Origin of the sequence: Pseudomonas sp. 313, assembly GCF_000316965.1 — a bacterium.
Taxonomy (GTDB): Bacteria; Pseudomonadota; Gammaproteobacteria; order Pseudomonadales; family Pseudomonadaceae; genus Chryseomonas; species Chryseomonas benzopyrenica.
This window is the reverse complement of sequence record NZ_ANBZ01000015.1, coordinates 1-44754: the sequence shown is the minus strand read 5'-3', so window position 1 is coordinate 44754 and position 44754 is coordinate 1. Positions and strand designations below refer to the sequence as shown.

Annotated in this window: 46 protein-coding genes and 5 pseudogenes; 32 read left to right on the top strand and 19 right to left on the bottom strand. The window is 63.6% G+C overall.

From position 1 onward, the window contains the following. The 17 genes and pseudogenes from C722_RS0101115 to C722_RS0101035 all read left to right on the top strand — a co-directional run. The coding region (locus C722_RS0101115) for an amidase family protein (protein WP_017638726.1) at positions 1-530 on the top strand (530 nt) is incomplete at its 5' end. A 234-nt stretch (positions 531-764) separates the two neighbouring features. Beyond that, positions 765-1469 (top strand): annotated as a pseudogene (locus C722_RS25575) (DeoR/GlpR family DNA-binding transcription regulator); the annotation flags it as partial. Next, positions 1460-2209, top strand: a pseudogene (locus tag C722_RS24455) (phosphotransferase); the annotation flags it as partial. The pseudogenes C722_RS25575 and C722_RS24455, both read left to right, overlap by 10 nt. Before the next feature lie 226 nt (positions 2210-2435). Continuing rightward, positions 2436-2681, top strand: coding sequence for a hypothetical protein (locus tag C722_RS0101100; protein WP_017638722.1), 246 nt, complete (start codon positions 2436-2438; stop codon positions 2679-2681). Next, on the top strand, positions 2678-4216 hold the full coding sequence (locus C722_RS0101095; protein ID WP_017638721.1) for a sodium:solute symporter: 1539 nt from the start codon (positions 2678-2680) through the stop codon (positions 4214-4216). Before C722_RS0101100 ends, C722_RS0101095 begins: the two co-directional genes overlap by 4 nt. A gap of 66 nt (positions 4217-4282) precedes the next feature. Then, entirely contained in the window at positions 4283-4942 is a 660-nt protein-coding gene (locus C722_RS0101090; protein ID WP_017638720.1) for an HAD family phosphatase, read from the top strand. A 212-nt stretch (positions 4943-5154) separates the two neighbouring features. After that, positions 5155-6942 carry an allophanate hydrolase gene (atzF, locus tag C722_RS0101085; protein ID WP_007162797.1) on the top strand — a complete coding sequence of 596 codons (1788 nt, stop codon included), beginning with the start codon at positions 5155-5157 and terminating at the stop codon, positions 6940-6942. 26 nt (positions 6943-6968) lie between these two features. Then, positions 6969-8078: a BMP family ABC transporter substrate-binding protein gene (locus tag C722_RS0101080; RefSeq protein WP_007162798.1), complete on the top strand. Its 1110-nt coding sequence runs from the start codon at positions 6969-6971 to the stop codon at positions 8076-8078. 7 nt (positions 8079-8085) lie between these two features. Continuing rightward, positions 8086-9198, top strand: a complete 1113-nt coding sequence (locus C722_RS0101075; RefSeq protein ID WP_007162799.1) for an ABC transporter permease — start codon at positions 8086-8088, stop codon at positions 9196-9198. Next, positions 9191-10111, top strand: a complete 921-nt coding sequence (locus C722_RS0101070; RefSeq protein ID WP_007162800.1) for an ABC transporter permease — start codon at positions 9191-9193, stop codon at positions 10109-10111. Before C722_RS0101075 ends, C722_RS0101070 begins: the two co-directional genes overlap by 8 nt. A 12-nt stretch (positions 10112-10123) precedes the next feature. After that, positions 10124-11131 (top strand): formamidase, encoded by a 1008-nt coding sequence (locus C722_RS0101065; protein ID WP_007162801.1) that lies wholly within the window; start codon positions 10124-10126, stop codon positions 11129-11131. A gap of 3 nt (positions 11132-11134) precedes the next feature. Then, on the top strand, positions 11135-11824 hold the full coding sequence (locus tag C722_RS0101060) for a cysteine hydrolase family protein (RefSeq protein WP_007162802.1): 690 nt from the start codon (positions 11135-11137) through the stop codon (positions 11822-11824). A 3-nt stretch (positions 11825-11827) separates the two neighbouring features. Continuing rightward, entirely contained in the window at positions 11828-13360 is a 1533-nt protein-coding gene (locus C722_RS0101055; protein ID WP_007162803.1) for an ABC transporter ATP-binding protein, read from the top strand. Beyond that, positions 13357-14031 (top strand): cysteine hydrolase family protein, encoded by a 675-nt coding sequence (locus C722_RS0101050; protein WP_007162804.1) that lies wholly within the window; start codon positions 13357-13359, stop codon positions 14029-14031. Before C722_RS0101055 ends, C722_RS0101050 begins: the two co-directional genes overlap by 4 nt. Next, positions 14028-14441 carry an oxalurate catabolism protein HpxZ gene (gene hpxZ, locus C722_RS0101045; protein WP_007162805.1) on the top strand — a complete coding sequence of 138 codons (414 nt, stop codon included), beginning with the start codon at positions 14028-14030 and terminating at the stop codon, positions 14439-14441. Before C722_RS0101050 ends, hpxZ begins: the two co-directional genes overlap by 4 nt. Then, entirely contained in the window at positions 14438-15142 is a 705-nt protein-coding gene (locus C722_RS0101040) for a GntR family transcriptional regulator (protein ID WP_007162806.1), read from the top strand. Before hpxZ ends, C722_RS0101040 begins: the two co-directional genes overlap by 4 nt. A gap of 646 nt (positions 15143-15788) precedes the next feature. Then, on the top strand, positions 15789-16634 hold the full coding sequence (locus C722_RS0101035; protein ID WP_007162807.1) for a HipA domain-containing protein: 846 nt from the start codon (positions 15789-15791) through the stop codon (positions 16632-16634). Positions 16635-16766: 132 nt separating this feature from the next. On the opposite strand, the gene C722_RS0101030 is transcribed toward C722_RS0101035, so the two are convergent. The 4 genes and pseudogenes from C722_RS0101030 to C722_RS24450 all read right to left on the bottom strand — a co-directional run bounded on the left by C722_RS0101030 (position 16767) and on the right by C722_RS24450 (position 20041). Further along, positions 16767-17348 carry a hypothetical protein gene (locus C722_RS0101030; RefSeq protein ID WP_007162808.1) on the bottom strand — a complete coding sequence of 194 codons (582 nt, stop codon included), beginning with the start codon at positions 17346-17348 and terminating at the stop codon, positions 16767-16769. A gap of 555 nt (positions 17349-17903) precedes the next feature. Next, complete coding sequence (locus C722_RS0101020) at positions 17904-18881, bottom strand: trans-acting enoyl reductase family protein (protein WP_017638719.1); 978 nt, start codon at positions 18879-18881, stop codon at positions 17904-17906. Further along, the gene (locus C722_RS0101015) at positions 18878-19279 is read right to left on the bottom strand and encodes a VOC family protein (protein ID WP_007162811.1); all 402 of its coding nucleotides are present in this window, start codon (positions 19277-19279) and stop codon (positions 18878-18880) included. The genes C722_RS0101020 and C722_RS0101015 overlap by 4 nt, the downstream gene beginning before the upstream one ends. A gap of 18 nt (positions 19280-19297) precedes the next feature. After that, positions 19298-20041, bottom strand: a pseudogene (locus C722_RS24450) (SDR family NAD(P)-dependent oxidoreductase). Between the two features lie 138 nt (positions 20042-20179). Between C722_RS24450 and C722_RS0101005 the strand changes: the two are divergent. The 4 genes from C722_RS0101005 to C722_RS0100990 all read left to right on the top strand — a co-directional run bounded on the left by C722_RS0101005 (position 20180) and on the right by C722_RS0100990 (position 23059). Then, positions 20180-21070: an AraC family transcriptional regulator gene (locus tag C722_RS0101005; protein ID WP_026083558.1), complete on the top strand. Its 891-nt coding sequence runs from the start codon at positions 20180-20182 to the stop codon at positions 21068-21070. Between the two features lie 213 nt (positions 21071-21283). Then, complete coding sequence (locus tag C722_RS0101000) at positions 21284-22423, top strand: hypothetical protein (protein WP_007162813.1); 1140 nt, start codon at positions 21284-21286, stop codon at positions 22421-22423. Between the two features lie 108 nt (positions 22424-22531). Beyond that, positions 22532-22711 (top strand): hypothetical protein, encoded by a 180-nt coding sequence (locus tag C722_RS26060; protein WP_039976421.1) that lies wholly within the window; start codon positions 22532-22534, stop codon positions 22709-22711. A 6-nt stretch (positions 22712-22717) separates the two neighbouring features. Further along, complete coding sequence (locus tag C722_RS0100990; protein WP_007162815.1) at positions 22718-23059, top strand: hypothetical protein; 342 nt, start codon at positions 22718-22720, stop codon at positions 23057-23059. A gap of 45 nt (positions 23060-23104) precedes the next feature. Here C722_RS0100990 and C722_RS0100985 read toward each other — a convergent pair whose 3' ends face one another. The 4 genes from C722_RS0100985 to sppA all read right to left on the bottom strand — a co-directional run bounded on the left by C722_RS0100985 (position 23105) and on the right by sppA (position 26572). Then, a complete protein-coding gene (locus tag C722_RS0100985) occupies positions 23105-24298 on the bottom strand; it encodes an ATP-binding protein (protein ID WP_026083557.1) in 1194 nt (397 codons plus the stop codon). Positions 24299-24628: 330 nt separating this feature from the next. Then, positions 24629-24790 carry a hypothetical protein gene (locus C722_RS26055; protein ID WP_017638716.1) on the bottom strand — a complete coding sequence of 54 codons (162 nt, stop codon included), beginning with the start codon at positions 24788-24790 and terminating at the stop codon, positions 24629-24631. A 244-nt stretch (positions 24791-25034) separates the two neighbouring features. Beyond that, positions 25035-25622, bottom strand: a complete 588-nt coding sequence (locus tag C722_RS0100970; protein ID WP_007162817.1) for an HNH endonuclease — start codon at positions 25620-25622, stop codon at positions 25035-25037. Positions 25623-25627: 5 nt separating this feature from the next. Beyond that, positions 25628-26572, bottom strand: a complete 945-nt coding sequence (gene sppA / locus C722_RS0100965; RefSeq protein WP_017638714.1) for a signal peptide peptidase SppA — start codon at positions 26570-26572, stop codon at positions 25628-25630. Positions 26573-26753: 181 nt separating this feature from the next. On the opposite strand from sppA, the gene C722_RS0100960 reads away from it, so the two are divergent. The 3 genes from C722_RS0100960 to C722_RS25390 all read left to right on the top strand — a co-directional run bounded on the left by C722_RS0100960 (position 26754) and on the right by C722_RS25390 (position 28768). After that, the gene (locus C722_RS0100960) at positions 26754-27347 is read left to right on the top strand and encodes a hypothetical protein (RefSeq protein WP_017638713.1); all 594 of its coding nucleotides are present in this window, start codon (positions 26754-26756) and stop codon (positions 27345-27347) included. 435 nt (positions 27348-27782) lie between these two features. Beyond that, positions 27783-28100, top strand: a complete 318-nt coding sequence (locus C722_RS24445) for a hypothetical protein (protein ID WP_017638712.1) — start codon at positions 27783-27785, stop codon at positions 28098-28100. A gap of 26 nt (positions 28101-28126) precedes the next feature. After that, positions 28127-28768, top strand: a complete 642-nt coding sequence (locus tag C722_RS25390; protein WP_017638711.1) for a DUF6012 family protein — start codon at positions 28127-28129, stop codon at positions 28766-28768. Between the two features lie 128 nt (positions 28769-28896). Here C722_RS25390 and C722_RS0100945 read toward each other — a convergent pair whose 3' ends face one another. The 11 genes and pseudogenes from C722_RS0100945 to C722_RS24435 all read right to left on the bottom strand — a co-directional run bounded on the left by C722_RS0100945 (position 28897) and on the right by C722_RS24435 (position 38383). Continuing rightward, positions 28897-29460 (bottom strand): hypothetical protein, encoded by a 564-nt coding sequence (locus tag C722_RS0100945; protein WP_007162819.1) that lies wholly within the window; start codon positions 29458-29460, stop codon positions 28897-28899. A gap of 161 nt (positions 29461-29621) precedes the next feature. Continuing rightward, complete coding sequence (locus C722_RS0100940; RefSeq protein WP_178121687.1) at positions 29622-29879, bottom strand: hypothetical protein; 258 nt, start codon at positions 29877-29879, stop codon at positions 29622-29624. After that, positions 29869-30123: a hypothetical protein gene (locus tag C722_RS0100935; protein WP_017638710.1), complete on the bottom strand. Its 255-nt coding sequence runs from the start codon at positions 30121-30123 to the stop codon at positions 29869-29871. The genes C722_RS0100940 and C722_RS0100935 overlap by 11 nt, the downstream gene beginning before the upstream one ends. Positions 30124-30296: 173 nt before the next feature. Next, positions 30297-30899: pseudogene (locus C722_RS0100930) on the bottom strand (DNA cytosine methyltransferase); the annotation flags it as partial. A 715-nt stretch (positions 30900-31614) separates the two neighbouring features. Then, complete coding sequence (locus tag C722_RS0100920; RefSeq protein WP_007162830.1) at positions 31615-32259, bottom strand: RraA family protein; 645 nt, start codon at positions 32257-32259, stop codon at positions 31615-31617. Further along, positions 32256-32633: a RidA family protein gene (locus tag C722_RS0100915; RefSeq protein WP_007162831.1), complete on the bottom strand. Its 378-nt coding sequence runs from the start codon at positions 32631-32633 to the stop codon at positions 32256-32258. The genes C722_RS0100920 and C722_RS0100915 overlap by 4 nt, the downstream gene beginning before the upstream one ends. A gap of 41 nt (positions 32634-32674) precedes the next feature. After that, the gene (locus C722_RS0100910; RefSeq protein ID WP_017638709.1) at positions 32675-33940 is read right to left on the bottom strand and encodes an MFS transporter; all 1266 of its coding nucleotides are present in this window, start codon (positions 33938-33940) and stop codon (positions 32675-32677) included. Positions 33941-34120: 180 nt separating this feature from the next. Continuing rightward, complete coding sequence (locus C722_RS0100905) at positions 34121-35344, bottom strand: Zn-dependent hydrolase (protein WP_007162833.1); 1224 nt, start codon at positions 35342-35344, stop codon at positions 34121-34123. 27 nt (positions 35345-35371) lie between these two features. Then, entirely contained in the window at positions 35372-36301 is a 930-nt protein-coding gene (locus C722_RS0100900; protein ID WP_007162834.1) for a glyoxylate/hydroxypyruvate reductase A, read from the bottom strand. Next, on the bottom strand, positions 36298-37053 hold the full coding sequence (locus C722_RS0100895) for a class II aldolase/adducin family protein (RefSeq protein ID WP_007162835.1): 756 nt from the start codon (positions 37051-37053) through the stop codon (positions 36298-36300). The genes C722_RS0100900 and C722_RS0100895 overlap by 4 nt, the downstream gene beginning before the upstream one ends. A gap of 33 nt (positions 37054-37086) precedes the next feature. Continuing rightward, positions 37087-38383: pseudogene (locus C722_RS24435) on the bottom strand (MFS transporter). A 190-nt stretch (positions 38384-38573) separates the two neighbouring features. On the opposite strand from C722_RS24435, the gene C722_RS0100885 reads away from it, so the two are divergent. From C722_RS0100885 to C722_RS0100850, 8 genes are all read left to right on the top strand, one after another. Further along, positions 38574-39536 (top strand): LysR family transcriptional regulator, encoded by a 963-nt coding sequence (locus C722_RS0100885; protein ID WP_007162837.1) that lies wholly within the window; start codon positions 38574-38576, stop codon positions 39534-39536. A 192-nt stretch (positions 39537-39728) separates the two neighbouring features. After that, positions 39729-40091: a hypothetical protein gene (locus C722_RS26390; protein WP_169887012.1), complete on the top strand. Its 363-nt coding sequence runs from the start codon at positions 39729-39731 to the stop codon at positions 40089-40091. A 299-nt stretch (positions 40092-40390) separates the two neighbouring features. Beyond that, positions 40391-40633: a DUF1654 domain-containing protein gene (locus C722_RS0100875; RefSeq protein WP_231893056.1), complete on the top strand. Its 243-nt coding sequence runs from the start codon at positions 40391-40393 to the stop codon at positions 40631-40633. Between the two features lie 111 nt (positions 40634-40744). Continuing rightward, a complete protein-coding gene (locus tag C722_RS0100870; protein WP_231893055.1) occupies positions 40745-41473 on the top strand; it encodes a hypothetical protein in 729 nt (242 codons plus the stop codon). Between the two features lie 7 nt (positions 41474-41480). Further along, positions 41481-41897, top strand: coding sequence for a hypothetical protein (locus C722_RS0100865; protein WP_007162841.1), 417 nt, complete (start codon positions 41481-41483; stop codon positions 41895-41897). Positions 41898-42197: 300 nt separating this feature from the next. Then, on the top strand, positions 42198-42830 hold the full coding sequence (locus C722_RS0100860) for an SOS response-associated peptidase (protein ID WP_007162842.1): 633 nt from the start codon (positions 42198-42200) through the stop codon (positions 42828-42830). Between the two features lie 480 nt (positions 42831-43310). After that, entirely contained in the window at positions 43311-43955 is a 645-nt protein-coding gene (locus C722_RS0100855; protein ID WP_007162843.1) for a hypothetical protein, read from the top strand. Then, positions 43952-44659, top strand: a complete 708-nt coding sequence (locus tag C722_RS0100850; protein WP_007162844.1) for a nucleotidyl transferase AbiEii/AbiGii toxin family protein — start codon at positions 43952-43954, stop codon at positions 44657-44659. Before C722_RS0100855 ends, C722_RS0100850 begins: the two co-directional genes overlap by 4 nt. The last annotated feature ends 95 nt before the right edge of the window (positions 44660-44754 follow it).

The following is a 44754-nucleotide window of genomic DNA, read 5'->3' as shown; positions in this document are numbered from 1 at the left end:
GTCTGACCCTGGACTGGCGCGATCCGCTGACGACCTTCGAGACGCTCTGGGTAGCAGGGCGCGGCATCGCCTATGGCAAGACCTTGGGCGGCCGACTGGGCGAGCTCGATCCCGGCTTCGCCACCTTGATCGAGAAGGCGCGTCAGTACGATCTCGCCGACTATCTTGCGGCTTCCCAGCAGCGCGCGATGTTTGCCAACCAGGTCCACGCGTTGTTCGAGTCCTACGATCTATTGCTGCTGCCGACCTTGCCGATTTTGCCTTTTCCCGCCCACCTGACCGGGCCGGAGGAGGGCTACGAGGCAGCCGGCAGCGGCACCCCTTGGGCGCGCTGGACCCCCTTTACCTATCCCTTCAACCTGTCGGGAAATCCTGCGGCGAGCCTGCCCTGTGCCTGGAGTGCCGACGAGTTGCCCATTGGCCTGCAGGTGGTGGGGCCCCGGCATGCGGATGCCGCGGTCCTGCAGTTCTGCGCCGCCGTCGAGGCCCTGCTGCCTTGGGCTCATAGAGTACCACCCCTGCTGCGTTGACCTGATCCACACGGCGCTCGCCCGCTAAAGAGGCTGGCCCGTTGCACCACCTTTCCAACCTGCCTTTCACCGCTCCATCCGTGAAAGGAACGTTCCATGGCTTCATCCGTCCCGCTATCGCCTCGCCTGTTCTCGCCGCCCAAGGTCGCGGCGAGGCTGCACGCACGCCGCGCGAAATCAGCCGGAGCAGCCCGTTACACTGAGCGCTTCTCTCTGTTGCGGACGACTCCTGCCATGCTGAACCAGCCTCGCCTTGACGAAATCTTGCGTCTCATCAACCTGCAGCAGCGCGTCAAGGCCGCAGACCTGGCGCAAGCCATGCAGGTATCGGAAGAGACGATCCGGCGTGATCTCAAGCACCTTGAGGAGGCCGGCAAGCTGCGTCGGATCCATGGCGGTGCGGTGCTGCCCAAGCCCAACGAAGAGCAACCCCTGCAGGTGCGTAGCCGCATCCAGACGCGCGCCAAGACCCGTCTGGCGGCCTGTGCGGCGGAACTGGTCCAGGACGGCATGGCGCTGTTCCTGGACACCGGTACGACGACCCTGGCGCTCGCGCAGCAGCTCACCCGGTTCAAAGCCCTGCGGGTGGTGACCAACTCCCTGGATATTGGCCTGCTGCTCACACAGCACAGCGCCAATCAGGTGCTGATGACCCCTGGGGATATCCGCCGCAACGATAACGCCCTGATCGGCCCGCATACCCTGGCGTTCGCCGCGGGCTTTCACTACGACATCGCCTTCATGGGGATCGGCGCGGTGGATGCCGAGCTGGGGCTCATGGACTACGAGGAACCCGAGGCGCATCTGCGTCGCACGCTGACGGTGAACTGTCGCCGCAGCGTCATCCTGGCGGACGACGCCAAGTTCGGTCACCGCACCTTCATCAACACCCTGCCGCTCTCGGCGGTGGATACGCTGGTCAGCAACAGGGCACGGAGCTCTTCATCGACCGGCGTACCGCCCACGATGCCAGCCTCAAGGCCGCGGCCACCGGTTATGGCGCCCCGGTGGTGGCCTTTCTCGAGGCACACGGCGTGGAGGTCTTCGAGTTCATGGAGGGCTGGCGCGCCTCGTCCAATCGTGACTTCCTCGATCGCGACGTCCGCCACCGGGCGCTGCGTGCACTCAAGGCCTTCAACGACCAGCCGTTGCTGATCCAGACCAAGACGGCCTTCGACATGATCGACGAGCACCAGCGCCAGGTGCATGAGCTGGGCGGGCAATGGCCCGATGACCATGCCTGGCTCGACCGCCAGTATCGCCGTGCCCGGCAGGCACTGGAGGCGTCCGGGGTCGATCTGGCGCCCTGCATGAACGACACCCTGGCCGGTAATTTCATGCTCAACGCCGCGGCCGAGGTGCGGCTGGTGGACTTCGAATATGCCTCCAACAATGATCGCCACTATGAACTGGCGCTCTGGTTCGGCGAGATGTTCTTCGCCCCGGACATGGAATTGGCCTTGCTCGAAGACTATTTCGGCGCCGTGACCCCTCAGACGCTGGCGCGGGTGTACGTCAACAAGGCGCTGGCCGACCTCAAGTGGTCCACCTGGGCCATGGTGCAACACGCCGTCTCGCAGATCGACTTCGACTTCTACAAATACGGCGCGCTCAAGCACAGCCGCGCCCGCAGCGTCATCCACGATTCCCGCTGGGAGACCTGGCTCAGGCAGGTCTGACGGATCCCCGAGCCACTTCGCAGAAGGTGGCCGACAACGATAGGAAACACCGGCGTCCCCCTGCAGATGACCTGTTCATCGCGCAGGCGCGCCCCTCGACTGCCTCGCGAAGCCTCTTTCGATCAACCGTCGGCCTGCCACAGGAACCAGCCCTCGTGAACAGTCTCATTTCCCCTCGTGTACCTTCCGCAGCGCTGCTCTGCGGCGTCCGGAAGGGGGTGTCGTCATGACGTCCTCCCGTCCTTTCTCGCTCAAGACCTGCGGTTTCGGTCTGTACTTCTGCGCCCTGCTGCTGATGGCGGTCTTCCCGCCGTTCTATCTCAGCGTGAGCGGCAGCACTCAAGTGGTACTGGGCATTCCCTTGCCGATCTTCTACTGGATCCTCATCGCCGTACTGCTCGGCGTCGGCGTAGCGGCGCTCTATCTCGTCGAATCCGCCAATGGCGACATCCCCAAGGAGACCCAGCCATGATCCCTGCCGGTAGCTCCTTCGATATGCTCATCAGCTTCGGCGTCATCGGCCTGTTCCTGGCCGGGATGATCGCCGTGCTCTATCTCACCAACAAGCAGAGCCATGACTTCGCCGACTACGCGGTCGGCGGTCGTTCCTACGGGCCCTGGTACATCGCCATGTGCTACACCAACTCCTGGTGGCCGGGCGCTACCTTCACGGCGTTCTTCTCGTTGTCGGTGGGCGGGGCCCTCGGCTTCTACGGCATGGTCTATTCGACCCTCGGCGTGACCGCCATGTACCTCATGGCCAATCGCGCCTGGACCTGGGGCCAGAGATTCAACCTCACCACCCAGCCTGACCTGCTGGGCATGAGATTCGACAGCCCGGCGGTCAAGCGACTGGCCTCCATCATCGGCATCATCTCGGTATTCCCCTGGGTGGTCATGGGCATCCAGGCACTGGCCATGCTGTTCCAGTTCGCCAGCTTCGGCAGCTGGGGCATCACCGCCTGCCTGACCGCGGGCGTGCTGGTGGTGCTGATCCGCCAATACTGGACGGTGAGCATGGGCATGCGTGGCCTGATCATGACCGACATGTACCAGGGCCTGATCGCCTACGTCCTGGCCGCGGCGCTCTGCGTCTTCCTGCTGGGGGGCAGTGAAAACGCCTCCTTCGCCAACCTGGCCGAACTGCCGGCCAAGATGCTGCTGATTCCCGGAGACACCGGCACCGGCTATGGCGCCTGGTACATGTTCAGCCTGATCTTCACCGGGGTGATCGGCTCCATGTGCTGGCCCATGAGCTTCCAGCGCATCTACACCGCCAGCGGCGTCCGCTCGGTAAAGAAGGGCACGGTCTATACCATCCTGCTGGTGGGCGGCTTCTACGGCATCCTCATGCTGTTCGCCGCCGCGGTCAGCCAGGACCCGAACGTGGCGGCCCATCCGCAGCAGGGCTGGTTCCTGTCCCTGTTCGATATCGGCGGGCCGTGGCTGTTGGCGCTGGCCATCGCCATCGTCCTGGCCGCGAGCATCGGTCACGTCGACGGCTGCGTGCAGGTCTGCGGTGTGCAGTTCGCTAATGATCTCGCGACCTGGACCACGCCCCGGACCGACCGCCAGCTCACCGCGCTGGCCAAGGGCGGAATGATCGTCTTCATCGCCGCCGCCGCCGTGGTGGCCTACCTGACGTTCAACTACTCACGCCTGCAGCTGCTGGCCCAGATCTCCTACCAGGGGATCATCCAGCTGGCCGTGCCGCTGTTCTTCGGCATCTTCACCCGCTGGGGCAACAAGCAGGGCGCCATCCTGGGGATGCTCACCGGCATTCTCATCGCCATCGTCCTGACGGTGCTCTACCCGGACGACATCGCTGCCCTGGGTTCGCTCACCAGCGGGATCGTCGGCGTGATCTTCAATGCCCTGGTGTTTGTGGGTTGCGCTCTGGCCATCAAGCCCAGTGAGGCGGAAAGCCGGCGGGTCGCCGATCTGTTCGAGCTCGGCGTGGCCCCGCGTCCGGCCGCCAAAGGTGCGGTAGCGCCGGCAATGGGCTGAGCCGTCCCTCCCGGCCGCCAGCGCGCTGTTGGCGGCCGCGTCTCTTCAACACGCTGGAAAATTCCCATGGCTCTTGCTTTGTTCGACCTCGACGAAACCCTCATCCACGGCGATTGCGCCAGCCTCTGGAGTGCCTGGATGGCACGCATCGGCTGGGTAGACGCCGAGGACTTCCCGCGCCGCGACCAGGTGCTCATGGCCCTGTACGGCCAGGGGCAACTGGCCATGGAAGACTACATGGCGTTCAGCCTCGAACCGCTGGTTGGCCGGACGCCCAAGGAGGTGGCCGAGGTGGTGCACGGTTACCTCGATACGGTCATCGCACCGCGCTTCTATCCCGACGCCCGCAGCACCGTGGAGGCCCACCGCCAGGCGGGCGACCGTCTGCTGGTAATTTCGGCCTCGGCGGCCTTCCTGGTCCAACCCATCGCGGCCTGCCTCGGTATCGACGAGGTGCTGGCGATAGACGTGGAGGTCGTCGCAGGTCGGTATACGGGGCGCACCTCGGGCGTGCTCACCTACCGTGAGGGCAAGGTGATCCGTCTCGAGCAGTGGCTTCAGGAGCAGCACGAGTCCCTGGCGGGCGCCAGTTTCTACTCAGACTCCCGTAACGACCTGCCCCTGTTGAGCAAGGTCGAGCACCCGGTGGCGGTCAACCCCGACGAGGTACTGCTGGCTCAGGCCCAGGCCGCAGGATGGAAGGTGCTCGACTGGCGGCCGGCGTAACCGCCCAAGCGGCGCCAACCAAAGCGGTGCGTGCATCAGCCGACTGCACGCTACCGGTGCACGGGGCGCACATTGGGCCGTCACCTCCGTTCTTTTAGCTGGTGTCTGAAGGCTCAAGGACGGGGAATAGAAGCCGCCCTTGGACACCAAGCACAACTTGGCACAGAGCATGCAAATCTTGAATTCACACTTGTATACAGGAATGGATGCTCATGAATCCGTACCCCATCAGTACCCTGACCCAGCGCTATGCCGCAGGTGATCTGACGCCCAGCCAGACCGTACAGACCTTGCTCGAGATGCTGGAGCTCAGTGATCGACCGGAGGTATGGATTCACCGTCTGCCGCAGGCGGCCCTGCAGGCGCGGGCCCGGGAGTTGGAGCAGCAGGCCAACGAGCTCGGCGGCGCGCTGCAGGAGCGGTTTCCACTCTTTGGCATTCCCTTCGCGGTCAAGGACAACATCGATGTGGCAGGACTCCCCACCACGGTGGCCTGTCCGGAGTTCGCCTACGTGGCCCGGGAAAACGCCTACGTCGTCCAGCGTCTGCTGGATGCCGGCGCCATCCTGGTCGGCAAGACCAACCTCGATCAGTTCGCCACGGGCCTGGTGGGCGTCCGCTCGCCCTATGGCGCCGTGCGCAACGCGGTCGATGAGCGCTACGTGTCCGGTGGCTCCAGCTCCGGCTCGGCCGTCGCCGTCGCCCTGGGCTATGTCGCCTTCGCCCTGGGGACGGATACGGCCGGCTCCGGGCGGGTGCCCGCCGGATTCAATGGGATCGTCGGGCTCAAGCCGAGCCTGGGACTGCTGAGCAGCCGCGGCGTCGTGCCGGCCTGCCGGAGCGTCGATACCCTGTCCATCTTCGCCGCGGATGCCGCCAGTGCCTGGCAGGTCATGCAGGTGGCGGCCCACTACGATGCCGAGGACGCCTATGCGCGCCAACCCCTGACCCGGCCCGTGCAGCGCCGGCGGCGTAGGGTGGCGGTACCGGCGCAGCCGGAATTCTTCGGCGACGGCCAGGCCGCGCAAGCCTACGCGCAGAGCCTGGCGCGGTTGCGCCAGGATCCCAGCGTCACGATCGACGAAATACCCTATGCCGTCCTGGCCGAAGCAGCCGCACTGCTTTATCAGGGACCCTGGGTGGCCGAAAGACGGGCTGCCGTAGGGCAGTTCTATGCTGAACGACCGGCTGCCCTCCATCCCGTGGTCAAGGGCATCCTGGCTGGCGCGGATCGTTTTACCGCGGTCGATACCTTTGAGGCGCAATACCGGCTGCAAGCCCTGACCCGGGACGCCGAGCGACTGCTGGCGGGCTTCGACCTGCTGGTGGTGCCCACGGCGCCGTGCATGCCCACCATCGCCGAGGTCATGGCGGATCCCGTCCAGAGCAATGCGCGCCTGGGCTACTACACCAATTTCGTCAATTTGATGAACATGGCGGCCTTTGCTTTGCCAGGGGTACCCCGGGGCGATGGTCTGCCGGCAGGTATCACCCTGATCGGCCGGGCTGGTTCGGACCAGTACCTGGCCGAGACCGCCGCCCGCTGGCAATCGCTATTCGGAGGCGAAGACCAAGGCGACGCCATCGCCCTCGCGCCGCTGGACGCCGGTGAACCCCAGGTGGAAGTGGCCGTCGTGGGCGCGCATCTCTGGGGCCAGCCGCTGAACTGGCAACTGCTCGAAAGCGGTGCCCGGCGCCTGTCCAGCACCACCACCAGTGACCACTACCGACTCTATGCCCTGGCCAATACCCAGCCGGCCAAGCCTGGCCTGGTCAGGGTGGCGGAGGAGGGCGCGGCGATCGACCTCGAGGTCTGGACCATGCCACTGCGCCTCTTCGGCGCCTTCGTCGCCGCGATTCCCGCGCCGCTCGGCATCGGCTCGGTCGAGTTGGCCGATGGACGCTGGGTCAAGGGCTTCATCTGTGAGCCTGCCGGCCTCGATGGCGCCCAAGACATCACCCGCTTTGGAGGCTGGCGCGCCTATCGCGCTTCGCTCTGATCCCGACACCCACCGAGGACCTTGACATGAATCCTATCGACCGTCGCAATTTCATCAAGCTGGCAGGGCTGATCGGCGCCAGTGCCGCACTCCCGTTCAGCCTGGCCCGGGCTGCCGACAAGCCCCTCGTCGTCGGCTTCATCTATGTCGGCGCCCGCGATGATTTCGGCTACAACCAGGCCCATGCGCAGGCCGCTGCGATCATCAAGACCCTGCCCAACGTCAAGGTGATCGAAGAGGAGAATGTCCCGGAGACGGTGGCGGTGCAGAAATCCATGGAGGCGATGATCCGCCAGGATGGCGCCACCCTGATCTTCCCCACCTCCTTTGGCTACTTCGACCCCCATGTGCTCAAGATGGCGAAGAAGTATCCGGATGTCCGCTTCGCCCACTGCGGTGGCCTCTGGCAGGAGGGTAAGGATCCGCTCAATGCGGGCAGTTTCTTCGGCTACATCGATGAGGGTCAGTACCTCAACGGCGTGGTGGCGGGCCATATGAGCCAGTCGAAGAAGCTCGGCTTCATCGCGGCCAAGCCCGTGCCCCAGGTGCTGCGCAACCTCAATGCCTTCACCCTCGGTGCGCGCTCGGTCGATCCGAGCATCACCGTCACGGTGATCTTCACCGGTGACTGGTCGCTGCCGGTCAAGGAAGCCGAGGCGGCCAACAGCCTGATCGACCGCGGCTGCGACGTCCTGACCTGTCACGTGGATGGTCCCAAGGTGATCGTCGAAACCGCCGAAAAGCGGGGCGTCATGACCTGCGGCTACCACGCTAGCCAGGCGGCCCTGGCGCCTGAGGGCTATCTCACCGGTGCCGAGTGGAATTGGGAAACCCCTTATCGCGCCCATGTCGAGGCCGCCCAGGCCGGCAAGCCGATGATCAACTTCATGCGTGGCGGGCTCAAGGACGGCTTCGTGAAGACCTCGGCCTACGGCCCGAAGGTGAGCGACGCGGCCAAGCAGCAGGCCGACGCCATCAAGGCCCAGATGCTCGCGGGCAGCTTCGTCATCTTCAAGGGCCCGATCAAGGACAACAAGGGCACTGTCGTCATCGCGGAAGGTACCAGCCAGCCGCAGACCGACGTGGTGCTGGAGCGGATGAACTACCTGGTCGAAGGCGTCCAGGGCCAGATCTGAGGGTGGCATGAATAGCCTCGAACACAAGCTGCAACGGCTGGCGGCCAGGGCGCTGCCCGGACTGCCCACGCTGCTCGCCGTGCTGTCCTCGGGCGCACTGTTTCTGCTCTTCCTCGCCGTGCAGAACAAGCCGGCGCTGGCGGCGGGCGCCTTGGTCTTCGAAGGCGCCTTCAGCTCTTCCTTCGCCTGGGAAAATACCCTCCAGCGCGCCGCGCCCCTGATGCTGACCGCCCTGTGCGTCGCGCTGCCAGCCCGGGCCGGGCTGATCATCATCGGCGGGGAAGGGGCCCTGGTACTGGGCGGTCTGGCCGCCGCGGTGCTGCCCCTGTGGCTACCCGCGCTTCCCGGGCCTTTGATGCTGGTACTGATGGGCCTGGCGGCCATGCTGGTCGGCGGTCTGTGGATCGGGCTGGCGGGCTGGATGCGGCAGAGCCGCGGCCTCAACGAGACGATCGGCAGCCTGCTGCTCTCCTACATCGGCATCGCGCTGTTTCGGCAATTGGTCGAAGGCCCGCTGCGCGATCCGGCGAGTCTGAACAAGCCCTCGACCGTACCGCTCGAGGATACCTATCTCATCGGTACCGTGAGCGACGCCTTTGCCGTGCACTGGGGATTGGTGGCGGGCGTCATCGCCTGCCTGCTGGCCTATGTCCTGTTGCGCCATAGTGTCAGCGGCTTCGCCCTGGGCATCGTCGGCGGCAACGTGCGAACCGCGCGGATGCTGGGACTTTCCGTCAATCGCCTGGTACTGATGACCTGCCTGCTCGGCGGGGCGGCGGCGGGGCTCGCCGGGATGTTCGAGGTCGCGGCGGTGCAGGGCAGTGCGAACGCGGCGCTGATCGCCGGCTATAGCACCAGCGGCATTCTGGTGGCCTTCGCCGCCCGGCATAACCCCCTGGCCATCATCCTCTGCGCCACGCTGCTGGGCGGGGTAGAGGCCAGCGGCAGCCTGTTGCAGCGGCGCCTGGACCTGCCCGATGCGACGACGCTGATCCTCGAGGGCATCCTGTTCACCAATCTGCTGGCCTGGGAAGCCCTGAGCCCACGCCTCACGGCCTGGCGTCTGCGGCTGTTGGCGAAGGCGGCAACCCCGGTCGGAGGCGTTCCCGAACATGGCTAACCTCGATTGGCTGACCTTCTTCCTGGCGCTGCTGGCCGGCGCGGTGCGGGTGGGTACGCCCTTTCTGTTCGTCAGTCTGGGCGAGTGCCTCACCGAGAAAGGCGGACGCATCAACCTGGGCCTGGAAGGCATCCTAGTCGCGGGGGCCATGACCGGCTATGCCGCGTCCTACCTGTCCGGCTCACCCTGGCTGGGCGTGCTCGCGGCAGGCTGTACCGGCCTGCTGTTGGGGTTGCTGCATGGCATCGTCTGCTCGCTACCCAAGGTCAACGACATCGCCTTCGGTATCGCCCTGATCCTGCTGGGAACGGGCCTGGCGTTCTTTCTCGGCAAGGCCTTCATCCAGCCGCAGGCACCCATGCTGCCGTCGTTTTCGCTGGGGCACTGGTCCGCGGATGAGCGGGTGCGCTCGGCACTGAACATCAATGTGCTGTTCTTCCTGGGTGTAGCCCTGGCCATCCTGCTGCACTGGGGGCTGCGCAGCACCCGCTGGGGCCTGATGCTGCGCCTGGTCGGTGATCATGCCGAATCGGCCCAGGCCCTGGGCTATCACCCGATCAGGGTACGCATCTGGGCGACGTCGGTCGGCGGCTTTCTCGCCGGCGTCGGCGGCGCCTATCTCTCGCTGTATTACCCCGGCAGCTGGAACGAGGGGCTTTCCAGTGGCCAGGGGTTGATGGCCGTGGCCCTGGTGATCTTCGCGCGCTGGCAACCGCTGAATTGCCTGTGGGCCTCCTTGTTGTTCGGCGCGGCCGGCGCCATTGGCCCCGCCCTGCAGGCAGTGGGTATCAGTACGGGTTACTACCTGTTCGCCGCCGCGCCCTATGCCCTGACGCTGCTGGTGATGTTCGTCACCTGCCGGCCAAATCGAACCCTGACTGGCGCTCCCGGCGAGCTCAGTCTCACCCGCTAGAGGTAAAAGCTCATGTCCAGTGGTCTTGGTGGTTTGAACAAGTCGCCCAATGGCGTCGTGATCGGTCTGGCGCAGCTGTCGCTGCCGGATCCCCATACCCGGGAGGCCCTGTGGGCGCAGACCCAGAGGGTGGTGGAAATGGTCGGCAAGGCCCGGCGGGGCATGCCGAGCCTGGATCTGATCGTCTTCCCGGAATACTCGCTGCACGGGCTGTCCATGGATACCTCACCGGAGATCCTCTGCTCCCTGGAAGGGCCGGAAGTGGCGGCGCTACGCCAGGCCTGCGTCGATAACCGCATCTGGGGTTGCTTCTCCATCATGGAGGCCAATCCAGCGGGCAACCCTTTCAACAGTGGTCTCATCGTCGACGATACCGGCGAGATCCGCCTGTACTACCGCAAGATGCACCCTTGGGTGCCGGTCGAGCCCTGGGAGCCGGGCGACCAGGGCATTCCAGTCTGTGACGGTCCGCGTGGCAGCAAGCTGGCATTGATCATCTGTCACGATGGCATGTTCCCGGAAATGGCGCGCGAGTGCGCCTACAAGGGTGCCGAGATCATGATTCGTACCGCGGGCTATACCGCCCCGATCCGTCATGCCTGGCAGATCACCAACCAGGCCAATGCCTTCTGCAATCTGATGCAGACCGCGAGCGTCTGCATGTGTGGGTCCGATGGCACCTTCGACTCGATGGGCGAAGCCATGTTCGTCGATTTCGACGGTAGCGTGATGAACCAGGGCGGCGGTCGTGCCGACGAGATCGTCTGCTGTGAAATGCGTCCGGACCTGGTGCGTGAAGCGCGAGTGCACTGGGGCGTGGAGAACAACATCTACCAATTCGGCCACCGTGGCTATTCCGCCGTCAAGGGCGGCGCCCAGGATTGCCCCTACACCTACATGCATGACCTGGCGGCGGGTCGCTATCGGCTGCCGTGGGAGGACCAGGTGGTCCACACCGATGGCACCTCCTGCGGAATGCCCGCACCGGAGCGCCCGTTCACGCCCTCAGCTCAGGAGTGACCCATGAGTCCACGTCTGCTCGCCTCAGCGCCTTACCCCTGGCCCTATGACGGTCGGCTCGATCCGGCCAACACCGCCCTGGTGATCATCGACATGCAGACCGACTTCTGTGGCGTCGGCGGCTATGTCGATGCCATGGGCTACGACCTGTCGCTGACCCGCGCGCCCATCGAGCCAATAAGGTCGGTGCTCGAGGTCATGCGGGCCCAGGGATTTCCCATCATCCATACCCGGGAGGGCCATCGTCCCGACCTGTCCGACTTGCCGGCCAACAAGCGCTGGCGCTCGCGGAACATCGGCGCCGGCATTGGCGATGACGGTCCCTGCGGTCGCATCCTGATCCGGGGTGAGCCGGGGTGGGAGATCATTCCGGAGCTGGCGCCGCTACCCGGCGAGATCGTCATCGACAAGCCCGGCAAGGGGTCGTTCTACGCCACGGATCTTGAACTCATCCTGCGCACCCGCGGCATCGCCAACCTGATCCTCACCGGGATCACCACGGATGTCTGTGTCCATACCACCATGCGCGAGGGCAACGACCGCGGCTTCGAATGCATCCTGCTCGAAGACTGCTGCGGCGCCACGGACCACGGCAACCACTTGGCCGCGCTCAACATGGTCAAGATGCAGGGTGGGGTCTTTGGTGCGGTGGGCGACTCGTCCATGCTGCTCGCCGTGCTGGCAGGGGACTGAGCCATGCGCGCCCTGGATCTGGAGATCATCGGTGCCGGCAAGACCTTCGGCAGCTTTCGCGCCCTGGCTGAGGTCTCCCTGAAGGTCAGGGCCGGGACCGTGCACGCTTTACTGGGCGAAAACGGGGCGGGCAAGAGCACCCTGGTTAAGGGCATCGTCGGCTATGGCCCGCTCGACGAAGGCGCGATCCTGGTGAACGATCGCGAGCGACAGATCCGCACGCCGAGGGACGCCCACGCCCTCGGAATCGGCATGGTCTATCAGCACTTCACCGTGGCACCGGGGCTCAGCGTCGCGGAAAACCTGGTGCTGTCGCGCGGCGACCTGGCCTGGCGTATCGACTGGTCGCAAGAGCGCGAGCGGCTGGCCGCTTTCATGGCGGGCATGCCGTTCCGCCTGGACCTGGAGCGTCCCGTGAGCAGCCTGGCGGCGGGTGAAAAACAGAAGCTCGAGATCCTCAAGCAGCTGTACCTGGAAAGGCACCTCATCATCCTTGATGAGCCGACCTCGGTCCTGACGCCCCAGGAGGCCGATGAAGTCTTGGGGTTGATGCAGCAGATGGCCCATCGAGGAGATATCTCGGTGCTGATGATCACCCATAAGTTTCGTGAAGTGACCGCCTTCGCCGATGACGTCACGGTCCTGCGCAAGGGCCGGCTGGTTGGTAGCACAGCCGTTGCAGACACTTCGCCCGAATTCCTGGCCAGCTGGATGATGGGCGAGGCGGGCGCCGCCGCGGCCAAGCTCGAGCGGTCCGGCGTGATCGAGGCGGCACCTCGCCTGGAGGTGGTTAAGCTGGATGTGCCAGGCGACAAGGGGACGCTGGCGGTCAGCGGGCTGTCGCTGGCCGTACGCCCCGGCGAGATCGTGGGTATCGCCGGGATTTCCGGTAACGGCCAGCGTGAGCTCACCGAGGCCCTGCTGGGGCAGCGCAAGGCCGGTGCCGGCGAGATCCGGGTGAACGGCCAGCGCTATCACGCCACCCGCCGCGAGATGCAGCACCTGCGCCTCTACAGCCTGCCGGAGGAGCCGCTGCGCAATGCCTGCATCGCCAGCCTGAGCGTGGCGGAGAACCTGGCCTTGCGCAATTTCGACCAGGCACCGCTGTGCCGCCAGGGCTGGCGCCTTGATCGCCGAGCCATCCGTACTCAGGCGCGCGACCTTATCGCGCGCTTCCAGGTGACGCCGGCCGATCCGGAGCGGCCCATCGGTACCCTGTCGGGGGGGAACGTCCAGCGTGCCGTCCTGGCGCGGGAGTTGACCGAGGGGGTCGCGGTACTGATCGTCTCCAATCCGGTGTTCGGACTGGACTTCGCGTCGGCGGCGCTCATTCACCAACGGATCGTCGCGGCCAGGAATTCCGGTGCGGCGGTGCTGCTGTTGAGCGAAGACCTGGATGAACTGCTGGAACTGGCCGACCGCATTCTGGTGATGCATGACGGCCATATCGGCTTCGAGACCGCCATCGCCCAGGCCGACCGGGCCGTGCTGGGTCACCATATGGCGGGCGGTGCGACGCAGGCGGAGGCCGTATGATCCAGGTGAGCGCCCGTCCCGACACCTTCGCCTTCGAGCCGGCCAGTACGGCGCTCGTGGTGATCGACATGCAGCGGGATTTCATCGAACCTGGCGGCTTCGGCGCGGCGCTGGGCAACGATGTGACGCCGCTGAAAGCCATCATCCCAGCCGTGCAGCGGCTGCTGGCGTTGGCCCGTCAGCACCGGGTGCTGGTGGTCCATACCCGCGAATCCCACCTTCCCGACCTGTCCGATTGCCCCCCTGCCAAACACGCCCACGGACTGCCCGGACTGCGGATCGGCGACCCCGGGCCGATGGGGCGCATCCTGGTTCGTGGCGAACCCGGCAACCAGCTCCTCGCCGAGGTCGCCCCGATAGAGGGCGAGTGGGTGATCGACAAACCGGGCAAGGGCATGTTCCATGCGACCGGTCTGCACGAGCGACTGCAAGCCGAGGGCGTCAGTCACCTGGTGTTCGCCGGCGTCACCACCGAGGTCTGCGTGCAGACCAGCATGCGGGAAGCCAATGATCGCGGCTATCGTTGTCTGCTGATCGAGGACGCCACGGAAAGCTATTTCCCGGCGTTCAAACGCGCGACACTGGACATGATCGTCGCCCAGGGCGGCATCGTCGGCCGGACGGCCTCTTTGGCGGCTCTGGAAGCCGCTCTGCACAAGGACCTGCCATGACTTCGGTTTCCGCAATCAATCTTCCCGAGGTAGTGGCCGCGGTAACGGCGGCCTTTCGCGATTACGAGCGGGCGCTGATCGCCAACGAGCTGGAAACGCTCGACGGGTACTTCTGGTCGTCGCCCCACACGGTGCGCTTCGGGGTGGCGGAAAATCTCTATGGCAGCGAGGCCATCGCCGCGTATCGACGGCTCTGCCAACCGGTCGGGGCGGGCAGACGTCTGCACCACACGGTGATCACCACCTTCGGCGAGGACTGCGCCACCGTCAGCACCGAATTCAGCGATGGCGTTACCGCACGGGTCGGACGCCAGATGCAGACCTGGCTGTGTCTGGAAGGGGAGTGGAAGGTCGTCGCCGCCCACGTCAGTATCGACCTGGACACCTTGGACACCCGGGATAACCCATGACCCAGTTCCAGACCAACGCCCTGGGCGAGCAGATCTACCTGAGAATCAAGCAGGAAATCTTCGATTTCTATCTGCTGCCTCATGACCGCTTCACAGAGACGCAGATCGCCGAGCGCTACCAGGTGTCCCGTACGCCGGTCCGCGACGCCCTCTATCGCTTACAGCGCGAAGGCTATCTGGAGGTGGAGTTCCGCCGCGGCTGGATGGTCAAGCCGCTCGACTTCGCCCGTATCGACGAGCTCTACGACCTGCGCATTGTGCTCGAGTCCGCCGCCGTGGATCGGCTGTGCGGGCTGGTCGACCTGCCGGAAATGCTGGAAGCCCTGTGCCAGGTCTGGATCGTGCCGCAGGAACAGCGCCACACCGACATGCAAACCGTTGCCGAACTGGACGAAGCCTTTCACAGCGGGCTGGTGGCCGCGACGGGGAACCGGGAGATGCTGCGGGTGCACCGCGAGGTGACGGAGCACATCCGCATCGTCCGGCGTCTGGACTTCTCCCAGCGCGCCCGCATCGAAGAGACCTACAACGAGCACGTGAGCATCCTCAAGGCACTGCGCCTGCGCAAGCGCGATGACACCCTGCTGATGCTGAGGGCCCATATCGAGCAGAGCAAGATCGAGGTCCGCAAGCTCAGCCTATCGATGCTGTCCGAGGCGCGTCGCCGGTTCGAGCGTCCACCGGTAGCGTCCGACGCGTGAGGGCCGCACGAGTTCCTAAAAGAGATCGGCCACCACTGCGACGTACTCCCTCATAAATAGGTGATAAGCATTCATGTAAGTGCATAAGCGAATAAGTGCTTAAGTAAGCACGTAGTGGCTAGAAGTTGTTACGCATTGCCCGGCTTGCTGAGGTTTCTTGCTCCAGTACCGCTGCCATCGATAGGTGGCTGGCCTAGTAGCGTTTAGGAGCGCCGCAAGAAATTTTAGCGCTTCCAACGAGTCATCACGAGAGCTCGGGCGTGCGCTCCAAAAATAGATAGTGGGTACTCGCCTGACGTTAGACAGAGTCCTACCCGTGCTCCCGGCAGCTACAGCGCCACAAACACTTAGACGGCTGATTATGCTTTGTCGTATGCATACGACAAAACGGTCAATCGCTTCGCTGAGCTGACCACGTCCGCGCTCGACGCACAGGATCTGTCGTATGCATACGACAAAATCGTCATGGCTTCCGACCTGCACCAGGTGTCCGATCAGGTTGCTTCGGATTTGTCGTATGCATACAAACTGGATGGCCTTGCTTATAGCGAGTTGTGCCACCGGCAATTGAGGCTAACCACGATTGGCCTCCATCGCCAATCAGCGGGCTATGCGTCCGCTCCGCCCCTGTCCGCAAGGTGTCCCCTTGGGAAGCGCCACCGGCGCCGGAGGCAATGCGCCAAAGCTGCTGCTGACCGAGGGTAATCAGGGCGAGCTTCGCCTGGACGGAACGCTTGCTGATGACTTGGCCGCTCGGCACTGGCTCGTCAAATTTCCCCGCAACCAGGGGCGCGCTTCTGACCAAAACGTGCTTCGTAGCGAATACCGCTACTACCTGGCGCTCGATAGCCTGGGGCTGGAGACGATCCCCGTTAATGGGCTTGCGCTTGAGGAGGGTAGGCAGACGAGCCTATGGTTGCCGCGCTTCGACCGCCGGCCAGGTGCCGCGGGTCTTGAGCGGGTCGCTGTCGAGTCAATCTATTCGTTGACGGACACGCTGGTGCCCGGGAGCTACCTAGGGTACCTCGACGCTATTGAGGCGCTGGTAAGGGTGTGGCGGGCTTCCGGCCAGGAAGCGGCCATTCCAGGCCTACTTGATGAGTACCTTTTGCGAGACCTTCTGAATCAGGTGGTCGGCAACACGGACAACCACGGCCGCAATACCGCCATCCTGCGCGACGGAGAGGGCGTACGGCTGGCGCCGATCTACGACCTGGCGCCAATGGTGATGGATGAGCAGGGTGTAACCCGGGCGACAAAGTGGCCGGCGCCGGTGGAGCAGGCCGGCACCATCAACTGGCGGGAGGTCTGCCAGCTTTTGGCGGTATGGGACGACCCGGAGAGGCTATGGCTGGCGTTGAGGGAAAACGCCGAGCGACTGCGTGCGCTGCCTGACCTCCTCCAGCCGGTGCTGCCGAGGGGTACCTGGGAGCATCCTCGGATCCCGCTGCGGTGGCTAGAGGGTTACCTGCAGAACGCGGATCTGCGATAGCGAGACCCGGCACCGTACGATGGTAGGTAGGTGCGAGACAACTCGCCGGGTGTGCCGGCGAGAGGGTAAGCAAGAGGACAGGCACGTGCGACAAGGGCCTGCTGAGGCGGGGGCTAGGGTCGGTCGGAATGGCTAGCTGGCGAATGCCGCGGCGAGGGCTGTTGCGTGAGCTGACACCTTCAGCTGGCGCAGCTCGGCGTTTTCGATGGCGAGAGCGCAGATGAGCCCCTCAGCCAGCTGGTCGGCAGTGCTCAGATCCGCCTGGTCGAAGTCCAACTCAAGCTCTTTGTACTTGCTATAGGCGCTGACCTTCGAAGCGACCGCCTGGATGGCGAGAGGCCCGTATGCATCCGGATCCTCGTGATAGAACGCGAAGTCGCCGACGGCCAGGTCACCCGCTTGGCTGTGCGCTCCATAGGCCTCAGCCAAGGTACGAGCGTAGGCCGCCAACTGGTCAGCGCTCGCCGGTGTCGCCGCTTTGCCGGCGAGATCAATGATGACTTCGGCCAGCTGCGCGGCAGTGAGGAGCGCCTCCGGCTCAAACGGTAGGATCTGGTGCTGCTTCATCGAGAGGCCCTTCACCAGGCCATCCTGACTCATTACTTCAATGGCACCGAAGCGGGACGGCTCGTCGCGATGAAAGACCAGGCGGCCCGGTACGACGGTGCTCTGTGCCGTATCGGTGGTAGAGGAGGGGAGGGTTTCGCTTTTCATGGTAAGGCTCCTGGTTGATATCTGGCCTCCACCCTGACACAGCTTTTCAGAACGCAAGCAGGCGGCTACCCAGCGCCTTGCGACAATTTCCAGGATTGCCGCGACATTCTGAAGCTACCCAAACCTGAAATAGCCACTGACAGCAATCGACCCAAAGCGGACGGTTTCGGCAGGCTGTTTACGGCCAAAATCTGCCTTTGACGAGCGCCTAAATACTTCGCGGGCAGATCAATGATTCAAAAAAAGCCATTCGGCAGTAGCGGTATCCGAGCCAAACCTGTCCGTAGAAATTTGGTAAAAGCCGTTCAAGTCGGACGCGCTTCTGTATGTCCCAAGTGAGACAAGGGAACAGCATGTTGATCAAGCGCCGCTCGATGTATCGCTCGTCAGGAAGAGCGCGGCCTGACCGATCTCATATGCCTGGCTGATCCGACCGAGCGTGCTCCCCCTCGCTGAGGGCATCAATCACCTCCTAGGCACGCTCACCTAGAACGTTGCGCAGGGACGGGGTGTTCACGGGGCCAGGGCTGAGCAGATTGATGCGTACTAAGGAAGTCAGCGATCAGTGATGATCGTTCCGGCAATACTCTCGGCAAATTCACCGCCGAAAATGCGAGCTGGCGTTTCAAAACCAGGCTTGCGCTCGCCGCTTAACACCCGGCGCGCAGCTTCAATGGCGGCCAGCGGCGTGTAGGAATATCCGTTTACCGTTTCGATCATGGATATGGCAACGCTGCCATCCGCCCCGGTGACTTCTGCAACCGCGCAAGCCCGGTGGGTGTCCCGCTCATGGGCGCTGGGACCATCAGGCAGTTGTGATAAGTCACCCTTGGGAAAAGCCTCGCCCGAGATATGCACGAACATCGCGATGTTGGGGATGCCTGTCGAATGCCACCCCGTCACTAGATCACCGAAAGATAACGGCTGGCACGTCACCGGCCCGTCGCCAAAATCAAACTGGCGTGACTGCGCATCAGGCGTTACCACGAGTTCCCCGTCGACCCTTGCGAGCAACCCTGCGCCGATAATTTCGCTGACGCTCATCGCCGAACCCCGCGACATGGACCCGGGAACCTGCAGCGCAATGTTCAGCGCATGAGGGTCCGCAACCCGCTGGGCCACATGCATGGCTAGGCAGTCCGTGGGGACAACGTCCCAGCCGACGCCAGGCAGAAGCATCACGCCCGCCTCGCCAGCTTGAGCACCCAGCCGCTCCGCGAGCCTGTAGACATTGATCTCGGCCGTGATGTCTAGGTAGTCGACACCAGCCTGCATACACGCCCGCATCAACGCCTCAGCCGTTTGCGCGAAAGGCCCTGCGAAGTCCAACAGGACGTCTATACCATCCAGCGCCTCTGCCGCCTGAGCATCTGCTCCGAACACGCGGTAAGAAACATCCAGTTGCGCGGCAAGATCTTCAAGTCGATCAACAGTACGTCCCGCTATTTCGAAAGTTAGACCTAGTGCTTTCGCTCGCTCAGCGGCCATGCGCCCGGTGTAACCCGTCGCGCCGTAAATCAGTAGTGTCTTCATTGCGCGTGCTGCCAGTTTTTGTAGACGAATTCCACACTGTAGCCATCCGGGTCTAGCACGTTCGCGGCGTAATAATTCGGGTCGTAATGCAGCCGGGCACCAGGCGCGCCATTGTCAACGGCCCCATGGCTCATAGCGGCGGCATAGGCAGCCTTGACCTCGGCCTTGCTGCTCGCGACAAATCCGACGTGAGCAGCCCGTCCCTCGACCACACCCTCGCGCAGCCAGAAGAACACTCGGCCATTGGCGCCGAAGCCTTTGAGATCCGGATGACCTGGCGGGCCGTTCTTGCCGTCATAGTCCAGACGTGCGTTGATGCCAAGCGGCGACAGTGCCGCTTCGTAAAAACGAATGGAGCGTTCGATGTCGCTAACCGATAGGAAAACATGATCCAGCACGTCATAGTCCTCGCTTGTTCAGATGTTGTAGCCGCCTGCCACTTCGATGGTCTGGGCATTGATCCAGGCGCCGTCTTCGGACAACAGCATGGTAATGACCTGCGCTACATCTTCAGGCTCACCCACCCTGCCCAGAGCGGTTTGCCCAGCCAGCATCGCCTCGAACTCGTCGTTGAGCCCGCCTCCCAACTCAGTTCGAATCGCTCCAGGTGAAACCGCATTCGCCCGTATACGCCGATCACCGAACTCCTTGGCCATATAGCGCGTGAGCACTTCCAGCCCACCTTTAAAAGCCGCATAAGGCGCCACCCCGGCCGTGGCGACGCGGGTGGTGGCGCTGGTCAGGTTGACGATGCTGGCGTTTTCTTCCAGCAATGGAAGAAGTGCCTTGGTCAGGAAGAACGGACCTTTCAAGTGAACATTGAACAAGCCGTCGAACTGGGCTTCGCTGACAGTCTGCAGCGGGTTGAATAGGCCATACCCCGCATTGTTGACCAAGCCAGTGAGCGTGCTGATGTTCCAGACGTCTCTTAAGGTCATCACGACCGCTTCTCGAAACGCTTCGAAACTGCCCGCGTTGCCAACATCGAGTTTGAGCGCAACGGCTTTACCGCCGGCCTATTCGATACTCCCTACGACCTCCGCCGCTGCTTGGGGATTGTTGTTGTAAGTCAGGATGACACCCGTGCCACGCTGGGCAATGTGCCGTGCCGTACTGGCACCGATACCACGGCTGCCGCCGGTAATGACGATCACGCTCATATGGTGCTCCGCTGTTGATGTAATGAGTCACCACAGTAGCGACACACCGCTTCGCCGACGCAGCCTTTCCTACTCCAAACTTGCCTGTTTCTGCTTTTTTCTTGTACGGCGCGTCGGTCTCCAGTCAACATCCCTTCCATGAAAAATCAACTGAATGAGCTACGCATTTTGGCCGCCAAGGCCGAAAATCGCCGCACCGAGACGGGCATTCCGCGCGTCGCCATGGTTCAGGGCGATATCCCCGAGCACATGCTCGCTGCCGTCTACGACCCGATGATCAACCTGATCCTGCAAGGCAGCAAAACGATGACGGTGGGCGACCGCACCCTTCGGTATGACCCTGCGACGTATTTTGTGATGTCCATCGAGCTGCCCGCGGTAGGGGCTGTCCACCCTGCGGAGACAGGCGAGCCCTACCTAGCCGTTAGCCTGACCCTCGATCCGACAGTGCTCGCTACATTGCTGGCTGACCTTCCGAAACCTATGGGGCGGTACGAAAGCGACCCCGGCTTTTCGGTTGCTGCCATCACGCCAGAGTTGATGGACGCCTGGGTGCGCATGCTTCGACTCATGGGCAACCCTGATGCTATTGCCGCGCTCGCCCCAGCGTACGAGCGCGAGATATTGTTTCGCGTTCTACAAGGCCCGCATGGCTGGATGTTGCGAGAGATCGCCGCACCAGACACTGCCATGGCCCGCGTGAGCCTGGCCATTCAGTGGATTCGGCGGGACTTTGCTGAACCGATCAGAGTAGAAAGCCTGGCGCAAAAGGCGGCCATGAGCGTCTCAGCGTTTCACCGGCATTTCAAAGCCGTCACTACGCTGAGCCCATTGCAGTACCAGAAACGGGTTCGCCTGCTACAGGCCCGAACCCTCATGGTCGCCAGCGCCAAAAGCGTCACGGCCGCCGCGTTCGAGGTGGGCTATGAAAGCGCCACGCAATTCACGCGGGATTATGCACGGGTGTTCGGCCTGCCTCCTGCGCGGGATGCTGCGAGAATCTTGAGCGAAACGAGAGCCGATTTGTGACCTTAGCGAGATCCGACGCCGATCAGCGTGCTGCCGATAGCGGTGGTCATTATCGGAGTTGACCGTCCTCCACGAGCCCGGCTTAACTTGTTTGCGAGCTACTACTATTGGCCGGTACTTGCCCTACTTCAACGTCCGCTTTGGGTCGAAAGCTGACAACTTGCGTTCTATCGATTCTCCGTACGCTGGCTGCATCAACTGCAGGAAGCCAAGATGAGATCTATAGAACCCCTCGGCCCGGAACGGGCATCCTTCCCCCTCGAGCACTACCGCCAGGCGATCCTGTGCAAGGAGGCCTATCCCTGGGCGCGGCGGTACCTCGCCTCCCTGCAGTCGGGAGGTGTTCGCGATGTACTGGGCGCGGTGTCCTTTAACCTGCAGCAGCCCGTCCAGCTCATAGCCGAAGCTGTCCAGTGTGGTTGGTTCGTAGTGCCGAACGGCAAGAACGGGACGTTCAGCGCTCGCCACTTTGCCGAGCGCGGCCGGATGGCCGCAGCGCTGCCGTGGCTGCCGGACATCCTGCAGCGGGCGCTACAGGCCGAATCACGGGCGCGGCACCACCGCCCCGCGGAACGCTACACCTTCGGCGTTCGGCGGCTGCCCGGGTTCGTGGATCTGGCCCTGGCCCTGCCTCACCGCCTGTCTCGGCTCCCGCTCGATCACCAGGTTGGCGCCACCACGGGGGAGCTGTGGTTCGAGGTACTGGCTGACGTGCACGCTGTGACCGCCGCGCTCGCGGCGCAGATCGAGTGCTTTGCGCCGGCGTGGATGTGGGCTCCGGCCGCCTCACTTGAACACCAGGTTGAGCGCCTGCGGCAGCATGGGTGCGCGAACCTGCTGATTGCCTACGTGTCGCAGACCCGAGACCGCTGGATCGATAGTCCTGAGCAAAAGAAGCTCGAGGATGTGTTGTACCGAGGGTTACCGGTGGTGGAGTACGAACGGTGGTACCTGGAGAGGGCTGCGCGAGCGCGAGCAGATGAGGAGGGACGCTGGCGCGCGCCCTTCGCCCGGATCCGTGAGCTCGCCGGAATCTTCGATGACGCTCGCAGCTTTGCGCGGATACCGCTGGGGCGGCTGATCCGCGAGCTTTCGGGCGGCCGCTTCACACTGCAGCGCGAGGCAGATTCAAATCCCGGGCTGGTCGTCGAAGTCGCGCCAAACTACCTGGTCGGCGGGGGAGAGGGGATAGACGAGCCCTTCGCGCTCGCAAACTTTTGCCAGGCGCTTGCCGATGCGCTGGCCGATGTTCCGTGTTCCTTTCCTGGGTGCCTTGAGGCGTGCCGCCAGGCGCGCGCCTCGCTCATCGCGTTCCAATCCGACACGGCTGCGCCCTGCGAGCGTGCCGGCTAGCGCCTGAGACGAGCTAACTGCAGGTTCACACCCCTGGCCGGCGTGAACCTCGCCCGCGGCAGTACTGAGCTATGCGAGGATGACGGTCATCTGGCCTATAGGAGACCAATGATGAAGGTACGCATTGAGGTAACGACGGACGAGCTCGAGGACATGGGGTGCGACTCGGTCGACGAGCTTGCAGCCCGCCTGCGTGAGCAGCTGGATAGCGGCATTGTGGGCGAGGCCGGTGAGGCGGTTAGCGATTGGCTCGTTTCCTACGAGCTGACGGCTAAGCTCGCGGGGTAGTGGAACATGGAAATCGTTCCTGCCTTCGGCGCCGACGTCATGTATGCACTGATGTGGCTCTGCGTGATAGCCAGCGTCTGCAGCGCCGGTTCGTGGCTGTGGAAGCTCCTCATCAACCTAGATATCCGGCAGGACTACGCTCCGGCCCTGTGGGCGATAGGCCTGGCGTTGGGCGCCTTGTTGCTGTGGCGGGGCCAGGGCGCGCTTGGCAGTGAAGCGCCGCGCTATGAACGAGGCGAGGCGTCGTTCATCACCTTCTGGATGTTGCTTTCAGCCTTCTGCCTCTTTGGCCCTTTCGCGCTCCTATTCCATCGCTCGCCGGATTCACCCAAAGGGCCCAGTGCCTAGCCCTTCAGCCAGCCTCTTGCTGGACGCCCGCCCAGGCGGTTCGTGTCACGTGGCATCCCACTCATCCCCCGGCATAATCCGCTTCATGAACTCGTCAAAGAGCGGCACGGTGAACGCAGTATCACCATGGTTAGGGCTCCAGATCATGCCTTTGGCAATCAGGCTATTGCGGGTCGGCCCAAGGGCTGTCACACGTCGCCCGAGCTTTTCTGCAATATCCCCTGACCTATGCGGCCCTGCACCAAGCTCAGCCATGGCGCGGAGGTACTTTTTCTCAGCTGGTGTGAGCCGATCAAAACGAACCCGGAAGAAGCTCTCATCAAGAGCGGCTACGGCCTCGCCAGTGGCGCGCTCTACGTCCATCTTCGTGATGGGGCTCTGCTCTGCCACATCCCACGCATGCTTACCCCACTCCTGAAGGAAATAGGGATAGCCCCTGGTCTGATCCACAACAAGCCCCACAGCCTCGGCTTCGAACTTGACACCCTCGTCATCAGCCGGCTTTACGATAGCTATTGCCGCTTCAGCCTGGCTCAGCGGGCCAATTTCCGGGTAGTCGAAAAGCCGCTCTGCATAGGACTTTGCGTTACCAGCTCGCCCGCGCAGTTGAGGCAGGCCAGCACCTACCACAGTCACTGGCAGCCGGCTCTGAGCGCACCGATGGAGAGCAGAGATTAATGCGGCAAGCTCACCTTCACCCACGTACTGAAGTTCGTCGATAAAGATGACCAGCGCGGTATCGCCTTGCCGAGCGGCTGAGCCTGCTTGCTCAAGCAAGGCAGCCAAATCGCTTTCGAGATCACCGTTGTCGGCAAGGCCTGGCTCAGGGTCGAAGTCCAGCCCTACCTCAATGTCGTTGTAGGTCACCTTCAAGGCCTTGGCGAAGCCTGCCAAGGCGCGCAGGCCACGCTGAGCCATGTCTTTCGCTGCCTCAACCCGGCTTAACCGAAGTAATGCGAGGCGCAATTGGGGGGCCAGCAGCGCTGGCAGGGAGCGACCTTCAGGTGCCTCGATACGGATCGTATGAACCCCTGCGGCCTCGGCATCTGTACGCATTTGGTCGAGCAACACGGTCTTGCCCACGCCGCGCAACCCGACCATCAAAACGCTTTTGGCCGGGTTTCCTCGGCGCAATCTTGCAATGCCAATCCTCACGCGCTCACGAAGTTCACCTCGGCCAGCCAACTCGGGTGGCGGCGTGCCGGCCCCCGGAGAATAAGGATTACTGATAGGGTCCATAGCTATACAAACCTTTGGAGGTTTATCGGATTTAGATAAATCTACATAAATTCGCTACAAGCTGCAAGGTGAGTGACTTCGAACAGCCAACTCGAATGCCCGGCGAATCGTCGCCAGATCTACCGTCAAATAAGGCTTTGAGTGGTTGAGGTGCTGGTGGCCCACGATCGTCTGCACCATCTCCCGTCGCCGGCCGCGAGTACGCGAGCAGCCAGGGAGCGCCGCCCACTAACCGACACGTAGCGCGGCAAGGTCCTCGGGCTCGCCTTTAGCATCAAGCTCACGAGCCGATGCAGCAGGTTCACGGCCCATGAGTCGTTTTGCCTGGATTCAGTAACCGAGCCAGATAAGCACATCGCAGGCTTTGTACTCGGGGTGGTCGCCCAGCTCTGCGAACATTTCAGACGGATCGAGCGTGTGCTTCCGGCATTCACGTTCCGCGTCTTCACGGGTCACCATTCTTTCCTCATCCATCGCTTCATCGAGCGTCATTATGCTTGCTACCTGTTTGGGTTATTCGGCCACGCTTTGAAACTTGGCCGCCTAAGAGGCCCCCTTCCAGGGGATATTTACCTGGGGCTGCTGATCTCATGCCATGCCTTGTAATGCGGTGTAGCGCATCTGTATGGGGGGGACGATTAGGTCATTAGCCAGGGCAAGCATTTCGAATTGCCCATTCAGATTCTCCACGCCGTCGACGATCACGCCGTCTTCGATTGTCGCGTCCGGGTACCCGTCAGTTCTCCACCGGCATGATCTTCAGCTGCTGCAGAAGGCGATGGGTAAAGTCAGGGCCGGCAGTGAGCAGAATGCGGGCGAGGTTGCGTTCTCGTACGCGGACTTTCTCCGCAATGCGGAGATGCCCGACCGCCTTGTTGCACCGCGCGTGGGCGAGCACAAGATTTTCATTGCGGTCAGATCCGCCCGTATGTGAAGCGAGCAAATGCTCGCGCGTCATTTCCTCGCGCGTCATCTCATTCAGGCAGTAGAAGCACAGATCCCCATCGCGTTTACGCAGTGTGGCTACGTTATGTCGACGGGCCCTCGCCGACTTCGTTTCTCCCATCTGGTCCTGGGTAGGATCGACCTGCGCAACGATCATGAACGGTACGTAGGTCAGTTGGAGTGCGGAAAGCTCGCCTTCGCCCCGACCTGGCATCCATTCGGCTCGATTGCTGAGCACCAGCTCTTCAGCACGCTGCCAAGAGGTGCTGGGGTATTGAGTGCCCATCGGATCGAATACCTGAACCAGACGTACTTCATTTGCCGGGGCTAGCGCTGGTGCGATAGAGGCCTGAAGCAGCATTGGGGACATCTTCACCATGTGACTCATCGGAGCGATACGCCACTGAAGCCGAGCGCCATCGACAGCTGCTGCGCGGCGGAGGCGCCCAGGCGCTTCGCGAAGCGATCGAAGGCATTGTCCTTGACGGTGAAGTCGACCTGGCTGGTGGCGCCCACCAGGTCCCGGGCGACATAGTCGACATCCCCCAGCTTATCGATCAGGCCCAGCTGCTTGGCCTGCTCGCCGGTCCAGATCAGGCCGGAGAACAGCTCCGGATGATCGGCATCCTTCAGGCGATCGCCGCGGCCGGTCTTCACCGACTGGATGAACTGCTGGTGTGTCTGCTTGAGCACGTCATTCCAGAAGACGGTCTCTTCGGGGTTTTTCGGCTGGAACGGATCCAGGAACGCCTTGTGCGCGCCGGAGGTGTAGGCCCGGCGTTCCACCCCGACGCGGTTCATCAGGTCGACGAAGCCGAACGACGCCGCCGTCACGCCGATGGAGCCGACCAGCGAGGCTTTATCGGCCACGATCTCGTCGGCGGCCGCGGCGATGTAGTAGGCACCTGAGGCGCCCAGGTCCTCGATGACGGCGTAGACCGGCACCTTCGGATGCAGGCCGCGCTGGCGCTTGATCTCGTCGAACACCTGGCCGGCCTGTACCGGGCTGCCGCCGGGCGAGTTGATCTTGAGAACCACGGCTTTGGCGCGCTCGTCATCGAACGCGCGTCCGATGGCCTTCTTCAGCGCGGCGGCGTTTGCCTCGGCGCCGTCGGCGATCTCGCCCCGCACCTGGATGACGGCCGTGATCTGCTTGGCTTCATCCACCTCGTCGAGTTGCAGGTGCTCGACCAGTACCGCGCCTGCAATCAGCAGCAGGCCGGTACCCCAGAAGGAATACTTGAGCAGCTTCAGCCGGCGGGAAGCGCGCCGCTCTTTGATGAGGTCGCGGATGAGTTCGGGAAGCAGCGTGGTGTCGTGTTCGGACATTGGAACCTCGTGGCGGGTATCAGACCGCCAGTGTCGCGAGAGCAACGCCGAAAAAGTCGCGAGTTTGCCCCTCTAAAGGGCGTGTACCGGCCCGGTTCCCGCCCAGGACGGGCGTGAATCACCAGCCCAGAGAGTAGTAGCGCGATGATACTGATCCCTTCTTCCAGTCGGGATTCCAGGCATGAAATACGCGCTCGAGCACAGGGGCGGTCGCACCCTGCCAGTCGATCCGGCCATTTATCTCAAGGCCATCAAGGCCCGCCTGGCTTGCGCCCAGGCGCAAGGTGCCAGGAGCATCTGGATCGACCACCGCGACGGGCTGTGGCATGGCAAGGCGACCCATACTGCGCTGATCAGCGCCCTGGAGCAGCTTGCTGCAGAAGGGTACGGATTGAGTTGGGACGAGATGCGCGGCATCCAGATGCTTCGGTTGGACGTCGATCCGAAAGTATCTCTGGCGCCGGCGGCCGTCCGCAGCGCGCTGGGCCTGGTCGAGACCTGGGACACCACTCCCTTTAAAGCCCCGGAGCCAGTGGCTCCGCCGGTGAGCCATGGCAGCCAGATGGGCGACTACCTTCTTTTCCTCGCGCTGATTGCATCCCTGGCCGGCGCCCCCTTCGGGTTGGCACGTATGCTCGACGCGCCTACACCGGGCCCCTGGCTACTCGCCTTCTACTACGGGGTGTTTGGACAGACCCTCTACACCTGGGGCTCGGTTCTGGTGAAGGGCTTCCTGGCTGCGGAACGTTCGCGCCGGCACACGCCGCCGGCCTGATACGCCCCCGGCGCCTGTCGAAGGCGCCCGGTGCCGGCGGCTGGCTAGATGTCCTCTTGACGTCGCGTGCTACCGGAATGACAGTCAGCGGCCCACGTTTCGGAGGGTGAACATGACTCAACCTCGTGCACGGGCATTGGGCCCAACAATCGATGGGCCAGCGCGCGCTCGGTCGGCGCCGACGGCGGATCACGATGCGCACGCGTTGGCCCGGCAGCTCCTGGCAGAGCTCACCGGCACGCCTGGTGAGCTCCAGGCCGAGCTCGATGCAGCATCTCGGGCAACCCCCGAATCCCCTACCAAGAAGGGCGTGAATCGCCGCTTGCGCTAAGGGCGCCAGCTGCACACTAGGCCGACCGCCCGGGTCGACGCCTTTGCTGCCAAGTGGGAAAGCGCGTTGATCTGGGACGGACCACTTCTATCGAGGACGGCCCCATGCTCGACCTGTACAACATGATCGGTGCACTGATCCCCACGGCTGGCCCCACCAAGGCCCATCCAGATGACGCTTACCGTGAAGGCTATGCCGCCGCGATTGACGACGCGTTGAAGAAAGTCGACCAGGCACCTGACGCATCCACGGCCGCGATCGCTTTCGCGCTGGAGACCGACGAGGGCATGACTTTCCTGCGGTGCTGGAATGAAGGCGACTTCGACGCCATCCGCCGCGAGTGGCCGGAAGCGCCGGATGACGTCTTTGAGGGCGCCGATCCGCTGTTCAAGCGAACGAGCTCCCAACTGCCGGCCGGCTAGCACCCCGACGCACGAGGCAGCCGCTAATGCTCATTCATCTGGTACCGCGGTTCCTGACCTGTCCGGTTTCGGGGCCGCACGTCCAACTGATCGACCTGCGGATCGACTCCATCGGCCTGCTCCTGCGTGATCGGGTGGACCTGGCCACGCGCCGGCCGATGCCGAACAAGCGCATGGCGATCGGCTGCAGCAAGCGTGGCCGCCTGGCGCGGGTAGGTCTGCTGATCGATACGCTCCGGCCGGCCCAGCCATTCACCGTGGTGTATCGCTGGGCGGTAGCGGCGGAGCAGCTGATCGTGCATCGCGTGCACTATGAGCTGCTGGGCGAGCCCGACGCCTACCAAGTCGTCTCAGACAAGATGGCGACCTGGCCGCAGCGGCCGATGGAGTACCAGGATTCGATCCCAACCTTTTTGCAGCCGCGGCTGGAGGCGACGTGCCTGACGCCCCGCGACAAGGTCGTCAACCAGCAAGTAGGAAGCAACGGGCTGCTGCTCGAGCGCGAGGAGTCGTTCCAGGTCCCGCTGCTGGACTGCGGTGATTGGTTCAAGCGGCTGAACGAGTCCCTGGGTGATCGGGCGCCGCGCCTCGCGGACGTCGTGGCCTGTCCGCTCGATACCGCTGACCAAGGGATCGATCCCTATCCCCTTGCTGGTGGTGAGGACTAGGCCAGAGAGCCGGCGAAAGATTCTTTCGCTCCCTGGATACCGCCTGGCCGGACCTCTGCTGCCGCTACGCCTTTGTAAGATTCTTACACGGCGAAACCGCCTATAGCGTGCCACCGTGCATAGGTGGCCTAGGCCTCGGCCGCCTGGCGCAACCGCGCGAAATTGCCACTGGACCGCACCAGCTGCCTGAAGCGTCTTTTGAATGCCAGCCGCGTGAAGGCCGGCGCCCAGGGCACTATCTGGTTGGGAAGCGGCTGGATCCCCTCGAGTGACGGCCATGGGGGGCCTGGGGGTAGCAGGTCGCGGCGCTCGGTTGCCATCAGCACCAGGTCTGCCTCCTTGATGCTGGCCGGCATCTGCGCAGCGATCTCGAAGCGCGCTGCGATGGCCATCCAGATCCGCGCCTCGATTGCCTTGAAGCCTGGCAGCAGGTCCTTGAGTGGACTCACCATGTCGCCGACGTAGGCCTCGGCGGCATCATGCAGCAGCGCGTGAAGCGCGTCCGCCGGCGGTACCAGGTGGCTGGCCAATACGCTGTGCTGGCCAACGCTGTAGTGGGTCTGGGTGTAACCCGCGAATCTGCAGATGTTCGCCAGTGCATGGGCGATGTCATCCATCACCACCATGTCGGCTTCAGGCGCCAGCAGGTCAAATTGCTTTCCAGACTGGGTGAGGATCCAGCTTGCGCTCATTCGCTACTCCGGTGAGGCGAAGGTCTAGGTAGTGGCCACCGTAACCCATCTTCATCGACGCGCTAGCGCCAATACCGCCTGCGGCGGGGCCTCAATAGCGAGGAGCGCTCCTCCGCACGCGCAATTCTCTACGCCGCGGGATCGTGGACCACAGCCGACGCTCAACCGGCGAGCTGGGCGCAGCGCAGTGCCAGCTTGTGGTGGTAGTCGGCACCGGTGCAGGTGCGCTCCAGGCGGATAACTTCGTCGAGCGCCACGTCGCGCCCGCTGCACTCAGCAGCGGCCCGGGCCAGCGCTGCGCACATTCGGACGACATAGCCGGGCGCGAGATATCTCGGATCGCGGGCGAGATCACCCTCCGCGGTACCGCGTGCTTGGAGCGCCCGCTGGATGATTCCTGCAAACGGTTCATAGTCCATCTGGGGCACGATTTTCTCCTTTAAGGGTTTCCGCGTAGCGTAGTGCGGTCTGAACGAGACGACGGCCGCCGGCGGCACGTGCGGCCTTCTGCGTTTTTCCGATCACGCGGCGAAGGCCATCGCGCGCGAGTTTTAGACTGGTCGCCTCAGCGTCGGCGGCTTCGAAAAGCGCGTACAGAATACCGTCGGCTTCCTGCAAGGCATCCAGGTCCTCGGCCGACACGTAGATCGTTGCGCCGCTCATGGCTGGTCCGCCCGGGGGCTCTGGGCTGTGTTCATCACTAAGCGGCGACGGCGCTGCGCCGCCTCCACCGTTGCGCCTTGAAATGAGTCGTTCACGTCGTTCTTCTCCTGAGCAAAGGGTGTTGCACCGATCGGCCAGGCGGCGCTGCCACCGGCCGGATCGGTGACTTGACGCTACGCCGCAGCTGTTCGCCGCGGAGTCGCCACTGCGGCGCGCCAGGGGTCGTTGGCCCGGGCAATGGCCGCCATGTGCGGCGGTGAGACGCTGTTGCCGCACATGTGGACCTGCTCGGACTTGGTGAACGGCTTGCCGTCGTGGCCAAATTCGATCTGGTAGGAGTCGGGGAAGCCCTGGGCGCGGTACAACTCTCGCGGCTGCAGCATGCGCAGGCCGATGTCGACCACAACGTAGGGGATGCCTTGGATCGTGACGGTGACGAGCGCAAGGCGGTCCTTCGTGGTGACAGTAGGGGAGGGCTCATCCGGCCGGCTCGTGTTGTCCGCACCGTAGTAGCTCATCAGGAATGCGGCGACGCGCAGGCCACCGGCTTCGACCTCGGGCGAGAGCTGCAGCTCGACTACCGAGGTCTTGCCCCCGCCGCCGGCGGTGATGGTCGGTGCCGGCTCGTCGACGCGTTGGCCAACGGAGCCGCCGAACTGCCGGGATAGGAAGGCGGTGACCGCGCCGTGGTGCTGGCCGGAGGCGCTGATGGTGTGCAGCGGTTCCTCGAGGGAGCGGGCATCGCAATTACCGCGCAGATGAGCGAGGGTGGCCGCCGGCCGCCTGGCTGTGGTGGGTGCAGTCGGGCGACATGTGAAACCAGCCCACCCGGCGGCCGCCGCACTCGGTGTCTGGGTCGCCCTCGAAGACATCTGTGGTGAAATGCCTAGCCGCCGGATGGTTGGCGGTGTGCATGCTGATGGCTTTTGCAGAGTGGTTCTTGGCCACGGCGACCGGGCGACCCAGAGCGTGAGAAGCCAGGGCCAATCCATGGCTAGCTGCCGGCAAAATGCGGTGAATGTGCCGGAGTCGACGAAGACTTTACCGCCCTGTCCAGGTGGTCAGGTAGGGCCCGCAGCTGCTGCCTGAGCATCACTTGATCGGCGACGACCCCAACTGCTATCCCAACGTCGAGTGCGGCTTGAAGGTCGCTGTCGGCAGGAAAGCCAGAGTGGAACGCGATATTCCAGGTGAAAGGGGAGGACATGGTCGGCGACTCGCTTAAGAAAATGCCTACCCTGTCTGCCTTTTGAAATACGCAAGTCACAAGCGCACTAAGCGAGGCTCTAGGGTCTGTACGAAAAGTCGCCGAGCGAAGGTCAGGCTGCGTTAAAATTAGCTGGATCGCCAGTCCGGCCAAGGTAGCGCCGTCGGAATGCTCATTGATCATTCGTAAACCCGCTCTCGAGCCCGGTCGAGCGCGAGTCCGATCCGCTTCTTCAAAGATCATTACCTTGCCTGACCTTCGCTCGGCTACTGTTCAGACACGCCCTAGTGGCTAGTGTCGACGGTGGAGCAGGTGATGGCGAGCACCTCGGCGAGGGGGTTGCCGTCACGCAGTCGTTGTAGCAACTGCGGCTCGGCGGCGTCCGTCGCGAGCGCCGCGATAACGGTCGCGGCCAGGTCGGCACTGGGCGATAGGAACAGCACTCCGTTGTCGTCGCCCAGTACTAGGTCGCCCGGCCGGACCTTGACGCCAGCGCAGTGTATCTCGACTCCAAAGCGGCTGGTACCAAGGTCGCGCAGCTTGGTTGTACACAGGCTGGTACCGTAGGCGAACACCGGCAGGCCGAGATCGACAAGTTCGCGGCTGTCGGTCACCAGGCCGTCAACCACCAGGCCATGGGCGCCCGCCACTAGGGCCGCGCTGGCGGTGACCAGGCCGATGCAGGCATGGCGCCTGTCGCCGCCGGTGGCGATGACCAGGACCTCCCCAGGCTGTAGGCGAAGCAGCGCGTGGTTGACCGCGCAGGCATCGTGATCGGCCAGTTGCAGGGTGGCGGCGCGGCCCAGTAGGCGCCGGCCGGGAGTTTGCTGGCGTAGCAGCGGATCGGCGAAACCCTCCTCGAGTACGTGGCCGAGGGTGGGAAAGCTGACCTGGGCGAGGTCGGCGAGCAGGGCGGCCACGTCGCTCATGGCGCCTCCCGCACTGCGGCCACGCAGTCGATTTCGAGGGCCACGCCCCAGAGTTGCACGCACACGGTGGTGCGGGCCGGCGGAGCGTGCCCGAGCAGTTCGCGGTAGACGGCGTTGAAGGGTTCGAGCTGGGCGGGATCGGTGAGGTAGGCGTTGACCTTGACCAGGCGATCCAGGCCGGAACCGGCGGCTTCGAGCACGGCGCCGAGATTGCGCAGTGTCTGGCGCACCTGGTCGCTGAAGTCGGCGGGGATCTGTCCATGGGGGTTGGCGGGGATCTGCCCGGCGGTGAACACCAGATGGCCGGTGACGACGGCCTGGGAGTAGGGACCGACCGGTTGCGGGCCGGCGAGGGCGGCAGTGATGCGTTGCATGGCGACTCCAAGGGCCCACTTGGGGCGGGCCAGGTAGGGGATCAGGCGCGGGCGTCGAGCGGGCGCTTGAAGGTTTCGGTGAGCAGGAGCAGGGCCACCAGGGACACGCCGGCCGAGGCCATCAGGTACCAGGCGACCGAAGAGCCCTTGCCCGTGGCGGAGAGCAGGGCGGTGGTGACGATGGGGGTGGCGGCGCTGCCGAGCAGGCCGGAGAGCATGTAGGCCACCGACAGCCCGGAATAGCGTACGCGGGTGCCGAACAGCTCGGCGAGGAAGGTGGCGATGGGGCCATAGTTGGCGGCGAAGGCGGTCATCAGCAGGCAGTAGCCGAGCAGGGCCAGGCTCCAGACGTGGGTGTCCATCAGCCAGAACAGCGGCAGCGCCACCAGGGCCTCGCCCAAGATGCCAGCGACGATCACCGGCTTGCGGCCGATGCGGTCGGACAGCGCGCCGAACAGCGGCAACAGGGCGATGCAGAGCAGGCAGGAGAGCAGCACGATGGCGAGCATGGCGCTACGGGTGAAGCCCAGGGTCTGGGTGCCGTAGGTGAGGCCGAAGGCGACGATAATGTTGAAGGCGGTGCCGGTGGACAGGGTGGCGACGCCGCCCAGCAGCACCTGCCAGCCGTGGTTGCGCAGCACTTCGAGCAGCGGGATGCGCGACACCTCGTGCTGGGTGGCCTGGCGTTCGAAGGCGGGCGTTTCGGTGATGTTGAGGCGGATGTACAGGCCGACCACGATCAACAGCGCACTGGCCAGGAACGGCAGGCGCCAGCCCCAGTTTAGCAATTGCTCGTCGGACAGCCCGCTGGCGATGAGCAGGAACACCAGGTTGGCGATCAGGGTACCGGCTGGTACGCCGATCTGTACCCAGGAGCCGTATAGGCCGCGTTGTCGCGCGGGTGCGTGCTCCACCGCCATCAGCACCGCGCCGCCCCATTCGCCACCCAGTGCCAGGCCCTGGATGATACGCAAGGTCAGCAGCAGGATCGGCGCCCAGACGCCGAGGGTGGCGTAGGAGGGCAGCAGGCCGATGAGAAAGGTGGCGCCCCCCATCAGCAGCAGCGACACCAGCAGCATGGATTTGCGTCCCAGGCGATCGCCGAAGTGGCCGAACAGCGCCGCGCCGATGATGCGCGCGCCATAGGCCGAGGCGAAGGTGCCAAAGGCCAGCAGGGTGCCGACCAACGGGTCGAAGCCGGGAAAGAAGATTTTGTTGAAGACCAAGGCCGAGGCCGTGGCGAAGACGAACAGGTCATACCATTCGATGGTGGTCCCGATGACGCTGGCGACGGCGACGCGCTTCATGTCTGTGGGGGCCTGCGCGGGCAGGCTCTGGCTGGAGCTAAGCGTGGTGGTGGTCACGGTGAATCCTCCGGGCATAGGGGTTGGCGTTGTTGTCTTGGCAGGAGGCAAGGGCGTGGCGCCAGGCACCACGCCAGGCCGCGCCCGTGGCCGGGGCGGAGGGTGTTGTTTATTGGCGCGGGATCAGTGCCCCGCTTGCGCCAGGACGGCATTGAGCAGCACGGCGGCGCCCTGGGCGATGTGGAAGGGCTCGGCCCACTCGGCTTCGTTGTGGCTGAGGCCGTCGCGGCAGGGGATGAAGATCATGCTGGTTGGGCAATGACGGGCCAGATGGATGGCGTCGTGGCCGGCGCCGCTGATGATCTCTTGGTGTCCATAGCCCAACCCCTGCACGGCGTCGCGCACCGCCTGCACGCAGTCGGCGGCGAAGGGCGTGGCTGGACTCAGCCAGTGGCGCTCGATGGCGAGCGTCAGCCCGCGACGGGTGGCGATGGCGGCCAGCCGTTCGCGGGCGGCGACTTCCAAGGCGGCCAACTGGGCGTCGTCGGGATGGCGCAGGTCCAGGGTCCAGTCCACTTGGCCGGCGATGGTGTTGCGCGAGGATTGGGCGATGTCCACCTGTCCGACCGTGACCAGCCCGGCGGGGGCGAACTCAGAGGCCAGAGTTTCCAGCGCCGCGAGCATTTCGCCGACGCCGAACAGGGCGTCCTTGCGCATCGCCATGGGCGTGGTGCCGGCGTGGGCCGGGGTGCCGCCGACGCGCACGTCGAGCCAGCAGATGGCCTGACCCCCAGTGACTACGCCGATTGGCAGGCCAGCGGCTTCCAGCACCGGCCCCTGCTCGATGTGCGCCTCGAAGTAGGCGGCCAGCGGCCGCTGCAAGGCTCGCTCGCCGGCTTCGCCAGTGCTGGCCAGGGCCTGGGCGATGCTGACGCCCTGGCGATCCTCGGTGGCCAGGGCGCGCGCCAGCGGCAGCGCCCCGGTGAATACCGCCGAGCCGAGCATGGCCGGGGTGAAGCGCGCGCCTTCCTCGTTGGTCCAGACGGCGATTTCTAACGGCAGGCGGGTCTCGAGGTTTTCCTCGTTCAGACGGCGGATCACCTCCAGGGCGGCGAGCACGCCAAAGATGCCGTCGAAGCGACCGCCCTTGGGCTGGGTGTCCAGGTGGCTGCCCATCACCACTGGCGCCGCGTCGGCGTCGCGGCCTTGGCGACGGGCGAAGAGATTGCCGATGGCGTCGCGCTGCACGCTCAGGCCGGCGGCTTCGCACCAGGCGACGAACAGCGCCCGGCCTTGGCGATCTTCCTCGGTGAGCGCCAGGCGGCTATTGCCGCCGCCGGCGGTGGCGCCGATCGCGGCCATCTCCATCAGGCTATTCCAGAGGCGTTCGCCGTTGACTTCGAGCATGAAAAATCTCCTTTCAGGGCGCGCGACCTAGTAGCCGAGCGCGGGATCGACGGTGTGCAGCAGGGGCTCGCCCGCGGCCAGGCGCCGGGTGTTCTCGGCGACCTGGGTGGCGATGCAAGGGTAGGACGCGGCCGAGGCCATGTGCGGGGTGACGGTCACGCCCGGCAGGTGCCAGAGCGGGTCGGTGGCGGGCAAGGGTTCGTGGGTGAACACATCCAGCAGCGCGGCGCGTACTTGGCCTTCGCTAAGCGCCGTGGCCAGCGCCTGGGCGTCGAGATGACCGCCACGGCCGCCGTTGACGATCACCGCGCCGCGCGCCAGCCGGGTGAAGGTGGCGTGGCCCAGGATGCCGGCGGTGGCCGGGGTCAGCGGCAGCAGGTTGATTAGCAGATCGAGACCGTCGAGAAAACGGGACAGCGCGGCGTCGCCGGCCTGGCAATCTACGCCGCGCAGGTACTTGGGCGTGCGTGCCCAACCGCGCACGGCATAGCCGGCGTCGGCCAGATCCTCGGCCACGGCCGCGCCCAGGGAGCCCAGGCCCATCACTCCGACGCGGTAGTCGCCGGCCGGCACCTGGGGTGGGCGGCGCCAGGTCTGGCTGGGCTGGTGCGCGAGCACCTGATCGAAACCGCGCTGGTAGTGCAGGACCGCCCAGCGCATGTATTCGAGCATGCCCTGGCGATGCGCCGGATCCACCACACGGCAGACCGGCAGTGCCGGATAGGGGCCGGCGGCGACGAGGTGCTCGACGCCCGCGGCCACCGAATGCACCAGTTGGAGCCGTGGGAGCGCGGCGAGACTGCCGACGGGGGGAAACCAACAGGCGGCGACAGTCGCCGTGCTCGCGCGGGCATCGTCTTGCGTCACCACCGTGAGCTGCGGGGCATGGGCGGCGAAGGCGGCCTGCAATTCACCGATGAGGTCGGCGTCTCTAGTGAGCAGGACGACGGTAGTCATGCGCAGTAGTCCTCGCGCTGATGGGCGATCAGACTCAGCGCCGCCGTCCAGGTGAGGCAGACGATCTCGGCGGACTCGTCGCGCTCAAACTGTTGCGCCACCAGGTGCCGCACCGTCTCGCTGGGATAGACCAGCGGGGTGCCGCCAGCCAGCGCCTGGATCTGCGCCTGGCAGGCACGTTCGAGGAAGTGGATCTGATGGAAGGCCTCCGCCACGCTGCTGCCACCCGCCAGCAGGCCATGGTTGCGCAGGATCATCGCCTTGTGCGGTCCTAGGTCGGCGATCAACCGCTCGCGTTCGTCCAGCGACAGGGCGATGCCTTCGTAGGTGTGGTAAGCCAGCTTGCCGTAGAACTTCAGGGCATGCTGGCTGATGGGCAGCAGGCCCTGCTCCTGGGCTGCCACCGCCATACCGGCGGCGGTGTGAGTATGGATCACACAGGCCATGTCAGGGCGCGCCAGGTGGATCGCCGAATGGATGACGAAGCCTGCCGCATTCACCCGGCGCGGGCCGAAGTGTTCGTCGACCACCTCGCCATGCTCGTTGATCAGCACCAGATCGGAGGCCTTCATGTGATCGAACAGCACGCCATAGCGATTGATCAGGAAGTGATGTTGCGGACCGGGCAGGCGCAGGGTGATGTGGGTGTCGATCAGATCGGTCATGCGGAAATGGGCGACCAGCCGGTACAGCGCTGCGAGTTCGCAGCGGGCGGTCCATTCGGCATCGGTCATGGTGGAAGGCTTGTTCATGGTCACTCCAGGGCTAGACAAAGGCGAGCCTGCTCAGGCCACGCGCGGCAGCGTAGCCGGCCGTCTGGTCTCGTCGCGCAGACGGGCCAGGCCGATTACGCCGATCAACGACAAGGCACAGGGCGCTGAAGAACAACGCCAGCGGCAGCCACTGCCCGGCGTATTGCTGCGCCAGCAGGGTGCCGATCAAAGGGGTGGTGCCGCCGGCCATGGCGCAGATCAGTTGGTAGGCCAGCGAGATTCCGGAGTAGCGCAGCTCGGCGGGAAAGGCTTCCGCCAGGTATCCGGCGATCACCGCATAGAGCGCCGACAGGGTGACCACGGCCAGGGCGATGCCAGCGGTCATCGCCACCAGGTTGCCGGTCTGCACCAGCAGGAACATCGGATAGGGCACGGCGATGCAGGCCAGGGCCACCGCGCGCAGGAAGCGGGCGGTGCCGATCCGCTCCGCCCATAGAGCGGCGAGCGGCTGGGTAAGGAACTGGCAGATCGTCACCAAGAACAGGCAGTCCAAGATGGTGGTGCGAGCGATGCCCTGGTACTGGGTGACGTAGGAAATCATGAAAGTATTGGTGAAGAAGAAGCCGGCCGAGCCGATAGTGACGGCGGCGGCGCCACAGAGGATCTGCCGCCAGCAGCGGCGGATCACCTGGGCGACCGGCTTGTCCACCTTGCGCCCGGCGCGTTCTAGCGCCGCGAACTCGGGAGACTCCTCGACCCCGCAGCGAATCAGCAGGCCCACACACATCAGCACGCCACTGGCCACGAACGGTAGGCGCCAGCCCCAGCTATGAAAGTCAGCCGGGTCCAGCGAACTGACCAGGCGAAAGGCGATCAGCGCCAGCAACAGCCCTGCGGGGCTGCCGAGCTGGGCGAAGGAGGCAAAGAATGTCTTGCGTCCGGCAGGAGCGTGCTCGCTGGCCATCAGCACCGCGCCGCCCCACTCGCCGCCCACTGAGATGCCCTGGATGAAACGCAGGGCGACCAACGCGATGGGTGCCCAGATTCCGGCGCTGGCGTAGGTGGGGAGAAGACCGATGGCAGCAGTAGCTAGGCCCATCAGCGTCATGGTGAACAACAGCATCCGCTTGCGGCCCAGGCGATCGCCCAGATGACCGAAGACCATGCCGGCCAGTGGCCGGGCGACGAAGCCCACGGCGAAGGTGCCGAAGGCGGCCAGAGTACTCAGTGCCGGATTGTGGCTGGGAAAGAACAGCGGACCCAATACTAGTGCGGCCGCCGTGGCGTAAATGTAAAAGTCGTAGAACTCGATGGTTGTGCCGAAAAAGGCGGACGCGGCGGCACGGCGGGATTGCGGCGAACGAGACATACGAGAGGCCCTGTTGTTGAAATCGTTATACGAAACCGGCGACGGCACGTGGCCCGGCGAGCAGTTTCTAGGCAGGTATGGTTGGCAAGGCAGATCACGGTAGCGCTCTGGGGCGCTTCCCATCGTTATCGCGCCAGACCTAGAATTAGTCAATTTTCTAGTTTTAATGTCTGGTATTAGAGGATCTAATATGGGAGAGATATTTGATCAGCGACAGGCCATCCACAGCGATCCCCGGCGCGTGCTCAATGATCGGCTGGACTGGAGCCTGTTGCGTACCTTCCTGTTCATTGGCCAGGAGGGCAGTATCAGCAAAGCGGCGGCGCGGCTGTACATTACCCAGTCGGCGGTCAGCCAGGCGCTCAAGCGGCTCGAGGAACAACTCGGCGCCACCCTGATCTTGCGCCGGGGCCAGCGCTTCGACCTGACCGGGACCGGTGAGGAAGTCCTGCGGATCGCCGCTGACATCTATGGCAACGTCTCGCGGATCGGTGCGGCCCTGGGCGAAGAGCGCGATAGCGTAGTGGGCAAGGTCCGCTTGCTCAGCGTCAGCCGTGTCGAGTCATCCGCCTACGATGGCTATCTCGCGGAATTCCACCGGCGTTTTCCACGCGTGGAAATCGAGGTGGAGGTCTTGCGCAGCGCGGACATCCTCAGCGCCCTGCAACAAAGGACCGCCACCTTGGGGCTGGGACTGTGCCGCCGTGTGCCGCCCAGGCTGGAGCAGCGGCGCCTGGTGCCGCAGCGTTACGCCTTCTTCTGCGGTCGTCCACATCGCCATTTCGGTGTGAAGGGGCTGACGGTGGACGACCTGCGTGGGGAGTCCTTCGTCAGCTTCACCAGTGACCAGATCGGCGGCAATCTTTCCCCGCTGGCGATTTTTCGTGATCAGCAGGGCCTGGAAGGACGGGTAGTGGCGTCTTCCTCCAGCGTCGACGAGGTGCGCCGGCTGGTATGTGCCGGTTTCGGGATCGGCTGCCTGCCCGAGCACCTCGCCGCCGACGATGTGGCTCGTGGCGTGCTCTGGCGCCTGCCTCCGGATGACGGCGTGATCGACGCCGACATCCATGTGCTCTGGAACCGCGAGCAAAAGATGAGTTCGGCGGAATTGGCCTTTCTCGAAGGACTCGCGGCCTTGGCTGATCCGACGTAACGGACCGCTGATAAACCCGTGTTGACGAGAAGCAGCGCCTTGGATTGCCCTTTTAAAGTCCAAACCGCGGCTTCTAGGGAATTGCCATAGCAGCCTACTAAAAGTGCCAAACGGAACGTCCGGATCATTAACGAGAAAATATTACGCGTACCTGCGGAAGAAGCGGCTAAAGCCGAGACGCTTCAGGTGACGGTGGAAGCGCTCTTCCCGGAGCGTTATGGCGTACCGTGGTCGGAGGTCGCACAGCAGGCCTTCGATGCGCTGCTCGAACAGCTGAGCGGCGCCACAGCAGCACAGGCCGGTATGGAAGGCTTCGGGAAGCATGTCGCCCAATGGGAGACGCGCCCGCAGCCTTTGCAGGAATGTCCTCGCACTGAGCCAGGCCGGCTTCGTTGGATCAAGGCAAGGCTGCAGCAGCGGCAGTTCGTCCTCGAGCACCTTGCCCATCATGCCAGTGTGACGCGGAAGGTCTTCGATAGCCTCGGCCGTTTGCCGCATGTCGGCCTGCAGTCGCTCATCGCGCGCTGCCTCGGAGTGTCACCCCGCGAGCTCTAGCCGGAGCGATATGGCCGCGATGGGCGAGCGCTTGGCAGTGACACCCCTGATGGTGAGCGCCAGGAACGCCAGGTTCCGGAAGCGTCGCGCTTGAGTCTGGGTACCGGCCTTTGGCTCAGCTCATCATCAACACCTTGTTCGGTCAGACCGAACACCCTGAAAGGGTCAGCGCACGCTGACCCTTTTTTTTGCCTCGCGATCAACGCAGATGCCTTTCGTCTCGCCAGGCACGCACCGGTTGCCAGCAGGCCGGCCGGTTTAATACTGTATAAAAGAACATCCCCATGGGACCTGTGGAGATGGCCCGCACCCCACCGCCGGCATTGACGCCCTATGACCAGCTTGCCGCTAGGGTTCATAGGCAAGTCATGAGCGCGCCTGGCGTCCGAGAAAAGCACGTCCACGTTGAACGACGCGACGCGAGAGATCAGGACTGGGACCAGCTGCTCGAGGCGATCAGCGAGATGGAGGGCGTCATCATTGCCCACCGCGATGACGGTAGCGTCGACCTGTTCTGGAAGGTCAGCTACGACGACTTCTGAGTGATCGTATGACGCACTGGAAGGTTCGACCCACAACCGCGCTAGAATCGGCGTTTGCAATTTTCGAAAGGCATGGAGACTAGGTTCCAGTTACCTGCCGAGATCCAAACGATGACCTATAAAGTTTGCAAAGTGAGCACCGCGGCCACGGACGCGCCAGGCGTCTACAGCGTCCTGTTCAATGGTGACGACCGCTTTTTCCGCCGGATCGAGGTCCACCTGAGCCGAGACCTCGGCGACAACGTGCTCGACTTCATCGAGCTCTACGGCTTGTGGTGCGCCCTGGTGCAATTCGAGCTGGCCGGGCACCAGCGTAACTGCGGAAACCTGAAGCTTGTGGTGTCACGCGGTGCGGTGAAGCGCCTGTTGCTCTCAGACAGCTCCAAGGGCGAGCTCTACGAGACGTCGAACGCGCTGCGCACCCAGTTCTTCGGCCTCAGCGGTATCAGCGTCGAGAAGAACAAGCCCTGGACCCGTGGGGATCACCAGGCCTTCTGCGTTAAGTGGGACGGAACGCCCCCTCCGCAACCGTCGGTAGAGAACCCGGTATTCGGCAAGATCTATCTGACCCATCACACCCTGGTCGAGTACCTGGACGAGACGAAGGGTGAGTGCAAGCCGGAGAACGTCTTCCCGCGGCTGGCGCGGGTGGTCCGTGACCTGAATCGCGAAGTGACGCTCCCTGCCGAGGTACTTCGGCATAAGCAGCATCGCCACGCAGGTAACCAAGACGGCGTGCGGTACCTTGGCAGCATGGCGGGCTGGCAGCTCGTGACGAGGCCCGCGCTGGACCGGTCCGGTCTGCTAGCGATCACCGTATACCAGCGACAACAGATCTGAGGTCCCAATGTCCCACCGGCTGAACAGCTACATCGCGCGGCTGCGCACCGAGCTGATGAGCGTGCTCATGATGGCGGAGCCGGAAGTCTGGGAGCAGGTGCGCAACGCTTCACCTGAGGCGCAGATTGACGCGTTGTTCAAGAGCTCTGCGATCAGGCGCTTTATTTGCGAGCACGCGCTGGGGCAGGCTGGGTACGAGAAAGACGGGATTGTTCAGCGGCTCCGCAACGGTGTGCTGTACCAGCTGGAGCGCCTCTCGATCGACTGGGATCAGAATGGCTACCCGGCGAACGTATTGCTCTTCGGCCGCCCCCTCTCGAACACAGACGACGCCGCTGCATTCTTGGGCCGAATCAGCGATTTCGTGAGCGTCCCTGCTGGCATTCCAATTTCAGGACCTGAGATCTTGGATCTGGTGAAGTAGGGCCACATTTCGCCCGGAGAATTGGGGAGCAGCTTAGCTATTGCCCCGCTTCAGAGGACCGCGATGCTATCGGTGGAACTCAGATATCTGCTGATGATCATGCTCGAATCCCATGGTGGGTGGACCCACTCACCTGTCCCTGGCGCTGAGCCTGCGGCTGGGAGGCGGGGGTGCTTGCGGCTCCTTGACCGATAAGGTGGCAGCAGCCCATCTGGAACGCAGCGTGGCCAACGGGTCAAACAAGGTGGCGCGGCCAACAAGGCGGCTGCACCAGGTTAGATTTCCCGGAGGCGACAGGGCATGTGCAGTCACTATGAGGCGCCGACGCCGGCGCGGTTGAAAAGCGCATTCGGCGCTTCCGTCGACGAGCAATACCAAGGCGAGCTCTGGCCCCTCTACATGGGACCCTTCGTTCGGCTGAACCCAGCCGAGGCGCAGGATGACGGCGCACCGGAGTACGACATATCGGTAGGCCAGTTCGGCTTGCTGCCTGGTTGGGCAAAGGGCAGAAAGCTCGGGCGCAGCACCTACAACTGCCGCTCCGAAACGGCTGCCACAAAGAACTCCTTTCGCACCGCCTGGAAGAGGGTCCAGCACTGCATCATCCCTGCAGCAGCGATCTATGAGCCCGACTGGCGCAGCGGGAAGGCTGTGCCCACGCGGATCGAGCGTGCCGACGGCGGCCTGATGGCGATCGCTGGGCTGTGGGAGGAATGGAGCGATCCAGATGGCAAGGGGCGCTTCAGCTTCACCATGCTGACCGTCAACGCTGACGATCACCCCTTCATGAAGAACTACCATCGGCCTGAAGATGAGAAGCGGATGTTGGCGATACTGCCGAATGGCTCGATCAAGGAATGGCTGCAGGCGCCAGCCGAAGCAGCGAGCGAGTTCCTTCGTCAATATCCCTCAGATCGCCTGCGCGCCACTTAGGTAAGGGCTGGGTCGACCGCCGCTGCTTCGATTGGAATACCTTCTTGGATAGCCTACTTGCGGCCGCTCAGCGGACCGGCTTTCCGCTCCTGCTGGTAGATTGATGCGAAGCACGGCGGTACTGGCGGCGTTACAGTTGCACCGGGGCCGAGGTCATCCGCATGCAACGTGCGCGCGAGGCTGACGCGGCGCTGTACAACGGCGTTGGCGAGCCGCTGGTAGCAGAAGATGGTGGAAGCGGGGGACCGACCCTCGCCTAACCCAGACCGGCCGTTACCGGTGTCGCCCAGCGTGTAGCCTAGAACTGGTCTTCTGCGGCACGCGTGCGAGCCAGCTTTTCACGCCCGCTCTAAGTATCTAAAAGCGCGCTGCAGGCCAATTATTCCCAACCTCGCCGACCTCGCGCGCTTGCGCAACAGGTAATTTGCTGTTCTTATTGTCCCGTGTCCTAGGACTTGGGACAAGTAGAGCGAGCAAAAAATGAAAGGTCAAGACGTAGGCGTGATGCTCAGACTCGTATGTCTGCAAAAACACGAGGCGAGAGACAAGGTTGTAGCGACGTGGCCACACGATTGGCGCGACTGGCACCATAATGAGGAAGATGCCGCCTTCTCGTATCAACCGGATTTCGATCTCGACGATATGTCACCAGGCGCCTCCTACTACACCGCACGCGCGTTGGAGGAACAGACCGGGATCAGCAAATCACAGATCGCCCTGGCTCTGAAGCATTGCGTAGAGATCGGCCTAGCTAGGGTGGATGTGCGCTCTCAGCTTCCCCGGGTCAACACCCAGGCTCTATTAGAGTTTCTCGTCTATGGACTGCGGTTCGTCTTTCCAGCTCGGTACGGCGAACTGACCAGAGGCATTGCGACCGGATTCGCCGCTCCTGTCCTTTCGCGCTCACTGATCAGCAGCGGTGAACATATCCCGGTGTGGCCATATGCCCGAGGGAAAACGATGGGAATGAAAGTTGAACCACTCTTCAAGACCGCAGTGCTAGCAGCTCGAAAGGATCCAGAGATGTACGCGTTGTTGGCGCTAGTGGATTCCATTCGTGTTGGCCAACCACGGGAGCGAAATTTGGCTATTGAGCTTCTGCGCGAACGCCTGGAGATGACATGAACGTCTTTCCGATTTTGAAAGAGATGATATGCAAGGTGGCGCACGCTCTAGGGCCTGATTTGTGCGAAGACATGACGTTCGTAGGAGGGTGTACAACCGGTCTACTGCTCACAGACGAGTTCATTCGCGATCAAGTGCGGGCTACGGATGACGTCGACTTGATCGTACCCGTAATGGGAGCGATTAAATATTTAGAGCTACAGAACCGCCTGCGAGCGTCTGGGTTTAGGACGCCCCACCTTGCGAAGCAAAACGTTCCAATTTGCACGATGATGCTTGGCGACCTCCGCGTTGATTTTATGCCGGCCGACGACTCACTGGGATTTACGAATCGCTGGTACCAAGATGCGATCAAGAGCTCAAGTCGATACCGATTGGACGAGCACACTTCAATCAAACTGGTCAATCCGGTGTACTTCATCGCGACCAAACTCGAAGCATGGAAGGGCAGGGGAAATGGAAAGCCGGTCGCCAACCGGGACCTAGAAGACATCTTTAATCTTATTGAGGGCCGCGAAGAGCTTTTGGATGAGATCCAAGAGGCAGGTGACGATGTTCGAAATTACATTGCTGCCGAGATCGGCCTTTTATTCAGCGACTGCCCCCAATTTCCAGAGGCCATCAGCGACCAAACCAGAAACGATCCCGAGCGTGAAAGATTGCTGTACGAGCGTATGCGAGCCTTGATCGGGGAAGTCGGCTGATGCACGTTACGTGGCAGAGCCGCCAAGGCGTAGGGCGCAGCAGCAATAACGATGCTGCTGCGGTAGGGTATACAGAATATGGCGTAATGGCGGTA

Bases quoted from the DNA above. Each gene is read 5' to 3' on its own strand.
- C722_RS0100920 (WP_007162830.1), bottom strand. From the start codon at position 32,259: ATGAGCGACGTGGCCGCCCTGCTCGCCGACCTCGCCCAGGTCAGCTTT.
- C722_RS0100895 (WP_007162835.1), bottom strand. From the start codon at position 37,053: ATGAACAAGCCTTCCACCATGACCGATGCCGAATGGACCGCCCGCTGC.
- C722_RS0100900 (WP_007162834.1), bottom strand. From the start codon at position 36,301: ATGACTACCGTCGTCCTGCTCACTAGAGACGCCGACCTCATCGGTGAA.
- C722_RS0100910 (WP_017638709.1), bottom strand. From the start codon at position 33,940: ATGAAGCGCGTCGCCGTCGCCAGCGTCATCGGGACCACCATCGAATGG.
- C722_RS0100970 (WP_007162817.1), bottom strand. From the start codon at position 25,622: ATGGTGAAGATGTCCCCAATGCTGCTTCAGGCCTCTATCGCACCAGCG.
- hpxZ (WP_007162805.1), top strand. From the start codon at position 14,028: ATGACTTCGGTTTCCGCAATCAATCTTCCCGAGGTAGTGGCCGCGGTA.
- C722_RS0100905 (WP_007162833.1), bottom strand. From the start codon at position 35,344: ATGCTCGAAGTCAACGGCGAACGCCTCTGGAATAGCCTGATGGAGATG.
- C722_RS0101070 (WP_007162800.1), top strand. From the start codon at position 9,191: ATGGCTAACCTCGATTGGCTGACCTTCTTCCTGGCGCTGCTGGCCGGC.
- C722_RS0101100 (WP_017638722.1), top strand. From the start codon at position 2,436: ATGACGTCCTCCCGTCCTTTCTCGCTCAAGACCTGCGGTTTCGGTCTG.
- C722_RS0100860 (WP_007162842.1), top strand. From the start codon at position 42,198: ATGTGCAGTCACTATGAGGCGCCGACGCCGGCGCGGTTGAAAAGCGCA.
- C722_RS0101080 (WP_007162798.1), top strand. From the start codon at position 6,969: ATGAATCCTATCGACCGTCGCAATTTCATCAAGCTGGCAGGGCTGATC.
- C722_RS0100945 (WP_007162819.1), bottom strand. From the start codon at position 29,460: ATGAGCGCAAGCTGGATCCTCACCCAGTCTGGAAAGCAATTTGACCTG.
- C722_RS0100870 (WP_231893055.1), top strand. From the start codon at position 40,745: ATGACCTATAAAGTTTGCAAAGTGAGCACCGCGGCCACGGACGCGCCA.
- C722_RS0100915 (WP_007162831.1), bottom strand. From the start codon at position 32,633: ATGCAACGCATCACTGCCGCCCTCGCCGGCCCGCAACCGGTCGGTCCC.
- C722_RS0101050 (WP_007162804.1), top strand. From the start codon at position 13,357: ATGATCCAGGTGAGCGCCCGTCCCGACACCTTCGCCTTCGAGCCGGCC.
- C722_RS0101065 (WP_007162801.1), top strand. From the start codon at position 10,124: ATGTCCAGTGGTCTTGGTGGTTTGAACAAGTCGCCCAATGGCGTCGTG.
- C722_RS26060 (WP_039976421.1), top strand. From the start codon at position 22,532: ATGATGAAGGTACGCATTGAGGTAACGACGGACGAGCTCGAGGACATG.
- C722_RS0101040 (WP_007162806.1), top strand. From the start codon at position 14,438: ATGACCCAGTTCCAGACCAACGCCCTGGGCGAGCAGATCTACCTGAGA.
- C722_RS0101060 (WP_007162802.1), top strand. From the start codon at position 11,135: ATGAGTCCACGTCTGCTCGCCTCAGCGCCTTACCCCTGGCCCTATGAC.
- C722_RS0101090 (WP_017638720.1), top strand. From the start codon at position 4,283: ATGGCTCTTGCTTTGTTCGACCTCGACGAAACCCTCATCCACGGCGAT.
- C722_RS26055 (WP_017638716.1), bottom strand. From the start codon at position 24,790: ATGACGCTCGATGAAGCGATGGATGAGGAAAGAATGGTGACCCGTGAA.
- C722_RS25390 (WP_017638711.1), top strand. From the start codon at position 28,127: ATGCTCATTCATCTGGTACCGCGGTTCCTGACCTGTCCGGTTTCGGGG.
- C722_RS0101030 (WP_007162808.1), bottom strand. From the start codon at position 17,348: ATGAAAAGCGAAACCCTCCCCTCCTCTACCACCGATACGGCACAGAGC.
- C722_RS0101000 (WP_007162813.1), top strand. From the start codon at position 21,284: ATGAGATCTATAGAACCCCTCGGCCCGGAACGGGCATCCTTCCCCCTC.
- C722_RS0100990 (WP_007162815.1), top strand. From the start codon at position 22,718: ATGGAAATCGTTCCTGCCTTCGGCGCCGACGTCATGTATGCACTGATG.
- sppA (WP_017638714.1), bottom strand. From the start codon at position 26,572: ATGTCCGAACACGACACCACGCTGCTTCCCGAACTCATCCGCGACCTC.
- C722_RS0100855 (WP_007162843.1), top strand. From the start codon at position 43,311: ATGAAAGGTCAAGACGTAGGCGTGATGCTCAGACTCGTATGTCTGCAA.
- C722_RS0100875 (WP_231893056.1), top strand. From the start codon at position 40,391: ATGGCCCGCACCCCACCGCCGGCATTGACGCCCTATGACCAGCTTGCC.
- C722_RS0100850 (WP_007162844.1), top strand. From the start codon at position 43,952: ATGAACGTCTTTCCGATTTTGAAAGAGATGATATGCAAGGTGGCGCAC.
- C722_RS0100935 (WP_017638710.1), bottom strand. From the start codon at position 30,123: ATGAGCGGCGCAACGATCTACGTGTCGGCCGAGGACCTGGATGCCTTG.
- C722_RS0100960 (WP_017638713.1), top strand. From the start codon at position 26,754: ATGAAATACGCGCTCGAGCACAGGGGCGGTCGCACCCTGCCAGTCGAT.
- C722_RS0100865 (WP_007162841.1), top strand. From the start codon at position 41,481: ATGTCCCACCGGCTGAACAGCTACATCGCGCGGCTGCGCACCGAGCTG.
- C722_RS0101075 (WP_007162799.1), top strand. From the start codon at position 8,086: ATGAATAGCCTCGAACACAAGCTGCAACGGCTGGCGGCCAGGGCGCTG.
- C722_RS0100885 (WP_007162837.1), top strand. From the start codon at position 38,574: ATGGGAGAGATATTTGATCAGCGACAGGCCATCCACAGCGATCCCCGG.
- C722_RS0101020 (WP_017638719.1), bottom strand. From the start codon at position 18,881: ATGAAGACACTACTGATTTACGGCGCGACGGGTTACACCGGGCGCATG.
- atzF (WP_007162797.1), top strand. From the start codon at position 5,155: ATGAATCCGTACCCCATCAGTACCCTGACCCAGCGCTATGCCGCAGGT.
- C722_RS24445 (WP_017638712.1), top strand. From the start codon at position 27,783: ATGCTCGACCTGTACAACATGATCGGTGCACTGATCCCCACGGCTGGC.
- C722_RS0100940 (WP_178121687.1), bottom strand. From the start codon at position 29,879: ATGGACTATGAACCGTTTGCAGGAATCATCCAGCGGGCGCTCCAAGCA.
- C722_RS0100985 (WP_026083557.1), bottom strand. From the start codon at position 24,298: ATGGACCCTATCAGTAATCCTTATTCTCCGGGGGCCGGCACGCCGCCA.
- C722_RS0101005 (WP_026083558.1), top strand. From the start codon at position 20,180: ATGAAAAATCAACTGAATGAGCTACGCATTTTGGCCGCCAAGGCCGAA.
- C722_RS0101095 (WP_017638721.1), top strand. From the start codon at position 2,678: ATGATCCCTGCCGGTAGCTCCTTCGATATGCTCATCAGCTTCGGCGTC.
- C722_RS0101055 (WP_007162803.1), top strand. From the start codon at position 11,828: ATGCGCGCCCTGGATCTGGAGATCATCGGTGCCGGCAAGACCTTCGGC.